The 57671-nt window shown below is 73.0% G+C and carries 48 protein-coding genes and 2 pseudogenes (2 of these 50 running past the window's edge); 16 read left to right on the forward strand and 34 right to left on the reverse strand.

The annotated features are described in order from the left end of the window. Positions 1–25, reverse strand: the 5' portion of a protein-coding gene (locus ACVCAH_RS12795) for an FAD-binding oxidoreductase (RefSeq protein WP_447136310.1). 1223 nt of this gene lie to the left of the window's left edge; 25 of the gene's 1248 nt are visible here — the first part of the coding sequence; the start codon lies at positions 23–25; its stop codon lies off the left edge, out of view. A gap of 47 nt (positions 26–72) precedes the next feature. On the opposite strand from ACVCAH_RS12795, the gene ACVCAH_RS12800 reads away from it, so the two are divergent. Then, positions 73–465, forward strand: a complete 393-nt coding sequence (locus ACVCAH_RS12800; protein ID WP_447136311.1) for an STAS domain-containing protein — start codon at positions 73–75, stop codon at positions 463–465. Here the strand turns inward: ACVCAH_RS12800 and ACVCAH_RS12805 are convergent. Then, positions 379–1356 carry a sigma-70 family RNA polymerase sigma factor gene (locus ACVCAH_RS12805; protein WP_447136312.1) on the reverse strand — a complete coding sequence of 326 codons (978 nt, stop codon included), beginning with the start codon at positions 1354–1356 and terminating at the stop codon, positions 379–381. The genes ACVCAH_RS12800 and ACVCAH_RS12805 overlap by 87 nt on opposite strands. Before the next feature lie 157 nt (positions 1357–1513). Here ACVCAH_RS12805 and ACVCAH_RS12810 point away from each other — a divergent pair, with 157 nt between their 5' ends. Further along, positions 1514–2335 (forward strand): alpha/beta fold hydrolase, encoded by an 822-nt coding sequence (locus ACVCAH_RS12810; protein WP_447136313.1) that lies wholly within the window; start codon positions 1514–1516, stop codon positions 2333–2335. Positions 2336–2637: 302 nt separating this feature from the next. Further along, positions 2638–4005, forward strand: a complete 1368-nt coding sequence (locus ACVCAH_RS12815) for an RNA-guided endonuclease InsQ/TnpB family protein (RefSeq protein ID WP_447136314.1) — start codon at positions 2638–2640, stop codon at positions 4003–4005. Between the two features lie 11 nt (positions 4006–4016). Here ACVCAH_RS12815 and ACVCAH_RS12820 read toward each other — a convergent pair whose 3' ends face one another. Then, the gene (locus ACVCAH_RS12820) at positions 4017–4610 is read right to left on the reverse strand and encodes a nucleotidyltransferase family protein (protein WP_447136390.1); all 594 of its coding nucleotides are present in this window, start codon (positions 4608–4610) and stop codon (positions 4017–4019) included. A gap of 191 nt (positions 4611–4801) precedes the next feature. Next, positions 4802–6508, reverse strand: coding sequence for a bifunctional 3'-5' exonuclease/DNA polymerase (locus ACVCAH_RS12825; protein ID WP_447136391.1), 1707 nt, complete (start codon positions 6506–6508; stop codon positions 4802–4804). A 149-nt stretch (positions 6509–6657) separates the two neighbouring features. On the opposite strand from ACVCAH_RS12825, the gene ACVCAH_RS12830 reads away from it, so the two are divergent. Together ACVCAH_RS12830 and ACVCAH_RS12835 are read left to right on the forward strand one after the other, a co-directional pair. Further along, positions 6658–8436, forward strand: a complete 1779-nt coding sequence (locus tag ACVCAH_RS12830) for an ABC transporter ATP-binding protein (RefSeq protein ID WP_447136315.1) — start codon at positions 6658–6660, stop codon at positions 8434–8436. A gap of 41 nt (positions 8437–8477) precedes the next feature. Continuing rightward, complete coding sequence (locus ACVCAH_RS12835) at positions 8478–10163, forward strand: ABC transporter ATP-binding protein (RefSeq protein WP_447136392.1); 1686 nt, start codon at positions 8478–8480, stop codon at positions 10161–10163. 166 nt (positions 10164–10329) lie between these two features. Here the strand turns inward: ACVCAH_RS12835 and ACVCAH_RS12840 are convergent, their stop codons facing one another. The 6 genes from ACVCAH_RS12840 to ACVCAH_RS12865 all read right to left on the reverse strand — a co-directional run bounded on the left by ACVCAH_RS12840 (position 10330) and on the right by ACVCAH_RS12865 (position 16153). After that, complete coding sequence (locus tag ACVCAH_RS12840) at positions 10330–10920, reverse strand: hypothetical protein (protein WP_447136316.1); 591 nt, start codon at positions 10918–10920, stop codon at positions 10330–10332. Positions 10921–11095: 175 nt separating this feature from the next. Continuing rightward, positions 11096–12031: a carbohydrate ABC transporter permease gene (locus ACVCAH_RS12845; protein WP_447136317.1), complete on the reverse strand. Its 936-nt coding sequence runs from the start codon at positions 12029–12031 to the stop codon at positions 11096–11098. Positions 12032–12045: 14 nt separating this feature from the next. Continuing rightward, positions 12046–12957 (reverse strand): carbohydrate ABC transporter permease, encoded by a 912-nt coding sequence (locus ACVCAH_RS12850; protein ID WP_447136318.1) that lies wholly within the window; start codon positions 12955–12957, stop codon positions 12046–12048. 33 nt (positions 12958–12990) lie between these two features. Beyond that, entirely contained in the window at positions 12991–14424 is a 1434-nt protein-coding gene (gene ngcE, locus ACVCAH_RS12855) for an N-acetylglucosamine/diacetylchitobiose ABC transporter substrate-binding protein (protein WP_447136319.1), read from the reverse strand. A 26-nt stretch (positions 14425–14450) separates the two neighbouring features. Then, entirely contained in the window at positions 14451–15200 is a 750-nt protein-coding gene (locus tag ACVCAH_RS12860) for a sugar isomerase domain-containing protein (protein ID WP_447136320.1), read from the reverse strand. Beyond that, positions 15197–16153: a MurR/RpiR family transcriptional regulator gene (locus ACVCAH_RS12865; RefSeq protein ID WP_447136321.1), complete on the reverse strand. Its 957-nt coding sequence runs from the start codon at positions 16151–16153 to the stop codon at positions 15197–15199. The genes ACVCAH_RS12860 and ACVCAH_RS12865 overlap by 4 nt, the downstream gene beginning before the upstream one ends. Positions 16154–16351: 198 nt before the next feature. On the opposite strand from ACVCAH_RS12865, the gene ACVCAH_RS12870 reads away from it, so the two are divergent. Next, positions 16352–17341, forward strand: coding sequence for an N-acetylglucosamine kinase (locus ACVCAH_RS12870; protein ID WP_447136393.1), 990 nt, complete (start codon positions 16352–16354; stop codon positions 17339–17341). A 185-nt stretch (positions 17342–17526) separates the two neighbouring features. Here the strand turns inward: ACVCAH_RS12870 and ACVCAH_RS12875 are convergent, their stop codons facing one another. The 6 genes from ACVCAH_RS12875 to ngcE (ACVCAH_RS12900) all read right to left on the reverse strand — a co-directional run bounded on the left by ACVCAH_RS12875 (position 17527) and on the right by ngcE (ACVCAH_RS12900) (position 22009). Beyond that, entirely contained in the window at positions 17527–17955 is a 429-nt protein-coding gene (locus ACVCAH_RS12875) for an SRPBCC family protein (RefSeq protein ID WP_447136322.1), read from the reverse strand. Continuing rightward, positions 17948–18268 carry an ArsR/SmtB family transcription factor gene (locus tag ACVCAH_RS12880; protein WP_447136323.1) on the reverse strand — a complete coding sequence of 107 codons (321 nt, stop codon included), beginning with the start codon at positions 18266–18268 and terminating at the stop codon, positions 17948–17950. Before ACVCAH_RS12880 ends, ACVCAH_RS12875 begins: the two co-directional genes overlap by 8 nt. Beyond that, positions 18261–18638: a VOC family protein gene (locus ACVCAH_RS12885; RefSeq protein WP_447136324.1), complete on the reverse strand. Its 378-nt coding sequence runs from the start codon at positions 18636–18638 to the stop codon at positions 18261–18263. The genes ACVCAH_RS12880 and ACVCAH_RS12885 overlap by 8 nt, the downstream gene beginning before the upstream one ends. Positions 18639–18715: 77 nt before the next feature. Continuing rightward, a complete protein-coding gene (locus tag ACVCAH_RS12890; RefSeq protein WP_447136325.1) occupies positions 18716–19624 on the reverse strand; it encodes a carbohydrate ABC transporter permease in 909 nt (302 codons plus the stop codon). Continuing rightward, entirely contained in the window at positions 19621–20529 is a 909-nt protein-coding gene (locus tag ACVCAH_RS12895; protein WP_447136326.1) for a carbohydrate ABC transporter permease, read from the reverse strand. The genes ACVCAH_RS12890 and ACVCAH_RS12895 overlap by 4 nt, the downstream gene beginning before the upstream one ends. Before the next feature lie 64 nt (positions 20530–20593). Beyond that, positions 20594–22009, reverse strand: coding sequence for an N-acetylglucosamine/diacetylchitobiose ABC transporter substrate-binding protein (gene ngcE / locus ACVCAH_RS12900; protein WP_447136327.1), 1416 nt, complete (start codon positions 22007–22009; stop codon positions 20594–20596). 208 nt (positions 22010–22217) lie between these two features. On the opposite strand from ngcE (ACVCAH_RS12900), the gene ACVCAH_RS12905 reads away from it, so the two are divergent. Continuing rightward, positions 22218–23675, forward strand: a complete 1458-nt coding sequence (locus tag ACVCAH_RS12905; protein WP_447136328.1) for an acyltransferase family protein — start codon at positions 22218–22220, stop codon at positions 23673–23675. On the opposite strand, the gene ACVCAH_RS12910 is transcribed toward ACVCAH_RS12905, so the two are convergent. From ACVCAH_RS12910 to ACVCAH_RS12925, 4 genes are all read right to left on the reverse strand, one after another. Then, a complete protein-coding gene (locus ACVCAH_RS12910; protein ID WP_447136394.1) occupies positions 23647–25137 on the reverse strand; it encodes a CoA-acylating methylmalonate-semialdehyde dehydrogenase in 1491 nt (496 codons plus the stop codon). The two genes, ACVCAH_RS12905 and ACVCAH_RS12910, sit on opposite strands and share 29 nt — an antisense overlap. A gap of 17 nt (positions 25138–25154) precedes the next feature. Next, positions 25155–26462, reverse strand: coding sequence for an aspartate aminotransferase family protein (locus tag ACVCAH_RS12915; RefSeq protein ID WP_447136329.1), 1308 nt, complete (start codon positions 26460–26462; stop codon positions 25155–25157). Between the two features lie 113 nt (positions 26463–26575). Then, the gene (locus ACVCAH_RS12920; RefSeq protein WP_447136330.1) at positions 26576–27430 is read right to left on the reverse strand and encodes a hypothetical protein; all 855 of its coding nucleotides are present in this window, start codon (positions 27428–27430) and stop codon (positions 26576–26578) included. A 6-nt stretch (positions 27431–27436) separates the two neighbouring features. Next, positions 27437–28306, reverse strand: coding sequence for a hypothetical protein (locus tag ACVCAH_RS12925; protein WP_447136331.1), 870 nt, complete (start codon positions 28304–28306; stop codon positions 27437–27439). Positions 28307–28396: 90 nt separating this feature from the next. On the opposite strand from ACVCAH_RS12925, the gene ACVCAH_RS12930 reads away from it, so the two are divergent. After that, positions 28397–29455, forward strand: a complete 1059-nt coding sequence (locus ACVCAH_RS12930) for a hypothetical protein (protein WP_447136332.1) — start codon at positions 28397–28399, stop codon at positions 29453–29455. An 82-nt stretch (positions 29456–29537) separates the two neighbouring features. On the opposite strand, the gene murD is transcribed toward ACVCAH_RS12930, so the two are convergent. After that, the gene (murD, locus tag ACVCAH_RS12935; RefSeq protein ID WP_447136333.1) at positions 29538–30884 is read right to left on the reverse strand and encodes a UDP-N-acetylmuramoyl-L-alanine--D-glutamate ligase; all 1347 of its coding nucleotides are present in this window, start codon (positions 30882–30884) and stop codon (positions 29538–29540) included. Positions 30885–30972: 88 nt separating this feature from the next. Here murD and ACVCAH_RS12940 point away from each other — a divergent pair, with 88 nt between their 5' ends. After that, the gene (locus tag ACVCAH_RS12940; RefSeq protein ID WP_447136334.1) at positions 30973–32322 is read left to right on the forward strand and encodes a hypothetical protein; all 1350 of its coding nucleotides are present in this window, start codon (positions 30973–30975) and stop codon (positions 32320–32322) included. A gap of 44 nt (positions 32323–32366) precedes the next feature. On the opposite strand, the gene ACVCAH_RS12945 is transcribed toward ACVCAH_RS12940, so the two are convergent. The 3 genes and pseudogenes from ACVCAH_RS12945 to ACVCAH_RS12955 form a co-directional block, all read right to left on the reverse strand. Continuing rightward, on the reverse strand, positions 32367–34235 hold the full coding sequence (locus tag ACVCAH_RS12945) for a PucR family transcriptional regulator (RefSeq protein WP_447136335.1): 1869 nt from the start codon (positions 34233–34235) through the stop codon (positions 32367–32369). A 69-nt stretch (positions 34236–34304) separates the two neighbouring features. Next, the gene (locus ACVCAH_RS12950; RefSeq protein WP_447136336.1) at positions 34305–34883 is read right to left on the reverse strand and encodes a hypothetical protein; all 579 of its coding nucleotides are present in this window, start codon (positions 34881–34883) and stop codon (positions 34305–34307) included. Positions 34884–34920: 37 nt separating this feature from the next. Further along, positions 34921–35349: pseudogene (locus ACVCAH_RS12955) on the reverse strand (TrmH family RNA methyltransferase); the annotation flags it as partial. Between the two features lie 48 nt (positions 35350–35397). On the opposite strand from ACVCAH_RS12955, the gene ACVCAH_RS12960 reads away from it, so the two are divergent. Beyond that, positions 35398–36222: a TrmH family RNA methyltransferase gene (locus ACVCAH_RS12960; RefSeq protein WP_447136337.1), complete on the forward strand. Its 825-nt coding sequence runs from the start codon at positions 35398–35400 to the stop codon at positions 36220–36222. A 367-nt stretch (positions 36223–36589) separates the two neighbouring features. On the opposite strand, the pseudogene ACVCAH_RS12965 reads toward ACVCAH_RS12960, so the two are convergent. Beyond that, positions 36590–36715: pseudogene (locus tag ACVCAH_RS12965) on the reverse strand (TrmH family RNA methyltransferase); the annotation flags it as partial. A 130-nt stretch (positions 36716–36845) separates the two neighbouring features. Between ACVCAH_RS12965 and ACVCAH_RS12970 the strand changes: the two are divergent. Further along, on the forward strand, positions 36846–38711 hold the full coding sequence (locus ACVCAH_RS12970) for a thiamine pyrophosphate-requiring protein (RefSeq protein WP_447136338.1): 1866 nt from the start codon (positions 36846–36848) through the stop codon (positions 38709–38711). A 46-nt stretch (positions 38712–38757) separates the two neighbouring features. Here ACVCAH_RS12970 and ACVCAH_RS12975 read toward each other — a convergent pair whose 3' ends face one another. After that, complete coding sequence (locus tag ACVCAH_RS12975; protein ID WP_447136339.1) at positions 38758–39321, reverse strand: dihydrofolate reductase family protein; 564 nt, start codon at positions 39319–39321, stop codon at positions 38758–38760. Positions 39322–39465: 144 nt separating this feature from the next. Next, on the reverse strand, positions 39466–40818 hold the full coding sequence (locus ACVCAH_RS12980) for an RNA-guided endonuclease InsQ/TnpB family protein (protein ID WP_447136340.1): 1353 nt from the start codon (positions 40816–40818) through the stop codon (positions 39466–39468). A gap of 154 nt (positions 40819–40972) precedes the next feature. On the opposite strand from ACVCAH_RS12980, the gene ACVCAH_RS12985 reads away from it, so the two are divergent. The 3 genes from ACVCAH_RS12985 to ACVCAH_RS12995 all read left to right on the forward strand — a co-directional run bounded on the left by ACVCAH_RS12985 (position 40973) and on the right by ACVCAH_RS12995 (position 47334). Then, positions 40973–41581, forward strand: coding sequence for a dTMP kinase (locus tag ACVCAH_RS12985; RefSeq protein WP_447136341.1), 609 nt, complete (start codon positions 40973–40975; stop codon positions 41579–41581). Between the two features lie 195 nt (positions 41582–41776). Next, complete coding sequence (locus tag ACVCAH_RS12990) at positions 41777–44041, forward strand: helix-turn-helix domain-containing protein (RefSeq protein ID WP_447136342.1); 2265 nt, start codon at positions 41777–41779, stop codon at positions 44039–44041. Between the two features lie 188 nt (positions 44042–44229). Beyond that, positions 44230–47334 (forward strand): S8 family serine peptidase, encoded by a 3105-nt coding sequence (locus ACVCAH_RS12995; protein WP_447136343.1) that lies wholly within the window; start codon positions 44230–44232, stop codon positions 47332–47334. Between the two features lie 51 nt (positions 47335–47385). On the opposite strand, the gene ACVCAH_RS13000 is transcribed toward ACVCAH_RS12995, so the two are convergent. The 4 genes from ACVCAH_RS13000 to ACVCAH_RS13015 form a co-directional block, all read right to left on the reverse strand. Further along, positions 47386–49596 (reverse strand): transglycosylase domain-containing protein, encoded by a 2211-nt coding sequence (locus ACVCAH_RS13000; protein ID WP_447136344.1) that lies wholly within the window; start codon positions 49594–49596, stop codon positions 47386–47388. Between the two features lie 207 nt (positions 49597–49803). Next, complete coding sequence (locus tag ACVCAH_RS13005) at positions 49804–50616, reverse strand: hypothetical protein (RefSeq protein ID WP_447136345.1); 813 nt, start codon at positions 50614–50616, stop codon at positions 49804–49806. 434 nt (positions 50617–51050) lie between these two features. Next, positions 51051–52157 carry an SPFH domain-containing protein gene (locus tag ACVCAH_RS13010; RefSeq protein WP_447136346.1) on the reverse strand — a complete coding sequence of 369 codons (1107 nt, stop codon included), beginning with the start codon at positions 52155–52157 and terminating at the stop codon, positions 51051–51053. 4 nt (positions 52158–52161) lie between these two features. Then, a complete protein-coding gene (locus ACVCAH_RS13015; protein ID WP_447136347.1) occupies positions 52162–52635 on the reverse strand; it encodes an NfeD family protein in 474 nt (157 codons plus the stop codon). 87 nt (positions 52636–52722) lie between these two features. Here ACVCAH_RS13015 and ACVCAH_RS13020 point away from each other — a divergent pair, with 87 nt between their 5' ends. Next, on the forward strand, positions 52723–54039 hold the full coding sequence (locus ACVCAH_RS13020) for a serine hydrolase domain-containing protein (protein ID WP_447136348.1): 1317 nt from the start codon (positions 52723–52725) through the stop codon (positions 54037–54039). A gap of 127 nt (positions 54040–54166) precedes the next feature. Here the strand turns inward: ACVCAH_RS13020 and ACVCAH_RS13025 are convergent, their stop codons facing one another. Continuing rightward, a complete protein-coding gene (locus tag ACVCAH_RS13025) occupies positions 54167–54979 on the reverse strand; it encodes a DUF3097 domain-containing protein (RefSeq protein ID WP_447136349.1) in 813 nt (270 codons plus the stop codon). 200 nt (positions 54980–55179) lie between these two features. Between ACVCAH_RS13025 and ACVCAH_RS13030 the strand changes: the two genes are divergently transcribed. After that, positions 55180–55974, forward strand: coding sequence for a hypothetical protein (locus tag ACVCAH_RS13030; protein ID WP_447136350.1), 795 nt, complete (start codon positions 55180–55182; stop codon positions 55972–55974). A gap of 133 nt (positions 55975–56107) precedes the next feature. Here ACVCAH_RS13030 and ACVCAH_RS13035 read toward each other — a convergent pair whose 3' ends face one another. Further along, on the reverse strand, positions 56108–56983 hold the full coding sequence (locus ACVCAH_RS13035; RefSeq protein ID WP_447136351.1) for an HAD-IIA family hydrolase: 876 nt from the start codon (positions 56981–56983) through the stop codon (positions 56108–56110). Continuing rightward, on the reverse strand, positions 56932–57671 hold the 3' portion of the coding sequence (locus tag ACVCAH_RS13040) for a ferrochelatase (RefSeq protein ID WP_447136352.1). 292 nt of this gene lie beyond the right edge of the window; only the last 740 of its 1032 coding nucleotides appear in the window; its start codon lies off the right edge, out of view; it ends in the stop codon at positions 56932–56934. Before ACVCAH_RS13040 ends, ACVCAH_RS13035 begins: the two co-directional genes overlap by 52 nt.

Here is a 57671-nt window from a genome sequence, read left to right on the forward strand (position 1 = left end):
TACGCAGCGTCTGTCGGATCGTCATGCCCGTCAGACCCGCGGGTCGCACGCAACTCATCGGTCCGGGGTGCGATGAGTTTCCCGTCGCCGGGTGGTCCTATCCAGGTGGTGGCCCCCGCGATCTTCTTTCCCGTCGGCCCGACGGTGACCCGCACGGACATTCCCGTCGTGTGCGCGGACCTCGCCGAGCGGCTGCGCGGCCGTGGCCCTGGCATCGTGACCTGCGACGTGGCCGGCATCGCCCGGCCCGACGTGGTGACGGTCGAGGCGCTGGCTCGGCTGCGCGTGACCGCGCGGCGGCACGGCTGGCGCCTGGTCGTCAGCGGCGCCGGCCCGGGTCTGCGGCAGCTTGTCGCCCTGCTCGGCCTGGCCGACGCGTTACCCGAGTCGGGCAGGCAGGCCGAACACCGGGAACAGGCGGGCGGTGTCGAGGAAGTTGGTGACCGCGGTGATCCGCCCGGCTGAGAGTTCCAGCACGATCAGCGCCCACGGGTCGTGTCCCGAGCCGGTGAGGCTGGGCCGGTACTGCCCGAACGCCGGCATGCCGTTGGCCACCACCGGCACCAGCCGGGACCCGCGGCAACCGCTGCCCGTACCGGACATCCAGGCCAGGATGTCGACGTGGCCGCGCAGCCACAGCGGCAGCGGCGGCATCGACAGCGTCACGTCCTCGTGCAGCAGCGTCGTGAGCGCTTCCAGGTCGTACGCCTCGAAGGCCTTCACGTAACGCGCGAGCAGCGCCTTCTGCTCGTCGTCCATCGGCCTGTACACGTCGGTGGCGATGTCGGCGGCCGCGAGTGTGGTGCGGGCCCGCTGAAGGGCGCTGTTGACGCTCGCCACCGAGGTGTCGAGGAGATCGGCGACCTCCTGGGCCGACCAGGCCAGCACCTCGCGCAGGATCAGCACGGCCCGCTGGCGCGGTGGCAGGTGCTGCAGCGCCGCGACGAACGCCAGCCGGACGGACTCGCGCTCGGCGACGACGTCGGCCGGGTCGCTGGTCTCCGGCAGCACCCGGCTGTCCGGTGCCGGGCCCACCCAGATCTCGTCGGAGCGCGGCTCACCCGGGTCGGTGGCGCGGCCGGAGCCGGCCGGACCGAGGTCCATCGGCAGGACCCGCCGCTGGGCGCTGGAGAGCATGGTCAGGCACACGTTCGTCGCGATCCGGTACAGCCAGGAGCGCAGCGCCGACCGTCCTTCGAACCGATCGAAGCCGCGCCAGGCCCGTACGAACGTGTCCTGCACGGCGTCCTCGGCCTCGAAGACGGACCCCAGCATCCGGTAGCAGTAGCCGGTCAGCTCGGACCGGTACGCCTCAAGCTGCGCCTCGACGGGTGTGCCGGTCGCCACATCACTCACCCGACCACGGTAGCGGACCACTCCGACGGCGCCGTCCACCATCGCGGCCCCGGTCTCGCCCGGATCGGAAAATTCACGCCGCGGGCAGCGATGAGTTTCCGGAGCCCGGCCGGTCAGTACCGGTGTCAACTCGACGACCACACACGAGGAGCACATCATGACCGCCACGCAGTGGAGCACCGGCTCGGGGCAGTACGCCGACGTCAACGGCATCAACGTGTACTACGAGACGCACGGCGCGGGACGCCCGATGATCCTGCTGCACGGAGGTCTCTGCTCGGGTGAGATGTTCGCGCCGATCCTTCCCGCGCTGGCCGACCACCACCAGGTCATCCTGGTGGACCTGCAGGGGCACGGCCGGACCGCCGACATCGACCGGCCGCTCGACGTGACGCTGATGGCCGACGACGTCGCCGCGCTCATCGATCACCTCGGGCTGCAGAAGCCGGACGTCGTCGGCTACTCCCTCGGTGGCGGGGTCGCGCTCCAGGTGGCGATCAAGTACCCGCACAAGGTGGGCCGGCTCGTCGCCGCGTCGGCGAACATCCGCCGCGACGCCATCTACCCGGAGATGCTTCAGCAGCAGGGCCAGGTGGGCGCGGCGGCCGCCGAGTTCATGAAGGACACCCCGATGTACGAGCTCTACCAGCGGGTGGCGCCGCGCCCGGAGGACTTCCCCCGGCTGCTGGACAAGATCGGTGCGGCGATGGCGAAGGACTTCGACTACACCGAGGAGGTCCGCGGCCTGCAGGTGCCGACGCTGATCGTCGCCGCCGACGCGGACATGGCGCCGCCGAGCCACTACGTCGAGGTCTTCAAGCTGCTCGACGGCGGCCTGCGTGACGGCGGCTGGATGGGCGAGAGCCGGCCGAAGGGCGGCCACGCGCTGTCCATCCTGCCCGGGCTGACGCACTACGACATCGCCGTCTCCCCGCTCTTCGCCGCGGTCACCCTCGCCTTCCTCGGCAAGCAGAGTTGAGCCGGCGACGCACCGAGTCACCTGCCGGCGGTCGGGCATCGCCTTCGGCTGACCGCTGTCGACGGACCAGGGACAACCGAAGGGCGGTCGGTGCACCGGTGAACCGGCCGCCCTTGGCCACAGCCAGGCAGCTCTGAGGCTGAATCCCGGACCGGCCATCCGCCGTTCGGCTAGTGCGGTGTCCAGCAACGTGCGCCGGGTTGGTCGGGGTTGGGGAAGTGTCGTAGGGGTGGTGTTGGCTGTGGTTTGTGCCTCGCCGTCGGGATCCTGCCGCGCCGCGAGTCGTGCATCGCACGGCTCGGGTGGCGTTGCGGGTGACGCCGGGGCAGCGGCGGCGGTGTTTCGGCCTGCTGCGCTCGGCGGGTGACGTGTGGGCGTGCGTGTTGGAGGTCAACGCGTGGCGGCGCGGCCGCCGCGACGCGCCGCTGGTGGGCTATCAGCAGTTGTGTCGGGAGTTGGCGGCGTCGGGGCCGGGCACGTTCGCCGAACTGGACTCGGTGGGCGCCCGATCGGTGCTGCGTCGGTTTTCCGACGCGTGGTTCGCCGCCGCCAAACGCCGCGCTGCGGGTGAGGCGTCGGTCCGGTTTCCGCGGCGGCGGCGGGGTTTGCTGCCGGTGCGCTGGCATCACGGCACCTTCATCCTCGAGGGGCGCCGGGTGCGCATCCCGACCGCGAAGGGCACGGCACCCTTGTGGGTGCGCCTGGCCCGGGAACTGCCGTATCCGATCGAGCAGGTCCGGTCGGTCACCCTGCTGTGTGAGGGTGGCCGCTTGTTCCTTGACGTGACCGCCGAAGTCCCGATCACCGTCTACCCGGCCGGTGCGAAGCCGGATGCGGGCCGGGTGGCCGGGGTGGACCTGGGGATCATTCACCCGTACGCGGTGGCCGGCCCCGGCGGAGAAGCTTTGCTGGTGTCGGGGCGGGCGATCCGCGCCGAGCACCGCATGCACCTGGCCGACACCAAAGCCCGCCGCCGCGCCGTCTCGCACCGGGCCCCGAAACCGGGTGAGAAGGGATCACGGCGGTGGCGGCGATACCGCCGCCGGGCGCGGCTGGTGGAGGGCCGGCACCGGCGGCGCGTCCGCCAAGCCCAACACGAAGCCGCCCGCACCGTCATCACCTGGGCCCAGCAGCAGCGCGTCGGGGTGCTGCACGTCGGCGACCCCCGCGGCGTGCTCGACATCGCTGCCGGGCGGCGGCACAACCTGCGGCTGCGGCAGTGGCAGATCGGCCGACTCATCCAGATCCTCACCGACAAGGCCACCCTCGCGGGCATCACCGTCCGCCTCGTCGACGAACGCGGCACGTCCTCCACCTGCCCCGTCTGCCGACGCCGCGTGCCGAAACCCCGCGGCCGGACCTTGACCTGCCCGCACTGCGCATTCTCCGGGCACCGCGACCTCGTCGCGGCCGCCAGCATCGCCACCCGCACCCCGGGCGGCGGACCCACCACCCCCACCGCAGCGGCTGTGCTGCCGGAGGTGGTCACGCACCGTCGAGCCGGCCGGCACCTCCCCGGCGCCGGCCAGTCCCGACGTGACCCCCGCCGCCCACACCAGGCGGCGCGAGGATCAGTTGGCCCGCGGAGGCCCGCCCCACCACGTCGTGGGGAGTCGCTCGCCCTGCACGGCGAGGATCCACAAGCCCACCGAGCACCCGGTGAACGTTAGTGGACACCGCACTAGACGCCCACACGCTGCGGCGGGACGGTGAGCCCGTAGAGCGCCATAAGTTCCGGGGTGTCGACCCGGCTGCCGTCGGCCACCGAGTCGCACGAGATGTCGACGATCTGGTCCTTGTGCGCCAGCAGGTACGGCCGGGCGCCGACGTCGGCGCTGGCCAGGGTGGCGATGCCGGACCAGTGCCGGCGGCCGAACAGCATCGGGTAGCCGCGCAGCCCGCTGTAGGTGGCGCAGACCAGCACGTCCGGGTACGGGAGGGCGACCACCCGGCGCACCGCGGCGGCGGTCAGGCCGGGCATGTCGACCGGCACCACCACGACCGCCTCGATCGCCTCGTCGTCCAGCGCGGCGAGGCCGGCGCGGATGGACGAGCCGACCCCGGTCCCCCAGGCCCGGTTGACCACCACGGTGGCCCCGGTCAAGTCCGCCGTTTCGCGAACCTGGTCGGCCGCGGCGCCCAGCACGACCACGATCCGCGCGCAGCCCGCCTCGGCCATCGTGTCGATCATCCGGCTGACCAGGGGCTTCTCCCCCTGGTGCAGCAGCGCCTCCGGGCCACCGATCCGGCGGCCGCCACCCGCGGCGATGATCATTCCTGCGATCCGGTTCAGCTGCGCCCCCTCCACCGTGGAGCGGACCGTGGCCCGAGGCACGGCCCGCTCCGTCGTACGGACATCGGGAGCAACGAGGTGGAGGGGGATCGGGTAGCGGGGCGAAAAGGAAGAATAGTGCAACCGTTATTCACCGGACCAACCGTCGCCGCCTGTTCCGGCGATCAGGCCCGTCAGGCCGCGTCGGCGTAGCAGTCGACGATGGACAGATCGAGCGGGAACCGCACCGGAGTGTCGCCGAAGAGCAGCGCGGCGGCCCGCTCGCCGCAGCGGCGCACCGCCTCGGCCACCGCGTCGGCCTGCTCGGCCGGGCAGTGCACAATCACCTCGTCGTGCTGAAAGAAGACCAGCTCGGCGGCGCTGCCGGCGAGCTCGCCGCGGAGCGTGGCCAGCAGCGTGGCAGCCCACTCGGCGGCGGTGGCCTGGATGACGAAGTTGCGGGTGAACCGGCCCCGGGACCGCGCCGCCCGGGCCCGGCTCGACTGCGGATCGGCCCCGGCGTCCGGATCGCCCTCCTCGCCGTCGGCGAAGCCGGCCGTCCCCGGCGGGCAGGTGCGCCCGAGCCAGGAGCGGACCAACCCGCCGGCCTCGCCGGTGCGGGCGGCCGCCTCGACGTAGCCGAAGGCGGTCGGGTAGTTGCGGCGCAACACGGCCAGCGCCGGCACCGCGGCACCGCCGGTCTGCCCGTACATCGCGCCTAGCAGGGCCACCTTGGCCCGAGCCCGGTCGCCGCCGAACGCGTCCTGGGCGAGCGCGGCGTAGAGGTCGCCGGCCCCGCCGGCCGCGGCGAGCCGGGCGTCGCCGGAGACCGCGGCGAGCACCCGGGGCTCCAGCTGGCCGGCGTCGGCGACCACGAACCGCCAGCCCGGATCGGCCACCACCGCGCGGCGGATCACCTTCGGGATCTGCAACGCGCCGCCGCCCCGGGTCGCCCACCGGCCGGAGACCACCCCGCCGGGGACGTACTCCGGCTGGAACCGGCCGTCGCGCACCCAGGCGTCCCGCCAGGCCCAGCCGTGCGCCGTCCAGATCCGGTAGAGCTCCTTGTATTCCAGCACCAGCGGCACCGCCGGGTGGTCCACCCCGCGCAGCACCCAGGCCCGGGTGTTGGGCAGCTCGACGCCCGCGCGGGCGAACGCCCGCAGCAGCTCCGCAGGGGAGTCGGCGTGCAGCTGGCGTACGCCGAACGCGTCGGCGATCCGGGCCGCCAGCTCGGCCAGCCGGCGGGGTGGACCGCCGACCGGGGACGGCTCGCCGAGCAGCTCGGCGAGGATCTCGTCGTGCACCTCGGCCCGCCAGGGCAGCCCGGCGGCGCCCATCTCCACGGCGATCAGGGCGCCCGCCGACTCGGCGGCGACCAGCAGCCGGAACCGGCCGGGGTGCTCGGTGGCGGCGATCCGGGCGAGCTGGTTGGCGTACACCTCGACCAGGGCGTCGATGCCGGGGCCCGGCGGGCCGGGCAGGGTGTCGAAGAGCGCGCCCTGGCCGTGGCCGGGCGGCGCGGCCGGACGCGGCGGCGGATCGGCCGGCACCGGGGCGCCGGTGAGCCGGGCCCGGGCGGCGGCGAGCGAGCGCGGCTCGCCCCAGCGGCCGGCGTGGCCCAGCAGCAGCGCCTCGGTCAGCTCCACGTCGTGGCAGCGCTCGACCCGCACCCCGGCGCGCAGCAGGGCCGGGTAGCCGACCGCGCCGGAGGCCCAGACCCAGCGCGGGTGCTCGGCGCGTTCCCGGGCGGCCACCGCGGCGGCCAGGTCGTCGGCCGGCTCGACCGGGCCGGCCGGCCGGCCGGTGGCGTCGAGCGGTTGCAGGGCTCCCCCGCCCCGCTCGTCGGACACCACCGCCACCACCAGCACGGATGCGATTCTGCCTCGCCCCTGTGACAGCGGCCGACCTGCCGTCCCGCCCCCGGACCGCCCAGCGCCTCGACGGTTGCCCGGCCCGTCCCGACCACCCGCCACCCGGCGTCCCGGCAGTGATCGATCCGACATCGCAAGGGCCGATGGGCCGTGGGCCCACTCGTTAGCGTGGGCGGATGCCCCCGCAGATTCCCCATCCCGAACCCGGGATCCCGGACACCAGGGGGCCGCTGCGCTACATCTGGTGGCTGGTCCGCTGCCAGCCCTGGCGGGTGTTGAGGGGCAGCATGTTCGGGACGGCGTGGATGATCGGGCTGTCGGTCCGGCCCTACCTGATCTCCCGTGCGGTCGACGACGGGCTGCGCGATGCCGACACCCGGGCCCTGTCGCTCTGGGTGGCGGCGATCGTCGTCGCCGGGATGGCTCTGTCGTACCTGGGCATCATGCGGCACCGCACGATGACGTTCGTGCGGGAGGACGCGACGGCCCGCTCGGCGGCGGTCCTGCTGCGCCAGCTCTCCCGGATCGGCGCGGTGCTTCCGCGCCGGCTCGCCACGGGCGAGGTGGCCACCGTCGGTGGCTCCGACATCGGCTACACCTCACAGGTGCTGACGCTGACCGGTCCGGGGGTCGGCGCGGTCGTCGCGTACACGGTCATCGCCGTCGTGCTCTGGTCGGTGTCCCCCGTCCTCGCGCTGTGCGTGCTGCTGGGCGTGCCGGCGATCGCGTTGGTCGTCGGACCACTACTGCGCCGCCTCGAACGGGCGGAGTCGGTCTACCGGCAGCAGCAGGGCCTCCTCACCGCTCGGTCGGGCGACATCGTGGCCGGGCTGCGGGTGCTCGCCGGCGTCGGCGGCCGTGGCCTGTTCGCCCGCCGGTACGCCGACCGCTCCCAACGCCTGCTGGCCGAGGGATACCGGGTCGGCGCCGTCAACAGCTGGATCGACGCGTTGACGATCGCCATCCCGGGGCTCTTCCTCGCCGCCGTGGTCTGGCTCGCGGCGCGGATGGCGGTGACCGGTGACATCACGATCGGACAGATGGTCGCCGTCTACGGGTACGTCGCCACCCTCATCGTGCCGGTCTGGTTTCTGCTGGAGGGCAGCTACCAGTTGATCCGGGGCCGCGTCGCCGCCCGCCGGATCGTCGCCCTGCTCACCCTGACGCCGGACGACGTCGGCGGGCCGCGGACCGCACCCGGTCGCCGCGCTCCGGGGACGGTGCCCGACGCTCGCCGGCTGGAGCCGGCGTCCGCGCCGGCCCACCCCGCCGATCTGCACGACCCGGCGACCGGGCTGACGGTCCGCGCCGGCCAGTTCACCGGCGTCGCCGCCGACGATCCGGCCGACGCCGTCGCCCTGGCCGACCGGCTCGGACGGTACGTCGTCAGCAACGTCACCTGGGGCGCCGTGCCGCTGACCGAGATCGCGTTGGATGAGGTCCGGGCCCGGATCCTGGTCGCCGACCACGACTCGTACCTCTTCGCCGGGACACTGCGAGACATCCTGCGCCCCCGGCCGGGGTCCGACGAGGAGATCATCGCCGCCCTGCGCGCCGCGTCCGCCGAAGACGTCGTCGACGCGCTGCCGGCCGGGCTCGACACCCCGGTGGACACCCGGGGCCGAACGCTCTCTGGCGGTCAGCGCCAGCGGGTACGCCTGGCTCGGGCGCTGCTCGCCGAGCCGGAGGTGCTGATCCTCGTCGACCCGACGTCGGCGGTGGACGCGCACACCGAGGCGCGCATCGCCGAACGGCTGCGGACCGCCCGGGCCGGACTGACCACGGTCGTACTCGCCACGTCGCCGCTACTGCTCGGCCAGGCCGACACCGTCGCGCACCTGCGCACGGGCCGGATCGTCGGCACCGGCACCCACCCCCGGCTGCTCGACGACGACCCCGGCTATCGACAGCTGGTGGCCCGGGACAGCCCCGACGCCGAGGGGGCATATCGGTGAGCCGGCTGCCGGTGGCGGACCGGGCGGCAGTACGCCGGGCGATGCTGGACCTGATCAACCGGGACCGACGGGCGGTCGCAGCCGTGCTGGCGCTGCATGGCGCGGCTGCGATCGCCGGGCTCGCCCCGCCGTGGCTGCTCGGCAGCATCATCGACCGGGTGACCGCGGGCGCGGGCGTCGCCACCGTGGACCGGCTGGCGTTGGCGATCTGCGGCTCCGTCCTGGTCCAGGCACTGGTGTCCCGGTACGCCCAGTACGCCGGCCACCGGTTCGGGGAGCGGGCCGTCGCCCGGCTGCGCGAGGACTTCGTCCGGCGGACGCTCGGCCTGCCCGTGTCCGTCGTCGAGCGGGCCGGTTCCGGAGATCTGGCCACCCGCAGCTCGGTCGACGTGTCGACGGTCGGGAGCACCGTTCGGGACGTGGTGCCCACCATCGTCATCGCCGCGGTGCAGCTGACGCTGCTGTTCGGGGCGGTCTTCCTGCTGCACCCGCTGCTCGGCCTGGTGGCGCTGCTCGGGCTGCCGTCGATATGGGCGGTGACCCGCTGGTACCTGCGGCGGGCCAGCTCCGCGTACCTCGCCGAGGGCGCGGCCACCGCCGAGCTGACCGAGACGCTGACCACCACCGCCGAGGGCGCCCGCACCGTCGAGGCGCTCCGCCTCGCCGACCACCGGATCGGGCACGGTGCCGCCCGCATCGCCCAGCTGTGGGCGACCCGGCGGGCGACGCTCGCGCTGCGCACCGTGTTCTTCACGGTGGTGGAGGCCAGCTATCCGCTACCGGTCGCCGCGGTGCTGCTCGTCGGCGGATACCTGCTCTCCCAGGGGTCGGTCTCGCTCGGCGCGGTGGTCGCCGCCGCGCTCTACCTCCAACAGGCGATCGAACCGCTGGACCGGATTCTGCAGTGGACCGAACAGGCGCAGCGTGGCTTCGCCTCGTTCGCTCGGGTGCTCGGCGTCGGCCTGGTGCCGCCGGAGCCGCCCGGCAGGACGTCCGTGCCCGGAGGGGAGCGACTGGTGGTACGCGACGCGCGCTTCTCGTACGCCGGCGGCCCTGACGTCCTGCACGGCATCGATCTGGAGGTTCATCCCGGCGAACGGCTGGCCGTCGTCGGCCCGTCGGGGGCCGGGAAATCCACCCTGGCCCGGCTGCTCGCCGGCATCGACGCGCCCCGACACGGCACCGTCAGCATCGGCGGCTGCCCGGTCACCGACCTGGATCCGGCAGAGCGCCGTCGCCGGATCGCCCTGGTCACCCAGGAACACCACGTCTTCATCGGATCGCTGCGCGACAACCTCGCCTTCGCCGCCCCGGACGCCACCGACGACCAGATGCGGTCCGCGCTGGCCACGGTGGGTGCCGACTGGTCGGCCGACCTCCCCGACGACCTCGACACACCGCTCGGCGACGGGGCCCGTCAACTCGGCGCGGCCGAGGCCCAGCAGCTCGCGCTGGCCCGGCTGGTGCTCGCCGATCCGCACACCCTCATCCTCGACGAGGCGACCGCTGCCCTCGACCCGACCACCGCCCGGCGCACCGAGCGGGCCCTCGCCGCCGTGCTCGCCGGGCGTACCGTCATCGCGATCGCGCACCGGCTCAACACCGCGCACGAAGCCGACCGGGTCGCGGTGCTGTCCGACGGCCGGATCACCGAACTCGGCACCCACGACGAACTCGTCCGCGCCGGCGGGGCCTACGCCGCCCTGTGGCAGTCCTGGCACCGGTGACCGGACCATCCCAGGTCTCGGACGGCTGGCCACCTCCGCGCCCGGTCGTCGGAGGAAGATCCGGATGGCGACCGGGCCCGGCGGGGCTGTCCGGCGGCGCGGTCCTGACAGCGCCGGAGGTGAGGCCGGACTGGGTCTGCCGCTGGATCCGTCGGAGCGACGTGGGCTATGCCGAGGCGAGGTACGGACCTCCGGGAACCGGTGCACCGTCCAGGGTTCGCGGGTCGACGCTCCACCGCCCGGCGAGCGCGAGCACCGTCTCCTCGTCCGGCCACGGTGACGCCTCGTCGTCCTCGGACCACGGCTCGTCCGCGCGGTAGGCGGCTGCGACCCCGAGCGCCTGCTCGTCCGCCGTCGGCTCCCCTACCTGGAATAGCACCTCGCCACGCTCGCCGAGATACGCGAACGCCCGCTGCACGACGCCGTCGGACGCGCGTCCCCATCCGTGATAGTCGACGACGCGGTGAGTTCCGAAGTACTGCACTGTGCCGAGCCGGCGGCTCAACTCCGCCAACCAGGCCACGAACCGGTCGTCTTCCGGGGCGGGCACATCCTTCGAGGCGGCGAGCGTCCAGCCGTCGAGCGGCGGCGTGAGCAGCCAGTCGCCGTGGCCGTGATACGCCGCATCCACCGCGTCCCGCCAGCTCGCTGGAGTGGGCCTGCTGAGGCCCAGCGCCCCGGCGACGGCGTCGGCGCCCTGTCCGTACACGGCGAGCCATTGAAGCTTGTAGCCGAAGCCAACCCCGACCTCATCCATCCGCGGCATCGTAGGCGCCTCGGCGGTGCGGGTGACAGCTGAGCCGACGCGTCGAGCCAGCCGCCGCCACGCGGGCGTCAGTCGACAGCTGGTGGCCATCCCCGTGGAATGGCCACCAGCCGCCTTACGTCGCCAGGTCGCCGATTGGCGCGACGGGGGCCGCGGCGGGCCGGCCTTACTTGACGGCGCCGGAGGTGAGGCCGGACTGGATCTGCCGCTGGAAGATCGCGTAGACGATGATCATCGGCAGGATGGAGAGCGTCAGCGCGGCGAAGAGCGCCGCCCAGTCCGCCTCGTAGCCGGCCGAGGTGGAGATGCTGGCGATGCCCTGGGTGAGCACCCACTTCTGGTCGGCGCCCTGCCCCTGCATCAGCGCCACCGGCAGCAGGTACTGGTTCCACTGGCCGATGATGTTGAAGATCGCGATGCTGACCAGGCCCGGCCGGGCCATCGGCATCATGATCCGGAAGAACAGCCGGGTGTGCGACGCGCCGTCGATCATCGCCGCCTCCGCCACCGACTGCGGCAGGGTCTTGAAGAACGCCGCCAGGAAGAAGACGGTGAACGGCAGCGAGTAGGCGATGTAGACCAGGATCAGGCCGGTGTAGGTGTTCAGCAGGCCCAGGTTGTTGACCACCAGGAAGAGCGGCACCAGGGCGAGGAACACCGGGAACGCCAGGCCGGAGACGAACAGGTAGTAGATCGCCCGGTTGCCCGGGAACGGATAGCGGGCCAGCACGTACGCGGCCATCGAACCGAACAGCATGGTGCCGGCGGTGCTCAGCGTCACCACGAAGACGCTGTTGAGGAAGTACCGCCCGACGTTCGCCTCGCTCCAGGCCCGGGCGTAGCTGCCGAAGCTGAACTCGCTCGGCACCGCGAACGGGCTGCCGAGGAAGATCTCGGTGTTGCTCTTGAACGAGGCGAGGATGGTCCAGAGCAGCGGAGCGACCACGAGGATCGCCCAGACCAGCAGGGCGATGTGCCCGAGGCCGCTGAGCAGGCCGACCTCCGCGCGCTGCCCGCGCCGGCCGAGCCGGCCCCGCCGGGGGTCGGGGGTGCCCGGGCCGGCCGGGGCCGCCGGCGCACTCGGAGCGATTTCTGTCGTCATCTTCAGACCCCGCCTTACAGCTCGATCGTGTCACGCCGGCTGACGCGCAGGGTGAGCGCCGCGAACGTGATCGTCAGGAAGAACAGCGCCACGCCCATCGCCGAGGCGTAGCCGAACTGGGAGTAGCTGAACGCGTTGCGGTAGATCTCCATGCCCAGCACGGTGGTGGCCCCGTCCGGGCCGCCCTGGTCGACCGAGAGCACCTGCACGATGGCGAAGGCGTCGAAGGCGGCGATGCCGAGATAGACCCAGGCGACCTGGAGGGTGTCCCAGAGCAGCGGCAGGGTGATCCGGAAGAACATCGCCGACCGGCCGGCCCCGTCGATGGTCGCCGCCTCGTAGATGTCCTTCGGCACCGACGCCATGCCGGCGCTGAAGAGCACCACGTAGAAGCCGACCGCCTGCCAGACCAGCACGCCGACGATCGACCAGAGCGCGATCTTCGGATTGGCCATGAAGAGCACCGGGTCCGCCCCGAACAGCCCCAGCGCACCGTTGAGCAGCCCGCTGTCGTCCGGGGCGTACACCCGGCTGAAGATCACACCGACGATGACCACGGCCAGGACCTGGGGGAAGAAGAACACCACCCGGTAGAACTTCGACCCCCAGACCCCGGTCATCACGCCGCCCCGGCTCCCCCCGCCCACGTTGAGCATGAAGGCGAAGAAGAGCGCGATGGCGATCGTGAGCAGCGGCATGGCAAGCAGCAGGACACCGTGGTGCCGGACCGCTTTCCAGAAGATGTCGTCGGACAGCAGCCGCTCGAAGTTCTCCAGACCGATGAACTTCGGGTTGGCGCTCACTCCCCGCCAGTTGGTGGTGGCGAGATAGAACGCCTGGGCGTACGGCCCGATGACGAAGGTCACGTAGATCGCGACCGGCACCGCCAGGAAGCCGACGATGAACGGGTACCTGCCATGCCGCATGGTTGTCGTCTCCGCTCGTTCCCTACGCCCGGCTCAGCGCTTGAACTTCTCGATGGACGAGTCCTTCTTCACCGCGTCGGCGACCTTCTGCATCCGCTGGCAGAACTTGTCGGCGGTGCCACCGTTGAACATCAGCTCGTTGGTGGCCGCCCGCGCCTCGTCGTCGAGCTTCTTGTACCAGGTGTCGAAGCGGTAGGCGAAGTAGTCGCTGCCAGCCGCCGACAGCATCGCGTTGCCGCTGGTGAGACCGGGCGAGATCTCCAGGCCGTCGACCGCGCCCTTGACCACGGTGAGCACCTTGGTCAGCTCGGTGAAGCCCTTCGCGCCCTCCTTGGAGAGCATGTGCCGCAGGTACTCCATGCCACCGCGCGGGTTCTTGCCCTTCGAGGCGACGAAGTACATCTCACCGGCCGCGGCGTAGATCGCGGTCTGCGGCAGCTTGTCCGAGGTGGTCACGCTGGGCACCGGCATGACCGCGTACTTGAACCCGGGCGGGGTGTCCTTGGCCTGCTCGTTCTCCAGCCAGGAGCCGCTGGGGTAGAACGCCACCTTGCCCTGGTTCTGCTGGAGCTGGACCTCGGTGTGCTTGAGGCCCAGGTGCGCCTTGTTGCCGTACTTGGCGCCGATCTCGGCCCAGGCCGCCGCGGCCTGCTTGACCGGCTCGGCCTGCCAGGCGCCGTCCTCCAGGTTGTCGATGTTCTTCAGCACGTCCGGCCCGCCGATCTTGGCGGCGCTGGTCAGGATGACCAGGTACTGGTAGTACGCGGCGTTCGCCCCGGCGTACGAGTAGGGGGTGACGCCAGCCGCCTTGATCTTGTCGCAGAGCGCGGTGAACTCGGCCCAGGTCTTCGGCGCGGCCCAGCCGTTCTTCTCGAACAGCGCGCTGTCGTACCAGAGGCCGAAGACGGTGAAGGCGTAGTTGAGCACGTACGGCTTGCCGTTGAAGGTGCCCTGCTCGACGGTGCCCGGGATCAGGGTGTCCTTGACCTTCTTGCTCGCGTCGTCCAGCGACGGCGCGTCGAACAGCTCGGCGAGGTCCTGCACCTGGCCGGCCTGCACCAGCGCACCCTGGTCCATCAGCTTCGAGCCGGCGTTGTTGACCATGTCCGGCGGGGTGTTGCTGGTGAACCGCGGCTGCAGGACGGTGGCGATCTCCTCGGCCTGGGAGAACTTCACCTCCGCCTTCGGGAACTTCTTCTTGTACGACGGGATGTGCACGTCGGTGGCGTACTTGGTGCCCAGGCCACCGTTGAAGATGACCACCTCCAGGGCGGCGTCGTCCTTGACGCCCAGCGGGTTCTCCGCGGACTTCTCACCGGCGGCCTGGTCGGTCGGCTCGTCGTCGCCGCCACTGACGCAACCGCTCAGCAGCCCGACGGCCGGGGTGGCCATCAGGCCCACCGCGGCGGCCCGGCGCAGCACGGTCCGGCGGCTCAGGTCGGCCGGGTTCTCGGGGGTAATCGACATCGTCGTCTCTCCTTGAGGTGTTCGGGTCAGGCGGTCCGCCGGAGGCGCCCGGCGTACCGCGACTCGAGGGCGAGGTTGTGCTCGTCCCCGCCGGGGACGTTGGCGGAGAGGTAGATAGGGGGTACCTCTCCGGCCTGGTGGAACCGTCGTACGACCTCGGCGGTCAGCAGCTGCGCCAGCAGCGCCGCGGTGACCGAGGAGACCGCACAGACCGCGCCGCCGCCCTCGAGCGGCAGCAGTGCGTCGCCGTACGGCGCGCCGTTGTCCAGCACGACGTCGGCGAGGTCGGCGAGCCGCCGGCCGGACGGGTGCCGGGGGGCGACCCGTGCCGTGTGCTCGACCGAGGTGACCGCGATCAACGGGTGACCGCGCCCGGTGACCAGCGCCGCCAGCTCGACCACCGAGCCGTTGATGCCGGACTGGGACGCCACCACGAACACGTCCTGCGGCTGGGGGTCCGCCAGGGCGTAGATCTGGTGGGCGATGGTGGGGTCGCGCTCCAGCTTCGGATCGGCGAGCACGTCGCGCGGGGCGTCGCCGTGCAGCACCAGGTCGTGGATGGAGAGCCGGTTGGTGGGGACCAGGCCGCCGGCCCGGGCGACCAGTTCGGCGGCGAACGCCTCGGAGTGCCCGGCCCCGAACGCCTGGAGCACCCCGCCCGCGCGCAGGCTCCCGGCGATCAGGTCGGCGGCGGCGGCGATCCCGTCGGCGCTGGCGTCGACCAGCCTGTCGAGCACCGGACGGACCGCTTCCGCGTACCCCTGGGCGCTGATCATGCGCGAGCCTCCTTCGCGGCCTTGTGCCCGTCGACGGCCTGGGCGGTACGCCGGAAGGCCGCGTGGGCGCGGTCGTGGGTGCGCTGGGCGACGGCGATGTAGAGCAGGTCGAGCACGACCAGCTGCGGGTGCCGCGCGGAGAGCGCGTCCGGCCGGAAGGTGGTCGCCTGGCTGGCGGTGACCAGGACCAGGTCGGCCAGCTCGGCCAGCGGCGAGCGGGGGAAGCCGGTCAGCGCCACCGTGGTCGCGCCCCGGCTGCCCGCCTCGGCGAGCACCTCGATGGTCTCCCGGGTCTGCCCGGTGTGCGAGATGCCGAGCGCCACGTCGCCGGGGCGCAGCAGCGCGGCCGAGGCGAGCCCGGAGTGGACGTCGTTCCAGGCCCAGGCGGCCACTCCGATCCGGTGCAGGCTGAACTGCATCTCCTCGCCGACCAGCGCGCTGCCGCTGGCGCCGAAGATGTTCACCCGGGAGGCGCCGGCGATGGCCACCGCGGCCCGCTCCACCTCGGCGAGGTCGAGCAGCGCGGCGGTGTCGTGCATGGCCCGGGTGTCGGCGGCCATGATCTGGTCGAGCACCCGCTCCAGCGGGTCGTTGGGCTGGATCTCGCGTCCGATGTCGACGGTCCAGCCCGCGGAGCGGGCCCGCCCGGTCTCGGCGGCGATGCCCAGCCGCAGGTCGGCGTAGCCCTCGAAGCCCATCGCCCGGCAGAACCGGGTGATGGTGGCGGGCGAGGTCCCACTGCGCTCGGCCAGTTCCACTATGGTGGCTCTGGCGGCCGCCTCCGGATCGCTCAGCACGTGCTCGGCGACCCGGCGCAGCGCACCGGTCAGCTCGCCGAGGCCGCTGCGCACCCGGGCCAGCACCCCGTCGGAGGGCAGCCCGCCCCGTCGGTCGAACGCGTCGGCGTCGACCACCGCGGTCCCCGCGGAGGTGTCCACCTCGTGATCAACCATGGGACGCCTTTCCGAAAAGACTGTTAACTGTTAGTGGTAAAAGTTCTTACTGCAGGGCCCTCCGTGTCAAGGCCGTGGGCGAAGTTTTCAAACTGTTACCTGGCGCACAGCCCGCCGGCGGCCCCCGACCTTGCCTGCGAGCACCGGGCCGACCAGCATGAATGCGCCACCGCAGCGCAGCAGGAGGGGCCCGTGCCGATGTCCGACACCGTCGTGGTTGGTCTCGACGTCGGGGGTACGTCCACCCGGGCGACCGCCCTCACCCTGGACGGGCGGCGGCTCGGTGACGGCCGGGCCGGCGGCGGAAACCCGACCAGCCACGGCGCCGAACGGGCGGCGGCCGAACTCCTCGCCGCCCTGCGCGGCGCGCTCGCCGACGTCGACCCCGCCCGGGTACGCGCCGGCACCATCGGCCTCGCCGGAGCCGGCCGCCTGCTCGCCGACCCCGCCGGGCGGGACGCCTTCGACCGGGCCTGGCACGACGCCGGCCTGCGCTGCCCGTACGCGGTGCACGGCGACGCCCTCGTCGCGTACGCCTCCGGCACCGCCGCCCCGGACGGCACAGTGCTCATCGCCGGCACCGGCGCGATCGCCGCTCAGGTGCACGACCTGCGGCTGGACCGGGTCGCCGACGGCCACGGCTGGCTGCTCGGCGACGCCGGCTCGGGGTTCTGGCTCGGCCGGGAAGCGGTCCGCCGGCTCCTGGCCGACCTGGACTCCGCGGCGGCGCCGGGACCCCTGGGCCGGCAGGTGCTCACCGACCTGCTCGGCAGCACCGAGGTGACGGCCCGCCCCCGGGACACCGTCGACACGCTGATCCAGGCAGTCACCCGGCGCCCGCCGGTGGAACTGGCCCGGCTGGCCCCGCGAGTGGTCGCCGCAGCGGTGGCCGGCGAGCCGGCGGCGACCGGGCTGATCGCCGAGGCCGCCGGTCACCTGGTGGAGAGCGTGCGCCGGATCCGGCCGGCCGGCGCGGTCAGCCCGCTCGTGCTCGGCGGCGGACTGCTCACCGAGGACACCCCGCTCGCCGCCGCGGTGCGCGTCGAGGCGGCCCGGCGCTGGCCGGACGCACCGCTGCGCTCCGCCGGGGACGGCGCCGCCGCGGCGGCCTGGCTCGCCGCCCGGGACCTGCCCGAGGTGGACGACCCGGTCGCCCTGCACGCCCTCCTGGTCCCCACCCCCAGCTAACCCCCGGGGCGCGCCCCCGCGCCCCGCCCCCTCCCGTCCTCCCCGACCGGCCACTTCGGTTGATCAAGGGGTTTGCGTCAGGGTCCTGCCGGATTCTGACGCAAACCCCTTGATCAACCCGGTGAGGTCGGGGGGTCGGGCGGGGCGAGGGAGGGGTCAGGGGGTGGTGAGGGCTTGGGTGGGGGTCAGGGGGTGGTGAGGGTGTGGGTGAGGCGGGCGAAGACGTGGGAGCGCCAGCCGCCGCCGAGCAGGTCCCGGGTGCGGCGCTGGATCGGATCGTCCGGGTCGAAGCCGGCGTGCTCCAGGAAGAGCCGGGTGCCGCGCCCCTCGGGCACCAGGGTCCACGTCACCACCGTGTCCAGCCGGCCGCCGCGCCAGCCCCAGACCAGCCGCCGGGGCGGATCGAGGTCGAGCACCTCGCAGTGCACCGTCCCGTCGAACTCCTGCCCGGGGCGCGGGTCGGTACGGAAGGTGAACCGGTGCCCGACGGCGGGGACGAAGTCGTTCGGCATCAGCCACCGGGCGATCAGATCGGAATCGGTCAGCGTGCGCCACACCTTGGCCGGCGGGTGGGCCAGGAACTCGTCCAGCTGGATCGTCGTCTGGTCACTCATCGGGCAGCTCGTCCAGCACCGCGCGCAGCCCGGCCAGCCGGCCGCGCCAGAACCGCTCGTACGGGGTGAGCCAGTCGACGACCTCGCGCAGCGGCTCCGGGCGCAGCGAGTAGAGCCGCTGCCGGCCGGCGGGCTGCTCGACGACCAGGCCGGCCTCCTTGAGCACCCGCAGGTGCTCCGACAGGCTGGGCCGGCGCATGGCGAAGTGCTCCGCCAGCCGGTGCACCGGCTGCTCCCCCCGCTCGAGCAGCAGCCGGAGCACCGCCCGCCGGGTCGGGTTGGCCAGCGCGGCGAAGACGTCCGCCTCAGCCACGGGCGGTGGCCTGGAGCACGATGCCATTGCCGTCCGGGTCGTCGAAGGTGACGTACCGACCCCAGGGGGCGGACTGGATGCCGCCGTCGGCGAAGACGACGCCGCGCTCGCCCAGGCGCGCGACGTCGCCGTCGAGGTCATCGGTCTCCAGGACGAGGCCCTTGAGCGAGCCGGGCGGCATGGTGGGGAACCAGGTGACCAGGGTCAGCGCGGTGGCGCCGCCCTTCGGCGCGACCTGCACCCAGCGCTGGTCCGGGCCCATCGGGTTGTCGCCCTGCAGCTCGAAGCCGAGCGTGCCGACGTAGAAGTCGCGGGCCCGGTCCTGGTCGCTCACCGGTACGGAGACCAGTTGCACGTGTGTGATCGCCATGCCACCCACAATAGGTAGGAGTTTTCCTACCGGTCAACCGGCCGTCGAGGCAGCTGATGATCGGTATCGGACTTAGCCTACTTCAGCTGACCCGCCGTCAGGCCCGCCTGGATCTGCCGCTGGAAGGCGATGTACACCGCGAGCACCGGCAGCGTCGCGATGGTCAGGCCGGCGAAGAGGCCGCTGTAGTCGCCCTGGTAGCCCTGGCTGACCGCGAGCGCGGCGAGGCCCTGCGCCAGCACCCACTTGGAGTCGTCGCCCTGCATCAGCACCTGCGGCAGGATGAACTGGTTCCAGTGACTGAGGAAGTTGAAGATCGCGATGCTGATCAGGCCCGGTCGCGCCATCGGCAGCATCACCCGGAAGAAGAGCCGGAAGTGACCGCACCCGTCCATCAGCGCCGCCTCGGCGACCGCGGTCGGCAGGGTCCGGAAGAAGGCGGTCAGGAAGAACACCGTGAACGGCAGCGAGTAGGCGGCGTACACCAGCATCAGCCCGGTCCAGGTGCCGAAGAGACCGGCGTTGCGCACCACGAAGAAGAGCGGCACGAGGGCCAGGAAGACGGGGAACATCATCCCGCCGACGAACAGGTAGTAGAAGATCTGCCGGCCGGGGAACTCGTACCGGGCGAACACGTAGGCCGCCGTGGCGCCCATCAGCATGGTCAGGGTGAGCGATCCGGCCACCACGATCGCGCTGTTCAGGAAGTACTGGCCGATGTGCGCCTCGGTCCAGGCGCGCGCCCAGTTCTCGAACCGCAGCGCGCCCGGCAGCCCCCACGGGTCGGACAGGATCTCCCCGTCGCTCTTGAACGAGCTGAGGAACATCCAGAGCAGCGGCAGCGCGGTCAACGCGCCCCAGAGCAGCAAGAACCAGTGCGAGAAGACGTTGGCGACGCCGAAATCGCGGCGGAGCTTGCGGTCCCGCGGCGCCGGACGGTCCGCCACGGCCGTGCCGTCGGACGCGGTCCTGTCGAGGGTTGTCACGAGTACTCGATCCGATCACGCCGGGCGGCCCGCAGCGCCAGTGCCGCCACCGAGAGGGTCAGGAAGAACAGCACCACGCCGATCGCCGAGGCATAGCCGAACTTGCTCTCGCTGCCGAACGCGGTTTCGTACATCCGCAGGCCGATGACGTCGGAGGAGAAGTTGGGGCCGCCGTTGGTCATCTGCTGGATCAGGATGAACCCGTCCAGGGCAGCGATCGCGAGGTAGATCCAGGCGACCTGCACGGTGTCCCAGAGCAGCGGGATGGTGACCTTGCGCAGGGTGGTCCAGCGGGACGCCCCGTCGAGCATCACCGCCTCGTAGATGTCCCGCGGGATGGCCGACATGGCGGCACCGAAGAGCACCACGTAGAAGCCGACGTTGCTCCAGACCATCACCGCCAGCACGCACCAGAAGGCGAACCGGGGATCACCCAGCCAGGCCGGCGTTGGCAGGCCGATGGCACCAAGGGCACCGTTGAGCAGGCCACTGTTGGGGTGGTAGACCTCTTTCCACAGCAGGGCGATGATGACCACGGAAAGCACCTGCGGGAAGAAGTAGACCATCCGGTACACGGACGTGCCGCGTACGCCGGTCACCCCCGCCCGACCCTTGCGACCGCCCATGCTGAGCATCGTGGCGAAGAAGAGGCCGAGCACGATGGTCACCACCGGCACCACTAGGAGCAGCCACACGTTGTTCTTGAGGGCGTTCCACACCCGGTCGTCGTCCAGCAGCCGCTCGAAGTTGGCCAGGCCGATGGAGTTGGCCTCGGCCGAGTAGCCGAGCCAGTCGGTGGTCGAGATCTGGAAGGCCTGCAGGTACGGCGAGAGCACGAAGATGCCGTAGAGCAGCAGCGGCGGTACCAGGAACGTGATGATCAGCGGGTACTTGCCATGTTTCACGAGAAAGGACCTTCTCCCACAGCCGTGGACCGGTGGGGGCTGCCCCGCCCCCACCGGCCGGATGTCACGCCGCCCGCTTGTACTTCTTGATCGAGCTGTCCTGGGCGATCGAGTCGGCACCCTTCTGGCACATGTCGAGGAACTCGGCCGGGCCGATCCGACCGCTGAAGAACTCGCCGCACGCCGCGTCGACGAGCTCACGCTCCAGCTTCCGGTAGTAGTTGTTGTAGACCCAGTTGAAGCCGTTGCTGCCGGAGGCGTCCAGGGCCTTGGTCACGCTGCTGAGACCGAACGGCAGCTCGATGCCCTCGGTCGACCCGGCCACCACGGTCAGGCTGGATACCTTCTTGGTGAAGTCCTGGGCACCCTTCTTGGACAGCATGACCCGGAAGTACTCCAGGCCGCCGGCCAGGTTCTTGGCCTTGGCCGGCACCATGAACGGCTCACCGGCGGTGCCGCGGATCGCCTCGAAGGGCAGCTTGTCGCCGCTGCCGAGGCTCGGCGTCGGCTGGATCGTCATGTTGAAGCCCTCGGGGGTCACCTTCTTCTGCTCGCTCTCCAGCCAGGAGCCGCAGGAGACGAAGGCGGCCTTGCCCTGGCACCACGCGGTCTGCGCCTGCACGTGGTCGAGGCCGGGCGAGCCGTCGAGGATGTACTTGTCCTTGACGATCTGGTGCCATGCGTCCGCCGCGGCCTTCATGGCGTCGGACTTCCACGCGTTCGGCTCCAGGTTGTCGATCGCGGTGGCCACGGAGGGCCCGCCGAACTTGATCGCCGTGGCGATCAGCGGCCAGCTCATGTACCGGGGGTGCTTGCCGGCGTACGTCCAGGGCGCGATGCCGGCCGCCTTGATCTGCTTGCAGAGCGCGATGTGGTCGTCCCAGGTCTTGGCGTACTCCCAGTTGCGCTCCGTGAAGAGCTTCGTGGAGTGCCAGATGCCGTAGGCGGTGTAGGTGTAGTTCAGCACCATGAACTTGCCGTCGTACGAGCCGACCTCGACGGCACCCGGCAGCAGCGTGTCCTTGACCGTCTTGCCGGGGATGTCGAGGCTGGGCGCGGAGAGCAACTCACCCAGGTCGGCGATGGCGTTCTGGGAGACCAGGCCGTTGAAGTCGATCTGGTCCTTGCCGGAGTTGTTCACCACGTCCGGCGGGGTGCCGTCGACGAAGCGCGGCTGGAGGGTCTTGGCGATCTCCTGCGTCGCCGAGTGGTTGATCTTCGCCTTCGGGTACCTCTCGGTGTACATGGCCTCGTGGGCCTTGGCGTACTCCTCGCCGAAGCCTCCGTTGAAGATCACCACCTCGAGCGGGGCGTCCTCCTTGACCCCGAGAGGGTTCTGCTCGCTCTTGGTGCCCTTGTAGGTGCCGGAGTCGTCCTTGTCGCCGCCACCGCCGGTGGCGCAGCCGGCGAGCAGGCCGGCGGCGGGGGTGGCCAGGAGGCCGGCAGCGGCGGTACGCCGCAGGATGTCACGCCTGTTCATGGTCTTCTCCTCGGATCGGGTCCTGGCGGTCGCCGGTCGGGTCTGGGGGTGGCGTCCCGCCGTTTTCGAGGCACGGGGGAGTCGTTGCTTGTCTTCAATTCATAGAATGTTGCTGAAGAATTTCTACGGCAGCCGGGCCTGGACTTCAAGACCCGACGACCGAACCGTTATCAGCACCGGCCATCAGAAGGTGGCATAGCCTCGGATCATGCGCCGACTGCGCGAACTCGCCGCGCGGACGCCCGCTGGCCGGGAGCGGTACGTCGATCTGCTCCGGGCGCTCGCCATCGTGCTGGTCGTTCTCGGTCACTGGGCGGTCGCCGCGATCACCTACGATCCGGACGGCGACCCGACCGGGCGGTCCGCGTTGCCCGAGCTGCCCTGGGCGTACCCGCTGACCTGGGTGGTCCAGGTGATGCCGGTGTTCTTCATCGTCGGCGGGTTCGCCAACGCCGCCTCACTGACGGCGCAGGGGCGCAGGGGCGGCGACGCCACCGGCTGGCTGCTGGGCCGCAGCGCCCGGCTGCTGCGGCCCACCACCGCGCTGCTGGTGGTGCTCGCCGCCGGCGCGCTCACCGCCCGGCTCCTCGGAGCCGAGGCGCCGCTGATCCGGACCGTCGTCTGGTTCGCCACCATCCCGCTCTGGTTCCTCGCCGCGTACCTCGTGGTGGTGCCACTCACCCCGGTGACGTACGCGCTGCACCGACGGTTCGGGCTGGCCGTCCCGGTGGCGCTGGCCGCCCTGGTCGCCGCCGGTGACCTGGGACGGGCGCTGGGCCCGGCCGAACTCGCCCTGCCCAACTACCTGTTCGGCTGGTTGGCCGTCCACCAGCTCGGTTTCGCCTGGCACGACGCCCGTGCCCAGCCCCGGGCCGGCACCGCGACGGATCGGGACGGCGCCGCCGGAGCCGGGGGCATCCGGTCCCGCCGGCTGCCCGTGTCCCGCCGGGCCGGCGCGGCGATGCTGGTCGGCGGGCTCACCGTCGCCGTGCTGCTGACCGGACCCGGGCCCTACCCGGTGAGCATGATCAACATACCGGGCGAGCCGCTGGACAACGCCGCGCCGCCGAGCGTGGCACTGCTCGCCGTCACCACCGGCCAACTGGGCCTGATCCTCCTGCTACGCGACCCGGCGGAACGGTGGTTGCACCGCTCCCGCCCCTGGCAGGCGGTGATCGCGGTGAACGCGGTCGTGCTCACGGTCTTCCTCTGGCACCTGAGTGCGGTGATCCTGCTCGTCGGCGCGCTGGATGCGGCGGGCGTGCTGCCGACGCCGCCGCCCGGCTCGGCGGCCTGGCTGGCCTGGCGGCTGCCGTGGGTACTGATGCTGACCGTGGTGCTGGCCGTGCTGATCGCCGTCTTCGGTCCGATCGAGGCCCGCACCCGCCGGCCCGCCGCGGCGCGGGCACCAACCGGCGGCCCCACCGCGGGCGGGCCCGACGCGACGTCCGGTCGCCCGGAGCGAGCAGACCGGCGGCGGGCGGCGGCCCGCACCGCGCTCACCGGCGCCGGTTTCGCCGCCGTGGTCTACGGGCTGGTGGCCAACAGCACCGCGCCGAAGGAGGCCCCGGTGCCACTGGGGATGCCCGCCGCCGCCCTGGTGGCGTACCTGGCCGGGGCGGGCATCCTGCGACTGCTCAGGTCTGGGTGGGGAACCCGAGGTTGACCCCGCCGTGCCGGGGGTCCAGCCAGCGGCTGGTGACCACCTTGCCCCGGGTGAAGAAGCGCACCCCGTCTTCGCCGTGTGCGTGCAGGTCGCCGAAGAGCGACGAGCGCCAGCCGCCGAAGGAGTAGTAGGCCATCGGCACCGGGATCGGCACGTTGATGCCGACCATGCCGACCTCCACCTCGTGCTGGTAGCGCCGGGCCGCGCCGCCGTCGTTGGTGAAGATCGCCGTGCCGTTGCCGTACGGGCTGGCGTTGACCAGTTCGACCGCCTCGTCGTACGAGTCGACCCGGACCACGCTGAGCACCGGGCCGAAGATCTCGTCGGTGTAGATGGACATCTCCGGGGTGACCCGGTCGAAGAGCGTCGGGCCGAGCCAGAAGCCGGCCGGGTCGCCGTCCGGCTCGACGTCGCGGCCGTCCACCACCGGCACCGCGCCGGCGGCCACCCCGGCCTCGACGTACGAGCGGACCTTCGCCGCGTGCGCCTCGGTCACCAGCGGACCCATGTCGCAGCCGCGCCGGCCGTCGCCGGTGCGCAGCCCGGCCATCCGCTCGGCGATCCGGGCGACCAGTTCGTCACCGACCGGCTCCACCGCGACCAGCGCCGAGATGGCCATGCACCGCTCCCCCGCCGAGCCGAACCCGGCGTTCACCGCCGCGTCGGCGGCCAGGTCCAGGTCGGCGTCCGGGAGCACCACCATGTGGTTCTTCGCCCCGCCGAGCGCCTGCACCCGCTTGCCGGCGGCGGTGCCGCGCTGGTAGACGTACCGGGCGATCGGGGTGGAGCCGACGAAGGAGACCGCCCGCACACCTGGGTGGTCCAGCAACGCGTCGACCGCCTCCTTGTCGCCGTTGGCCACGTTCAGCACCCCGTCGGGCAGGCCGGCCTCGGCGAACCACTCGGCGAGCAGCAGCGCCGCGCTCGGGTCCTTCTCGCTCGGCTTGAGCACCACCGCGTTGCCGCAGGCCACCGCCACCGGCACGAACCACAACGGCACCATCACCGGGAAGTTGAACGGCGAGATCACCGCGACCACGCCGAGCGGCTGGCGCAGGCTGTACGAGTCGACCTCGGTGGAGACGTTCTCGCTGAACCCGCCACGCAGCGCCGAGGGGATGCCGCAGGCGTACTCGATCACCTCGAGGCCGCGCTGCACCTCGCCGGCGGCGTCCGCGAGCACCTTGCCGTGCTCGGCGGTGATCACCGCGGCCAGCCGGTCCCGCCGGGCGTGCACCAGCTCGCGGAAGGCGAAGAGCACCGCCGTCCGCTTCGCGAGCGAGGCGTCCCGCCAGGCCCGGGCCGCGCGCTCGGCGGCCTGCACCGCGACCGCGACGTCCGCCGCGCTCGCCAGCTCCACCTCGGCGGTACGCCGGCCGGTGGCCGGGTCGAAGACGTCGCCGCGCCGGCTCGACGTGCCGCTGAACCGCTTGCCGTCGACGAAGTGGCCGATGGTGGTCAGCCCGTTGTCCGCGGTGCTCACGCCGCCACCTCCGCCGCCGCGCTGGAGCGGATGGCGTCGACCAGGATGGCCAGCCCCTCGCGCGCCTCGTCCTCGGTCAGCGTGAGGGGCGGGCCCATCCGCAGCACGTTGCCGTAGAGGCCGCCCTTGCCGGCGAGCAGCCCGCCGGCCCGGCACGCCTCGAAGACCCGGGTGGTCAGCGCTGGGTCCGGCTCGGCGGTGCCCGGCCGGACGAACTCGACGCCGAGCATCAGCCCCTTGCCGCGTACCTCGGCGACGCAGTCGAGACCGCCCACCGCGGCGCGCAGGCCGTCGGCGAGGATCGCCCCGGTGCGCGCGGCGTTGGCCTGCAGGTCGTGGTCGAGCAGGTAGTCGAGCACGGCGTTGCCGGCGGCGGTGGAGACCGGGTTGCCGCCGAAGGTGGAGAAGCTGATCGCCGGGACCGACTCCAGCACGTCGGCCCGGCCGACCACGCCGGCGAGGGCGAAGCCGTTGCCGATGCCCTTGGCGAAGGTGATCAGATCCGGGGTGACGCCGTGCGCCTGGTAGCCCCAGAAGTGCTCGCCGGTGCGCCCCCAACCGGTCTGCACCTCGTCGGCGATGAAGAGGATGCCGGTCTCGTCGAGCACCTTCTTCCAGGCGGCGAAGAGGCCGTCCGGCGGGTGTACGAAGCCGCCGACGCCCTGGATCGGCTCGGCGATCAGCGCGGCCACGTCGCCAGCGGTCTGGGTGGCGAGCACCTCGCGGAGGTCCTCCACCGCCGCGTCGATCCGCTCGGACTCGCTCAGCCGGGCCAGCAGGCCGCGCAGCCGCTCGCCGGAGTGCAGCCAGGCCACCTGGAGCGGGTTGAGCGGGCTGGCCGACCAGCCGCGGTTACCGGTGACGCCCATCGCCGCGTACGACCGGCCGTGGTAGCTGTTGCGCACCGCGAGGATCTGGTGCGAGCGGCGGTGGTTGGTGGCCACCAGCAGGGCCGCCTCGTTCGCCTCCGTGCCGGAGTTGGTGAAGAAGACCCGGGCGTCGGGGATCCCGGAGAGCCGGGCAATTTTCTCGGCCAGCTCGACCTGCTGGCGGATCAGGTAGAGCGTGGAGCTGTGCACGATGCCGGTACGGAGCTGCCGCTCGACCGCCTCGCGGATCTCCGGGATGTCGTAGCCGATCATGTTGGTCAGCACGCCCCCGAAGAAGTCCAGGTAGCTGCGGCCCTGGGCGTCGGTGACCCGCCGGCCGGAACCGGAGACCAGCTCGATCGGCTCGGTGTAGTAGAGCGGCATCCAGGACGGAAGCACGGCCCGGTGCCGGGCCAGCAGGTCGTCGGAGGTCATGGTGGCCTGTCACCCTTCAGCGGCGGTACGCGGATACCGCACGCTTTCACCACCGGGCCCCGGCGGACAAGTGCCAGCCTGTAGCGCGCGGACCGCTTCAGCCTGACAGATCGTCAAGCTTCGACGCCACGCTTTCCGTGGCCGCTGTGGGATCGGGGCACGTTTCCGGTTGCATCAGCGGAGATTGACCGGCGTTTTCCGTGCCCAGGTAGCGGCAGGTGCAGGACGGCGGCGGTGAGCGCGAAGCCGGCCCAGCCGGCGGCGAGCCCGGCCCCGGCCGAGACGTCCTGGCACAGGTGGTGGCCGGTGAGGAAGCCGACCAGCGCCAGGCTGTTGCGCGCGAAGTGCCGGCAGAAGGTGCGCAGGTCCCGCCGGACCTCGACCGCGACCAGCACCCCGGCGTACGGGAAGGTGACCACCAGCCCGCGCAGCAACTGCCCGAGCAGCCCGGTCAGCACCGCCCCGCCGAGGATCAGCGCCAGCTTCGCCAGCGCCGGCAGCCGTCGGCCCGACCCGGCGCCGTCCCCGGCCGGGTCCGTCCCGTCCGCGGGTGCCCCGGTCACCGGGTGCCGCCCCGGGCCCTCGGCCACCGGCGGGGACGGCGGGTGGCGGCGCAGCAGCAGCACGGCGAGCAGCCAGAGCACCACCGTGCCGGCCAGCGCCGGGGCGAAGGGCACGGAGACGGTGAGCAGGGCGGCGCCGAGCGCCACGTACCCGGCGACGCCGGCCAGGTCGGCGAGGAGGATCGGCCAGCGCAGCCGGTGGTGCGCCACGGTGACCAGGACGAAGAAGAGGTTCAGGCCGACCACGCCGAGCAGGTGCGACCCGTCGACCCGGTACCCGGTGGTCAGCAGAGCCAGCGTCATCGGCAGCGGCAGGCTGTACACGAACGCCCGGAGCCGGACCGAGCGGAGCAGGCTCACCGCCCAGACCACGGCGGTCACCAGCAGCACGCCGGACGCGGTCACGGCCGGTCAGTCCAGGAAGGTGGCGAGGTTGGCGCAGGCCTGGAACGTCTCACCGGCCCGGGCCACGTCGGCCGGATTCACCGAGTACCGGTTCTCGCTGATCTCGCCGTGCGCGCTCATCCCCGCCGTCCAGCAGGCGCTCCCGTCCCAGCTCACCAGGTTGACGTGCAGCGCCGGGTCGACCGCGCCGGCCGGCAGCAGGCCGACCCGGACGCCGGCCTTGCGCTGCGTCTCCAGCAGCTCCTCCAGCTCGTCGCAGATCGTCGCGTAGGCGAAGATCCGGGTGATCCGTACGCCCCGGGCCAGCGCCCGCTCGTTGACCGCCCAGTGGTGCCGGCCGATGTCGCTGTGCCACCAGCTGAGTTCGCCGCTGGCCCGGGGCATCACGTTGGTCAGCGCCTGCATCTCCCGGACGCAGTCCCGGGTGGCGCCGAGCAGGTCCTGGTAGTCGTGGCCGGGCCGGACGATCCGGCCGAGGCGCAGCTGCTCGGTCTCGGCGCGGAACCGCTCGAACGAGCGCCGGGCCTCGTCGGCCACCCGGGTGCCCGGGTGGCGCTCCACCGCCTCCCGGGTGCCGGTGACCACCTCCGGCACGGCGGTCAGCAGCCACGGCGGTCCCGCCAGCAGCGTCCGCAGGTGGAACCGGCGCTCGGCGCGGGCGAGCGAATCCACCAGCAGCGAGATGGTGATGCCCATCAGCCCGGCGAGCAGGGACTCCACCCCGGTGGCCGCGCCGGTCAGGTCGAGGGTGACCGAGAGCGCGATCGACAGCGTGATGCCGATCAGCGCGACCGGATCGGTGTGCGCCACCAGCCGGGCGAACCCGGTGGCGGTGCCGAGCCGGCCGGAGCGCGGTCGGCGGAGCAGATCGGCCATCGACGACCTCCTGGGTGCCGGCTGCCGCCAGGGTACGACCTCGACACCATCGCGCCGCCCGGTCGGCCGTCGCGCCGGTACCATCCGACCGTGCCCGAGCGTCCCGTCCCGCCGTCGCCGGGCGCCCCCCGCACCTCACCGTCCACCGTGGTCGCCACGGCCACCGACCGGTCGCCGGCCACGGGCCCGCCACTGCCCGGTGGGGCGGCCGGCGCCGACGCCGCCAGCATCACCGCCGGCATCCTCGCCTGGATCGGTGCCGCCCCGCTGCGCGCGTTGGTGGCCGACTTCGGCGGTGAGTGGCCCGGCGGCGACCTCGCGGCGGTACTGGCCGGGCTGGACGATTTCTCCGCCCGGCACTGGGACTTCCGGGGCGGCCGGGAGCGGCCGGAGGCGCGGGAACCGGCCTTCGGCCCGGCGACCGCGGGGCGGGTGCTCGCCGCGGCGGCCGCGCTCGGCCTGGTCCGGTGCCGGCCGCCGGCCCGGCCCGACTACGCCCACCTGGTCGTGCTGGGCGGGCTGACACACGCCTGCCTGCGCCGGGTGGCGTACGCCGCGCACCTGCTGCGCGCGGGCACCCGGGTCGCCGGCGAGGTGGCGGTGCTGGGCAGTTTCCGGCCGCTCTCCGACGCCGAGCACGCCATGCTGGCCACCGCCGGCGTCGCCCGGTGCGACACCGAGGTGGCCGCCCTGGACGCGGCGGTCCGGCTGGCGTTCGACGTGCCCGAGCCCGCCGAGCGGGACGGCGTGGACGCGGGCCACCCGCACCACTCGTGGTCGTCCCGGACGTACCGGCCGGTGGGGACGCCACCGGTGCGGGTGCTGGCCGCCCCGTCCAGCGAGCCCGACCGGCGCCGCGCGCACACCGCCGACACCCAGCGCTTCTGGGCCGAGCACGTCCGGCTCGCCCCCGGCGACCCGGTGCTGATGGTGACGGCGCCGATCTACGTGCCGTTCCAGCACTGCGACGCGCTGCGCGCCCTGGCCGTGCCGTACGGCTGCGCCATCGACACCGTCGGGGTGGACCCGGCCCTGCCCGACCTGGCCACCCTGCCCGAGCCGACGCTGAGCCCGGGCCGCTACCTGCAGGAGATCCGCTCCGCGATCCGGTCCATGCGCGCCCTGCACGCCACCCTCGTGGCGTTCTGACCGCCGCCCGCCCGCCGGCCGTGTTCGCCGGCGACCGCTGCCGTCCCGATCGGCGGGAGACGCGGCCCGGCGGGCGCGGGTGTCAGCCGGCGGTGTCGGCGACGGCCTGGGCGAAGACCTCGGAGCGGTGCTCGAAGTTGCGGAACCGGCCGTAGCTGGGCGCGGCCGGCGACAGCAGCACCACCCCGCCGGCCGGGGTCAGCTCGCGGGCCAGCCGGACCGCGTCGATCAGTTCGTCGACCATCTCGGTCCGCACCTTGGGCAGCCCGGCGAGCGCCTCGACGATCCGCGGGCCGCTGTCCGGGATGCCGATCACGGTGAGCTCGCGCTCCGCCAGGTGCTCGCGCAGCGGGCCGTAGTCCAGCCCCCGGTCGGTGCCGCCGACGATCACCGTCAACGGCCGCCCCTCGTACGCGTCGATCGCGTGCATGGCGGCGTACGGGCTGGTGGCGAGGGTGTCGTCGACGAAGGTCAGCCCGGACGGGTCGGCGATCTCGGTGAGCCGGTGGGCGAGCCCCTGGAAGCCGGCGACGGCCACCGCGAGGGTGTCCTTGCGGGCGACCACGTCGACACCGAGCGCGTCCAGCACGGCCAGCGCGACGCAGAGGTTGCTCTCGTTGTGCCGGCCCACCAGCGGCAGCACCGCGCGCGGGAAGAGCGGCTGGTCGGCGAGGTGGAACCAGGGCGCGCCGTCCGGCCCGGCGGCCACGTGGGCGGTGTCCGGCAGGCCGGCGCGGATCGCCGCGCGGTCGCCCAGTTCGAGGGCGAGCCGCGGGTCGGCGCCGTTGACCACGACGGTCCGCGGGCCGTACGCGATCAGGTTCAGCTTGTCCCGGTAGTACTCGGCCTCGCCGCCGTGCGCGTCCAGGTGCTCCGGGAAGAGGGCGGTGACCACCGCCACCCGGGGCGAGTCGGTGAGGTCGCTGCACTGGTAGCTGGAGAGTTCCAGCACGTACAGCTCGGCCTCCGGCAGGTCCAGGGTGGGCACCCCGATGTTGCCGCCGAAGACGTTCGGCCGGTCCACCGCGGCGAGCAGGTGGCTGATCAGGCTGGACGTGGTGCTCTTGCCCTTGCTGCCGGTGACCCCGACGGTGCGGTCGGCGTGGTCGGCCATCCAGAGCGCGGTGCCCTGGGTGACGGTGACCCCCCGGCGGCGCAGCTCGACCAGCCACGGGTGGGTCTGCGGCACGCCGGGCGAGCGGACCACCACGTCGGCGGCGGCCAGCCGGGCGAAGCCCTCCTCGCCGGTGACCAGCGGGGCCGCCTCGGCCAGCGGGCCGTCCCAGGGCAGCGAGAGGAAGTTGGCGCTGTCGTCGACCGCGACCAGGCCGGCCGGGCCGTGCGCGGCGATCGCGGTGACCGCCGCCCGGCCCTCCCGACCGGTCCCCCAGACGGCCACGGTACGTCCGCGCAGGTCAGACAGGCGCACAGGTGATCTCCTCCGGGCGGGTGGTCGTTCGGCGGCCGAGTCTGGCGCAGCCGGGCGCGGGCGGGTGAACCACGGCCTAGTATGGCGTGTGCTCAACGGACAGCTCCGGCGGATGGACGCCTTCACCTTCCCGTCCTACTCGATCGACCTCTCGACCGGCGAGGCCCTGTTCGACTACACGCTGACCGGCCCGGACGCGGAGCTGCGCTTCACCGAGGTGGTCACCTTCCCGCTGCCCGCGGAGCCGCCCTCGGACGCCACGGTCGCCGCTCTGGGCCGGGTGCTGGAGCTGCTGCACCTGACGGCCGGGGTCAGCTACTACAAGGCCGCCGCGCCCGGCCGCCTGGTGGCGCCGGCCCCGCTCGGCCCGGCCGCCGCCGCGCTGGTCACCGGCCTCTACACCAAGGGTCTGGCGGAGTACGCGTACCGCAACAAGCTGCCGCACGTGCTGCAGCTCACCCCGGAGATCCCGTCGGGTTCGGTGCAGCCGGCGTCGCCGCTGGACAACTCCGACCGGCGGCCGCTCTCCGCGGTCGGCGGCGGCAAGGACTCGATCGTCTCGCTGGAGGCGCTGCGCCGGGCCGGCCTGGACCCGGTGCCGTTCTCGGTCAACCCGAACCACGTGATCGTCTCGGTGAACGAGGCCTCCGGGCTCGCCCCGCTGGCCGCCCGCCGGCGGATCGACCCGCGGCTGTTCGAGCTGAACGCCGCCGGCGCGCTGAACGGCCACATCCCGGTCACCGCGATCAACTCGCTGATCGCGGTGGCCACCGCGGTGCTGCACGGGCTGGGCCCGGTGGTGATGTCCAACGAGCGCTCCGCGTCCGACCCGAACCTGGTGTGGAATGGTCACGAGATCAACCACCAGTGGTCCAAGGGGGTCGAGGCTGAGGGGCTGATGCGGGCGGCGCTGACCGAGCACGCCGGGCTCGCCGAGCCGTACTTCTCGCTGCTGCGCTCCCTGTCGGAGCTGCACATCGCCCGGCTCTTCGCCGAGATCGACCGCTACGACGACGTGGTGACCAGCTGCAACGCCGCGTTCAAGCTGCACGACCCGAGCGAGCGGTGGTGCCGGAACTGCCCGAAGTGCCGCTTCGTCTTCCTGGCCATGGCGCCGTTCATGTCCCGCGAGCGGATCACCCACATCTTCGGCGGTGACCTGCTGGCCGATCCCGACCAGATCCCCGGCTACCGGGAACTGCTCGGCGTGGACGGGCACAAGCCGTTCGAGTGCGTCGGCGAGGTGGAAGAGTCGGTGGTGGCGTTGAGCCTGCTCGCCGAGCAGGACCAGTGGCGGGACGCCCCGGTCGTCCGCGCCCTCGTCGACGCGGTACCCGACACCGCCTGGTCGGCGGCCGCCACCTCCGACGTCTTCACCCCCGGCGGCCCCAACCACGTCCCCCCGACCTACGCCAAGACCCTCACCGCCCTCACCTGACGCCGGTTCGGACCACGCCGGGAGGCCGCGCGGCGGGGGATGCGTCAGGGGGTGCGGACGGCGTCCAGGGCGAGCAGGGCGACGTGGAGGGAGAGGCAGGCGTCGACGGCGTCGAGATCCACGTCGAGGATCCGGCCGATCCGGGCCAGCCGCTCGTAGAACGCCGGCCGGGACAGGTGCGCCGCGGCGGCCGCCGCCGACTTGTTCCGGCCCTGCTCCAGATACGCGCGCAGGGTGCCGAGCAGCTGCTCCCGCGGGTGCTGCGCGTCGTACGCCAGCAGGGCGCCCAGCTCGCGCTCGACGAAGGTCTGCAGCCGCGGCTCGTCGCGCAGCAGGTGCAGCAGGCCGGCGAGACCGACGTGCGGCAGCCGGAAGATCGGCAGTTCCCGCCGGTCGCGTCGGGCGGCGTCGGCGATCTGGCGGGCCTCGGTGAGCGACCGGCGCGCCTCGCGCAGGCTGCCCACCCCGGAACCGGCGGCGACGATCAGTCCGGCGGACCCGTTCCGGCCGCCCACGGTCGACCGGGCCGACCCGGCGAGCTGCCCGGCGCCGTCGAACTGCCGGGGCACGACGGCGTCGAGCTGGCGGGGCACGCCGTCGAGGTGCCGGCCGTCCGGACGGGCCCGGCGCAGCGCAGTGGCGAACGCGGCCAGCGCCCGTTCCTCGGCGGCGGCGTCGGGCAGTGCCAGCAGCGCGCCGACGGCGTGGTCGTCGACCGCGCTGGTCAGCGCGGTCAGCTTCGCCTCGCCCAGCGCCTGCCCGACCGCCTCGGCGAGATCCCGCAGCCGGGCCGGGCCGGCGTCCGGCGCGGGCTCGCCGAAGGCGCCCGGCTCACCCGCGTCGCCGGCCGGGGCGTGCTCGCCGGCCGCATCGTCGGTGCGGTACCGGACCACCACCCCGACCAGGTGCCGGCGTTCCAGCACCACGCCGAGCGCCCGGGCGCGCAGCGCCACCTCGTCCACCGGCCGGGAGTGGTCGAGCAGGGCGGTGAGCAGGGTGCGGTGGATCTGCCGCTCCAAACCCTCGGCGTCGCGCCGGATCAGCCGGACCAGCGCCAGGGTGGACGCGGCCCGCTCGACCAGGATGGTCAACCGGGTGGGCGGGCCACCGTCCGCCGCCGGCGCGCCGCCGTCCCGGATCACCCCCGGGTCGGCCCCCGCCCCGGCCCGGCCGGGCCGGGCCAGGTCACCGCCGGCGGGCCAGCGCAGCAGCAGCCGGCCCCAGTCGTGACCGCGGGCGCCGACCGTGGTGACCAGCCAGCCGCTGTCCCGGTCGTACGCGGTCCGCCCGGCCGGCCGGATCCGGCGGGAATGCTGCTCCCAGCCGTCCAGCAGCAGCTCGGCGCTCTCCCCCGCCGGGTCGTACGCGAGCACCTGGCGGGAGAGGTTCTCCAGCACCACCGGGCAGCCGGACAGCTCGGCCGCCTGCCGGATCACCTCGGCGGCGCCGGCGCCCTCGACGGAGAGCTCGGTGAAGCGCTGGTGGATCTCCTCGGTGGCGCGCAGCTCGGTGAGCTGGGCGTCGACGATCAGCGCGTGCACCGCCTCGGTGATCCGTACGAACGGGGTGTCCCGGCGCAGCTCGACCAGGGGCAGGCCGCGGCGCTCGGCGGCGACGGCCATCACCCGGGGCACCTCGCTGGCGTACCGGCGGCCCAGCTCGACCACCAGCCCGGAGACCCCGACGTCGGCGAGGTCGCCGATGAAGGCGCGCAGCCCGGCGTCGTCGGCCGGCAGCCCGATGCCGGTGGTCAGCACCAGCTCGCCGCCGCCGAGCAGGGTCGCGATGTCCGGTACCTCGGCCACGTGCACCCACCGCACCGGACGGTCCAGCCCGGCGTCCCCGGCGACCAGGCGCGGGGCGCCTCGGCGGACCGGGTCCAGGGCGAGGACCTCACGGACGGTAGGGAACACGGCCGACACGCTACCGTCCGTGACCTGGATTCTCGACCGCCCGCCCCCTCGGGCGGTCCGGTCAGCTCCTCACCAGCTCGCCGCCCAGCGGTACCAGCCGTCGCCGAGCGGACTGAAGCTGGGCGACTCGAACGAACCGTTGTGCAGCGAAGGACTCGGCCCGCCCGGCAGGTAGGCGAAGCCGGCGCCGTCGAAGAACGCCCCGTTCTCCTCGTAGAGGACCACCCCGCCGGGCACCAGGTAGGCGCCGGTGATCCGGTAGCTGCCCACCCGGGCCGGCACCTCCACCCGGTCGAACCGCGTCGCCGCGGTGGGCTCCGGCAGATCGGCCACGACCGACTCGAAGGCGCCGCGACTGAGCTCCCAGCGGAGGTGCAGCGGGGCCCGCGTGACCTGGAGTGCGAGGGTGACCACCGCCATGACCGGGGCCACCAGCAGCCACCACGGCAACGTCCGGCCGGCACTGTGCGACAACTGCGCCCCGACGGTCCAGAGCAGCGCCGCCACGGCGAGCACGGGGAGAGCGGCCAGCGCGACCAGCACCGAGAAGCCGGGAACGCTGAACGCCCAGAGCAGGACCGTCGCGCCGCCCGCCATGACGGCGTGGGCGGCCCACACCACCCGGCGACGGGCCACGACGCGATCCACGCCGCGACCCTAGCGGCCCGCCGGCCGGCCGTGGGGATCAGAGCGGATCGTCGCGGCCCAGCTCCCAACAGGCCACCGCCGTCGCGGCGGCGACGTTGAGCGAGTCGACGCCGCGGCGCATGGGGATCACCACCCGGGCGTCGCTGGCGTCCATCGCGGCCCGGGTGAGCCCCGCCCCTTCCGCGCCGAGCAGCAGCGCCGGACGGGCCCGCTGGGCGGCGTCGAGCCGCTGGATCGGCACCGCGTCCGGCGCGGGGGTCATCGCCAGCACGGTGAAGCCGGCCGCGCGCACCTGGTCGAACGCGTCCGGCCAGGGCGCCAGCCGGGCGTACGGCACGGCGAACACCTCGCCCATGCTGACCCGGAAGCTGCGCCGGTAGAGCGGGTCAGCGCAGGACGGCGAGACCAGCACGGCGTCCACCCCGAGCGCGGCCACCGCCCGGAAGATGGCGCCCAGGTTTTCGTGCACAACCTCAAACTGCACCCATGCCCTCCGTCCCAGCTCACGCAGCGGATGAGCAAGACTCGGCGGGTGACCGTAGAGCTGATCTCTGACCCGGCGGACGAGCGGATCGCCGACTACCGCGCCCTGACTGACGTGGAGCTGCGCACCAGGTGGGAGCCGCCGCACGGGCTGTTCATCGCCGAGGGGGAACTGGTGCTGCGCCGGGCGCTGCGGGCCGGGTATCGGCCGCGGTCCTTCCTGGTGGACGCGAAGCGGGTGGACCAGCTCGGCAGCCTGCTCGACCACGGGCCGGCGTACGCGGCCAGTCAGGAGGTGCTGGAGGCGGTCACCGGCTTCCATGTCCACCGGGGCGTTCTGGCCAGCTTCCACCGCAAGCCGTTGCCTTCGGCGGAGGAGGTGTTGGCCGGCGCTCGCCGGGTGGCGGTGCTCGAAGGGATGAATAACCACACGAACCTCGGAGCCGTGTATCGGGGGGCAGCCGCCCTGGGCATCGACGCGGTGCTGCTGTCCCCGACGTGCGCGGACCCGCTCTACCGGCGCAGCGTGCGTGTGAGCATGGGCGAGGTGTTCGCCGTGCCGTACGCGAAGCTGGACCCGTGGCCGGCGGGGTTGGAGCTGGTCCGCTCGGCTGGCTTCACGATCCTGGCCATGACGCCGGCTCCCGACGCCGTGCCGATTCAGCGCCTCACCGCGGCTCAGAGAGCGAAGGCCGCTCTGTTGCTGGGAGCCGAAGGCCCCGGCCTGACGGCGGCGGCGCAGGCGGCCAGCGACGTCCGGGTGGTCATTCCGATGCGGCGCGGTGTCGACTCCCTCAATGTGGCGGCGGCTGCTGCGGTGTCGTTCTGGGAGCTGGGCCGCGAGGATGAGGGCTGACATTTTCCCAGCTCAGCCGTGGTCCGTGTCACCAACTGTCGTATACCCCCGTTGGCCTCATGCGAGGTTGGCGGGGGGCTTTTCCGCGTTCTCAGGCGGCGGCCTTGGCCCACTTCGGAACAGGGACCACCTTCTTGCCCGGCTCATACGGCCCAGGCATTACCTTGATGGTGGTCACCAGGGTCAGCAGCGCCTCTCGACGCTCGGCCGGGGTGTACTCGTGCCACACGTCGCGCAGGACGCTGAACTTCTGCTGAGCGTAGGCGCCGGCAGCCTCAGACCGGGACACGGCGGAGTCCCGCTTCTCCTCGGCGGCCTCGATCTCCTTCTTCAGCACGTCCCGCCTCCGCTGATAGTCCGCCTTGTCCAGGTCCCCTTCGGCGATGAACAGGCCGTGCGGCGGCTCCCAGCGGGTGCGCAGCTCGACGTCGGTCAGCGCACGGTAGTCGGCGATCCGGTCGTCGTCGGGGTCGGTGATCTGGTGGACGGGCACCCGCCGATTCTGCCGGACCGGGCGGGTGGCCCCGCGGACCCGTCCGGTGAACGCCCAACCGCCGCCGTTTTGTCCGGTAAAGATGGGGAATGCCGGCGCAGCCAGCGGATCGACCGGAAGGACCAGTCGGGTGAGCGCAGACCGCAGTGACGGGTGGCGGGGCGACGGGCGGGTACCGGCCGAGCCGTGGCCGCTGCCCCGGGAGGCCACCGTCGCCGACCACATCGTGCAGCGACTGGCCTGCTGGGGCGTGCGCCGCTACTTCGGCTACCCGGGCGACGGCATCAACGGCATGACCTCCGCCCTGCAACGCACCGACGAGCGGGCGCAGTTCGTCCAGGTCCGGCACGAGGAGACCGCCGGCTTCGCCGCGTCGGCGCACGTGAAGTACGGCGGCGGGCCGCTGGGGTGCGTCCTGGTGACCAGCGGGCCCGGCGCGATCCACGTGCTCAACGGCCTCTACGACGCCAAGCTGGACCACCAGCCGGTGGTCGCCCTGGTCGGCCACACCGCCCTCACCGCCGAGGGCGGCGGCTACTACCAGGAGGTCGACCTGCTCGCCCTCTACAAGGACGTCGCGGCGGCGTTCCTGGCCCAGCTCGACCACCCCGCGCAGGTCCGGCACCTGGTCGACCGGGCCTGCCGGACGGCGCTGGCCCGCCGCACCGTGACCGCCCTGGTCCTCCCGCTGGACGTGCAGGACGAGGCGGCCGTTCCGGAGCCGCCCTACGCGCACGGCTACTACCACACCAGCAGCGTGCCGAGCAGCGGGCCGACCGTGCCGCCGGAGGCGGAGGTGCGCCGCGCCGCCGAGGTGCTGGGCGGCGGCGAGCGGGTGGCCATGCTGGTCGGGCAGGGCGCGCTCGGCGCCGAGAACGAGGTACGCGAGGTGGCCCACCGGCTGGGCGCGGGAGTGGCCACCGCGCTGCTCGGGTTCGCCGCGGTGGACCACCGGGAGCCGTGGGTGACCGGCGCGATCGGCCTGCTCGGCACCCGCCCGAGCTGGGACCTGATGCGCGACTGCGACCGGCTGTTGATCGTGGGCAGCAACATGCCGTACTCGGAGTTCTATCCGCCACCGGGCAAGGCGCGGGCGGTGCAGATCGACCGGGACGGCACCCAGCTGGGGTTGCGCTACCCGACCGAGGTGAACCTGACCGGCGACGCCGGCCCCACCCTGCGGGCGCTACTGCGCGAACTCGGCCCCGGGCCGGCCCCCACCCGCTGGCGGGAGACGATCGCCGCCGCCACCTCGGCCTGGCGGCAGTCGCAGCGGGACCTGGCCGGGCAGTCCGCCGACCCGGTCAACCCGCAGTTGCTGTTCAGCACCCTCAGCGACCGGCTGCCCGACGACGTGATGCTCGCCGTCGACTGCGGCACCACGACCGCCTGGTACGCCCGGCACGTCCAGGTCCGTCCCGGCATGCTAGCCAGCCTCTCCGGCACCCTGCTCTCCATGGGCGGCGCGATGCCGTACGCCCTGTCGGCCAAGTTCGCCCACCCGGACCGCCCGCTGGTGGCCCTCATCGGCGACGGCGCGATGCAGATGAACGGGATCAACGAGCTGATCACCGTGGCCAAGTACTGGCGCAGCTGGTCCGACCCGCGCTTCGTGGTGCTGGTGCTGAACAACCGGGACCTCGCCTTCGTCAGCTGGGAGCAGCGCTCCAGCGAGGGGACGCCGATGTTCCCGGACAGCCAGCAGCTGCCCGACATCGGCTACCACCGGTGGGCGGAGGTGCTCGGGCTCGGCGGCGAACTGGTCGACTCCCCCGACCAGGCGGCGGCCGTCTGGGATCGGGTCCTCTCCGCCGACCGGCCCGTGGTGATCAACGCGCTGGTGGACCCGGCCGAGCTGATGCTGCCGCCGCACTTCACCGCCGAGCAGGCGCGCAAGACCGCGGCGGCGATGCTGCGCGGCGACACCGACTGGGCCGGGATCCTCCGGCGCGGGCTGCCCGCCACGGTCGCCGCCTTCCGCCCCCGCCGGGGCTGACCGGCGGGCCGGCCCTTCCGGCCTTTGCCGGTACGGCCCGCAATGGTCAGTTGGCGCGGTCGTAGCGCAGCAGCACGGACCGCGAGTCGAAGGCGCGGGTCTCGGTCAGCCGCAGGTCGAACCGGTCCTTGACGGCGAAGACCGGCTTGCCGCCGCCGAGCACCACCGGGTGCGTGACCAGGTGGTACTCGTCGATCAGCCCCGCCTCGGTCAGCGCCCCGGCGAGGTTGGCGCCGCCGCTGAGCAGCAGGTCGCCGCCGGGCTCGCGCTTGACCGCGGCCACCTCCGCGGCGAGGTCGCCCCGGCCGATCACCCGGGCGTCCCAGTCGGCCCCGGTGAGCGTCCGGGAGACCACGACCTTCGGCATCCGCCGCCAGATCGGCGCGAACGCGAGATCGTGCGGGTCGTCCGAGAACGACTCCGCGCTCGGCCAGTAGGAGGACATGACATCCCACACCCGCCGGCCGTAGAGGAAGGCCTCGACCCGGTCGTTCAACCCGAAGGAGTACGCGGAGAGTTCCGGCCCCATCACCGGCCAGTCGAACTCACCGTTCGGGCCCTCGATGAACCCGTCGAGCGACTGGTGCACGTAGTAGACGATCTTCCGCATCGCGGTGTTCCTCCTGGCATCGGCCGCCCCTCGCGGGCGTCGTCGCCAGATGGTCGGAGCAGGTCCGGCGGATCCGACAGTCCGCGACGACCTCGTCCAAGAATTTCTCCGACGGCTTGTCCGGCCGGACTAGTGCGGTGTCCACTAACGTTCACCGGGTGTCCGGTGGTGTTGTGGATCCTCACCGTTCAGGGTGAGCGACTCCCCACCGGGTGGTGGGGCGGGCCTCCGCGGGCCAACTGATCCTCGCGCCGCGTGGGGTGGGCGGCGGGGATCACGTCGGGACTGGCCGGCGCCGGGTAGGTGCCGGCCGGCTCGACGGTGCGTGACCACCTCCGGCAGCACGACAGCTGTGGGGGTGGTGGGTCCGCCGCCCGGGGTGCGGGTGGCGATGCTGGCGGCCGCGACGAGGTCACGGTGCCCGGAGAATGCGCAGTGCGGGCAGGTCAAGGTCCGCCCACGAGGCTTGGATATCCGTTTGCGGCAGGCGGGGCAGGTCGAGGATGTGCCGCGTTCGTCGACGAGGTGGACGGTGATGCCCGCTTGGGTGGCCTTGTCGGTGAGGATCTGCAGGTGTCGGCCGATCTGCCACTGCCGCAGTCGCAGGTTGTGCCGCCGACCCGCAGGCAGGTTGAGCACGCCACGGGGGTCGCCGACGCGCAGCACCCCCACCCGCTGCTGCTGCGCCCAGGTGATGACGGTTCGGGCGGCCTCGTGCTGGGCTTGGCGCACCCGCCGCCGGTGCCGGCCCTCCACCAACCGGGCCCGACGTCGGTACTTGCGCCACCGCCGTGACCCCCGCTGACCCGGCTTCGGGGCCCGGCCGGATACGGCGCGGCGGCGGGCTTTGCTGTCGGCCAGGTGCATGCGGTGCTCGGCGCGGATCGCCCGCCCCGACACCAACAGCCCCTCACCGTCAGGGCCGGCAACCGCGTACGGGTGGATGATCCCCAGATCGACCCCGGCCACCCGACCCGGATCCGGCTCCTCACCGGGCGGGTAGACGGTGATCGGGACTTCGGCGGTGACGTCGAGAAACAGCCGCCCACCCTCGCACAGCAGGGTGATCGACCGAACCTGCTCCACCGCATACGGCAGGTCCCGGGCCAGCCGCACCCACAACGGCGCGTTGCCCGTGGCGGTCGGAATCCGCACCCGACGTCCATCGATGCCGAAGGTGCCGTGATACCAGCGCACCGGCATCAACCCGCGCCTGCGTCGCGGGAACCGCGCCGACACGTCACCGGCCGCGCGGCGTTTCGCCGCCGCGAACCACGCATCCGAGAACCGGCGCAGCACCGACCGGGCGCCGACGGAGTTCAGCTCGCCGAACGTGCCGGGCCCGGACGTCGCCAACTCCCGACACAACTCCTGGTAACCGGTCAGCGGTGCGTCGTGGCGGCGGCGTCGCCACGCGTTGACCTCCAGCACGCACGCCCACACGTCACCAGCCGAGCGCAGCAGGCCGAAACACCGCCGCCGCTGCCCCGCCGTCACCCGCAACCCCACCCGCGCCGTGCGATGCACAACCCGCGGCGCGGCAGGATCCCGACGGCGAGGCACAAACCCCAGCCAACACCACCCCTACGACACTTTCCTAACCCGGCCCAACCCGGCGAACGTTAGTGGACACCGCACTAGCCTGCCGGTCATGCGCCGCCCGATGATCATCGCCCTGGTCGGCATCGACGGGGCCGGCAAGACCACCCAGGCGAGGTCGTTGGCCGACCGGCTCACCGCCGGCGGCGTCCCGGCCAGCTACTTCGAGAACGCCGGCGGACGGCCGCTGTGGAACCGGCTCGCGCTGGCCCTCGGTCGCCGCGACGGGGTGCACCTGTTCGGCCGCGCCGGCTACCGCACCCTGGAGGCGACCGTACGGTGGCTGGCCATCGCCCGGTCGGTGCTGGCGACCCGGCTCACCGGCCGGGTGGCGGTGATGGACCGCTGGTCGTGGTGCCAGTGGGTCGCCATGGGGTCCCGCGGCGACCGGGTCGGGCGGCTGGCCCGGGCCGCGTACGGGATCTTTCCCCGGCCGGGCCTGGTCTGCTTCCTCGCGGTGTCCCCGGAGCGCGCCCAGCAGCGGGTGCTGGCCCGCGGCATCGACACCGAGGAGCTGGCCCACCTGCGCGCCCTGGACGCGGGCTACCGGGCGCTGCCGGAGTTCGACACCTTCGCCGTCGTCGCCGCGGACGGCGAGCCGGCCGAGGTCGCCGCGGCCCTGGACGAGGCGGTGCGGGCCGCCCTGGCCGAGACCGACTGACCGCGACTGTCGGTTCTCACCGAAGACCTCAAAAAGCCGGCGCGACCCCGACCGGCTACCGCAACACACTGCCCGGATAGCGTCCAGTCGTCAGGTCGCGGCCTCGCGGCCGTCACCGTCGCCCGGGAGGTGGATCTGCGCTTGCCTCACCCGATCGCTGACCATGCCGTCCCGGCCGAATGGCACACCGGCGACGTGCGACAACTGGCAATCCTGCTGCGCGAGCACCGGACGGCGGCGGGGCTCACCCAAGAAACGCTCGCCGAGGCGGCCGGGGTCGCGGTGCGGACCGTACGCAACCTGGAGGGCGCGCGGATCGCCCGGCCGCGCCGCCGGACGATGGAGGAACTCGCCAACGCTCTCGGCCTGGCCGGTCAACCGCGCGCCCGGCTGCTCCAGACGGTGCACGCGATCGGGCTGGCGCCGGCGTGGCAGCAGAGCAGTCTGCCGCCGGTGGTGCCCGACTTCGTCGGCCGGCAGGCCGAACTGGACCAGCTCATCGCGCAGGCACGGCACCTCGCCGACCTGCCGGGCAATTCCACCGTCGTGATCAGCGGCCCGCCGGGGGTCGGTAAGACCAGCCTGGTGGTGCGGGCCGCACACCTCCTCGCGGCGGAGATGCCGGGCGTCGCGTGCCACGTCAACCTGCACGGCATGGACCTGACGCCGCTCTCGGCCGACCAGGCTATGGAACAGCTGCTCACCACCCTGGGCGGGGGCCGGAGCGGGCCCTTGCCACCCAGCCCGGGCGAACGGCTTGCCCGCTACCGGATGCTGACCGCCGCCCGCCCCGGGCTGCTGGTCCTCGACAACGCCGCCACCGAGGACCAGGTGCGACCGCTGCTCCCGACGGGTCCAGGCTGGTTGACGTTGGTATCCAGCCGGTTCACCCTCGGCGGACTGGACAGCACTTGCCGGCTGCGCCTCGCCGACCTCGACGAGGCCACCGCGACGAGGCTGATTGAGGAGATCGTCGGCGCCGATCGGGTGGCGGCCGAGCCGGAAGCCACGACCGAACTCGTTCGGCTCTGTACCGGGCTGCCCCTCGCCCTGCGGGTGGCCGGAAACCGGCTTGCCTCCCGGCCGTCCTGGAGCGTCGGCTGGCTGGTCGAGCGGATCCGGGACGAAACACGCCGCCTCGACCTGCTGCATCCCGGAGACACCCGGGTCCGGGCCGGGTTCAGCCTGTCGTACGACCAACTGCCGGAGATCGCGCGGCGGACCCTGCGCCGGCTCGCGCTGCTGCCCTGGCCGGACTACTCCGCCGCGACGGTGGCTCAGTTGTTGGCGGTCGACGTCGGCGAAGCCGAGGCGGCGCTCGAGACGCTCGCCGACGCCAGTCTCCTGTCACCGGCGGCGGCACCCGGCCGTTACCTGCTGCACGACCTGCTTCGCGTCTTCGTCGCGGAACGCCTCGCCGCCGAGGAGCCGCGGGCGGAGCGCGACCAGGCCACCGCCCGGGTGCGGGCGTGGCTGCTCGCGACGGTCGAGGTCGCCGGCCGATGGCTCGACCCCGACCCCCGGCCGCATCCGGCCGCCGGCGCCGAGTTCGGCAGCGGCCACGCCGCCATGGCCTGGCTGACCGCCGAGCGGCACGGCTGGTGGTGGGCCGTTCGGCAGGCGGCGGCCGGCGGGCGGCACCGGGACGTGATCGCGGCCGCCGAAGCGCTCCACTGGTACTCGGACCGCTACCACCACGTGATCGACTGGGCGGAGTTGTTCGGCCTCGCCGTCGCGGCGGCGCAGGCCAGCGGCGACCCGGTCGCGGAGGCCGCGCAGCGTAACGCCCTGGGCTGGGCCCAGGCCATGGTGCTCGGCCGACCGGCGGACGCGGTCGCGCAGCACCGCCAGGCCTTCCGACTGGCCGCCAAGGCCGGTGACCGGCGCAACCTCGGCTGGGCGTGCTTCTACCTCACCGGCGAGCGCTACCGGGTCGGCGACCTGGCGGGCGCCGCCGAGACCTGCGCTCGGGCGCTGCGGGAACTGACCGACGCGGGGGACCTGACCGGGCGGATCATCACGTCGTACACCCTGGCCGACATCCGTCGGCAGCGCGGCGAGGCGGCTGCCGCGGTCACCCACCTACGACACGCGCTCGACGACTGGCAGACCGCCTTGGCGGACCAGCCGGCCAGCCATCACCTCGTCAGTCGCCACCTGCAGGGTTGGATCCACCACCGGCTCGGGCGTGCCCACGCCGACCTCGGGCAGTGGTCCGAGGCGATCGCCTCGATGGAGGCGGCCGCCGCCGACTTCGCGGCTGGGGGCGACCCGTACGGCTCCGGTGAAGCCGCGCTGGGCCTCGCCGAGGTGCTGCTGCGGGCCGGCGACTCCCGTGGGAAGCGGGTCCTGCTGGACGCGGTACGGGGTTTCGAGGCCGAGGGCGACCAGGCGCGAGCCGCTCGGGCCCGGCAGCTGCTCGACTCCCGCCCAGGCCCCGATACGGCAAATTGCCGGTGATCTTGCCTGGTCGACCAGGCTGGTCGAACTTAGCGTCTGCGTGAACGTCATCCAGGTTGCCGACGACAAATCGCAGCCCGCCGATGGTGGTGAACCGGACCGGTTGGGTGGCGTCGGCATCTCCTCGGGATCGAGGGGTGCGTCCACGCTTGGGAGCGCTTCCAAGCCGTCGTTCTGGAAGGAGCCCAGTGGCAACGAGCAGGAGAAGAACCGGGCACCGAAGGGGACTCGCGGTACCGCTGCTGGTGCTCACCCTGGCAGGCGCCGGTACGGTCGCCACCGCGGGCACGGCGTCGGCAGCATCGACCGCGCCGACCGCGGTCACGGAGAGCGGCCTCGACTTCGGACCGGCCAAGAACCGTGACCGGGTGGACCTGACCGGCGGCGGGCGCCGGACCGGGAAGTCCGACCCGGAGCGCAAGACGCCCTCCGGTCCCGCCCGGTACGTCGTCGAGCTGGCCGACGATCCGGTGGCGACGTACACCGGCGGGATTCCGGGCCTGGCCGGGACCCGCCCGGCGGCCGGCAAGCGGCTGGAGCCGCACTCGGCGGCGGCGAAGGCGTACCGGCGGCACCTGGGCGTCCAGCGCAACGCGGTGGCCGAGGCGGCCAAAATCAAGGTCGACCAGGTTTACACCACCGCCTTCGACGGGTTTTCCGCCACGCTGACTCCCGACCAGGTCGACGCGTTGAAGCGGGACAAGCGGGTCCGTTCGGTCGTCGAGTCCCGGGCGTTCAGCATCAACCGGGCAGCGCCGGGCGAGGCCGTGCCGACCCCGACGCCCGCCGCGCCGACCACCGCCGCGCCGACCGCCGACGCGGCCACCACCGCACCGGTGACCGGCAGAGCGGCTACCGGCGCCGGGACGGCCGCCGCGCAACAGCCTGCCCACCAGTCGAAGCCGGGCAGCGACACCGGCGCCGGGATCGTGATCGGCGTCCTGGACAGCGGCATCTGGCCGGACAGCCCGTCGTTCGCGAAGACCATGCCGGCACCGGCGGGCTGGCACGGCACCTGCCAGACCGGGTGGGCATTCGTGGTCGAACACTGCAACGGCAAGATCGTCGGGGCCCGGTACTTCGCCGACACGTACCTCGCGGCCATGGGCGGGCTGCCGGACGGCGAGTTCCTCTCCCCTCGGGACATGATCGGGCACGGTACGCACACCGCGTCGACCGCGGCCGGACTGCCGGTCGAGCACGTCACCATCTCGGGTCGGGACTTCGGTTCGATCTCCGGCGTGGCGCCGGACGCGCAGATCGCCGTCTACAAGGTCCTCTGGGGCGGTTCCGGGTACGACGCCGACATCATCGCCGGCATCGACGCGGCGGTCGCCGACGGCGTCCAGGTGCTCAACTACTCGATCGGGAAGCAGTTGGGGGACTGGGAACCGAACACGCCGATCGGCACCGCCTTCCTCAATGCCACGCTGGCCGGGGTCTTCGTCTCGGCGTCCGCCGGCAACGACGGCTTCAGCGGCGCGATCAGCAACGCCCAGCCCTGGGTGACCACGGTCGGCGCGGCGGTGACCAACGTGAACGAGGGAACAGTCCAACTCGGCAACGGCACCAAGATCGTCGGAGCCTCGCTGGACGCCCTTCCCGGTGGCCAGCCCCGCCCGCTGGTCTTCGGCGAGCAGGCCGGCAGTTTGGCGGACGGCTCGGCGTACTGCTACGGCCTGGACCCGGCGAAGGTGAAGGACAAGGTGGTCGCCTGCGCCGTGGACTACCCGTACGACCAGGTGGCGGAGGCCAAGGCCAAGGGTGCCGCGGCGCTCATCCTCTTCGACCCCTGGGGCAACTTCCGGATCAACTCGATCTACGACTTCCCGGTGCTCTACCTGAACACCAAGGAGCAGGCCGGCAAGATCTTCAACTACCTGATGCGCCATTCGACCGACGGCACCGCGCTGCTCACCTCCGGCGGTGACGGCTCCAGCGTCGTCGGCGTGCCCAGCGTCGCGGACTACTCGTCCACCGGACCGGACAAGACGCACAACGGGCTCATGAAGCCCGACCTGGTCGCGCCCGGCAGCGACATCATCGCGGCCGTCTCCCCGCCCGGCAACTTCGGCCGGCAGTACGACGCGTACTCGGGCACCTCGATGGCGGCCCCACAGGTGGCCGGTGCGGCCGCGATCCTGCGGGCGGAGCACCCCGACTGGTCGCCCGGGGCGGTGGCCTCGGCGCTGCGGACCACCGCCGCCGACACCGTGGGCACCGACAACCCGCTGGCCCAGGGCAGCGGCATGCTCGCCCTGGACGGGGCCGACGACCCGGGGCTGGTCATCGAGCCGGCCGCCGCGGACCTGATCGCGTTCGGGGCGGCGGCGCAGCCGGACGGCCGGGACCTGAACCTGCCGTCGATCTCGCTGCGCGAGTACGACGGGACCAGGTCGGTGACGCTGACCCGTAAGCTGACCAACGTCGGCAGCAAGCAGGAGACGTACCAGGCCTCGGTCACCGGGCTACCGGGCATGGAGGTCAGCGTGTCGCCGAAGGTGGTGACGGTGCCACCGGGCAAGACCGCCACGGTCACCATCACGCTGCGGCGCGGCAGCGCGCCGTGGGACCGCTACGTCACCGGCGCGATCACCTGGCGCAGCAATGCCCACCAGGTACGGATTCCGGTTGCCGCGCGCCCGTGGGGCATCTCCCCCCGGCTGTTCGACGACAACCTGGAGGAGTTCGGCCGGCTCGTCAACGGCGCCTACGGGTTGATGGAGCCCGGCTTCACCGGCAAGATCTCCGGCCGGTCGACCGGCTACACCCCCATCCAATGGGACTCGTACTCGATGCCGGCGGGAGTCAACGGCGGCGTCTTCGACCCGGAGGCCCTCGGGGTGCGGGCGCACACCTTCACCGTGCCGGCGGGCAGCGCCGGGATCGTGGTGCAGACCGCCACCGACGACCCGAACACCAACCTCGACCTCTGGCTGTACAAGGGTGACAAGCTGGTGTACAGGAGCGCCGCCTGGCACAGCCTTGAGCGGGCCTGGTTCTTCATGCCGGAGGCCGGCACCTACACGGCGTACGTCTTCGCGCAAGCCTCCGGCGGCCCGGTCGTCGACTACCGGCTCGGCCACGTGATCCTCAACCGCGATGGCCGGTACGCCCCCGCCACGTTGGAACTGCCGGCCAGGGTGGAGCGGGGCACGACCCCGTCGTACAAGCTCCGGCCGAACGCTCCGCTGGCGGAGAACCTCGAATACTGGGCGTACACCGAGTTCTCCACCAACGGAGAGGTGGTCCCCGGACATCTGGTCTCCACCACGCAGTGGTTCTGGGAGTGACCCGCTGATTCCCGATGCGGTGGGGCGGAGCCGTCGGCTCCGCCCCACTGGTCAGCCGCGGCGGTTGAGCCAGCGGCGCAGGTCGGCCAGCGGGTCGTCGTCGGCGGAGCGCCGCTCGTCGGACGGCGGCCGGACGACCGGGGGTCGCTCGACCGGGCGCCGCGGATTGCCGACCAGTTCCCGGCTGGGAGCGGCGAACGCCTGCTCCGGCTGGCCGTCGACGGCGGTGGCGATCACCCGGGCGACCGCGTCGATCACCCGCGCCTGGACCGCCGAGCCCACCGAGTCGGTCGGGTCGTCGGGGTTGGCGGCGATGCCGGCGACCGCGACCTGCGGGGTGAAGCCGACGAACGTCTCGGTGGCGTTCCGCTCCGAGCTACCGGTCTTGCCGGCCACCGGGCGGCCGTCGAGGATCCGGTTCACCGAGGTGGCCGTACCGCCGTTGCACTGCCCGTACGGCGACTGCTGGCCGACCGGGCAGCGCGCGGCGTCGGTGGCGGCCCGGGCCACGTCGGCGTCGAGCACCCGCTTGCAGGAGGGGTCGCCGACCGGCATCCGCTGGCCGTCCGGGGCGGTCACCGAGACCACCGGCAGCGGGGCGCACCAGGTGCCCTCCGCCGCGACGGTGGCGTACGCGTTGGCCAGGTCGAGCGGGGTGGTGGCGGCCACGCCCAGGGTGAACGCACCCCAGTCGTCGGCGTGCTCCCGGGCGAACTCGGCGTCGGCGTCGGCCCGGAAGGTGATGCCCAGCCGCTGCGCCATCTGCACCACCTTCTCCGGCCCGACCTGCTCGGCCAGCCACACGAAGTAGGTGTTCACCGAACGGCCGAAGCCGTCCCACATCATCCGGTAGCCGTCCATCCACTCCGGGTTGGCGTTGGCCGGGCACCACCGGCCTTCGCAGCTGCCCTCGCCCTCTGCGGCGTACCGGGTGGGCAGCCGGCTGGGGGCGTCGAAGCCGGTGGCGAGCGGCTTGCCGGCCTCCAGCGCGGCGAGCATGGTGAAGAGCTTGAACGTCGAGCCGGCCTGGTAGCCGTCGACGCTGTCGCCGCCGGAGATCAGCGGGTTGACGGTGTTCGGGCGGTTGGCCTGCCCGTCCGGGTTCGGCTCCAGGCTGTAGTGCCGGTTGACCGCCATCGCCAGCACCCGGCCGCTGCCCGGCTCGACCGCGGCGATCGGCACCGCCCGCTTGTTGTCGTACCCGTAGATCCGGGTGGCCTCCTGCTGCGCGGTGGCCTGGACCTGCGGGTCCAGCGAGGTCACCACGGTGTAGCCGCCACGGCGCAGCGCCTGCTCGCGCTCCTGCGCGGTGGCGCCGAACTCCGGCTGGGCCAGCCACCACTGCCGCAGGTAGTCGCAGAAGAAGCCCCAGTCGTCGTGCCCCTGGGCGACCGCGGTGCAGCCGTTCGGCTGCGCGGTGGGGCGCAGGGTCAGCTTCTCGGCCTTGGCCTGCGCCGCCTGCTCGACGGTGATCGCCCCGGTCTCGACCATCGAGTCCAGCACGTAGGCACGGCGCTCCAACGCGGCCTCGGCGTCCCCGTCGATCGGGCTGTACGCCTCGGGCGACTGGACCAGGCCGGCGAGCAGGGCCGCCTCGGCGAGGGTGAGGTCAGCGGGGGACTTGGCGAAGTAGCGCTGGCTGGCCGCCGCGACGCCGTACGCCCCGGAACCGAAGTACGCGATGTTCAGGTAGCGGTTGAGGATCTCGTCCTTGCCGAGGCGCTGCTCGAGCGCGCCCGCGTACCGGATCTCCTGGAGCTTGCGCCCGACGGTCTGCTCGGTGGCCGCGGCGCGCTCCTCGGCGGTGCGGGTCGGGTCGGTCTTGAGCACGTTACGGACGTACTGCATGGTCAGCGTCGAGCCGCCCTGCTCGGTGCCGCCGCCCTTGACGTTCGCCACCAGCGCGCGGAACAGGCCGCGCAGGTCCGCGCCGCCGTGCGAGTAGAACCGCCGGTCCTCGGCCGCCACGATCGCCTGCCGCATCACCGGGGCGATCTCCGACAGCGGGACGTCGCTCCGGTTCACGTCGTAGAACGTGGTGATCAGCGTCTTGCCGTCGTTGGCGTAGAGGTAGGAGCGCTGCGGGGTGACCGGGGTGCGCAGCGATTCCGGCAACGCGGCGTACGACCCGAGCGCCGCCTTGGCGGCGAACCCGAACAGCAGGTTGCCCGGCAGCGCGGCGACCGCCAGCACGAGCCCGGCGAGCACGCCGGCGAGCAGCACGGTGAACAGCCGCGACAGCGGCGAGCGAGACGGGGCCATGGTCCCCAGAATTACCGCGAATGCCACCAACCGACCACCCCCGCTCCCGCATTGTCAGCAACCTCACCGCCCCCTACCAGCCCCCTCCCACCCAGCCCCGCCCTCACCCATCACGTTGATCATGAGGTTGACGGCGAAGTCGATCTCCACCACTGCCGCCAACCTCATGATCAACGGGGCCGAGCGAGGTCGGGAGGGTGGGGTGGGTCAGGCTGGGGAGAGGGGGCCGCCGCCGGGGCCGTTCGGGGTCGTCGGGGCGGCGGCGGTGGCGAGGCTGGCGCTGGCGGCGTCGCGGGCGATGTCGCGCGGGACCAGGCGGCCGGAGCGGTAGCCGATGCCGATGCCGGCGATCAGCACGAAGATCGCCCCGAAGGTCTGCAACGAGCCGAGCAGGGCGCCACCGAGGCCGAGCAGCGGCGCGGCGATCATCAGCATCACCCCGTCGCCCATGCTGAACATGCCGGACCGGGCCACCGACCAGCCGGTGAGGATCCAGCCCAGGCTGTAGCAGGTCGCCCCGACCAGCACCAGGGTCCGGGCGGTGGTGCCGAAGACCGGGGTCTGCTCCGCGAGCCCGGCGAAGGGCAGCATGAGCACGGTGCCGGCGATGCTGACCAGCAGCCCGGTGGCGGCTACCCGGCGGCTGCGGGTCGCGGCCAGCAGCCCGGTCAACGCGAGCAGGGCGAGCAGCCCCAGCCAGACCGCGGCCACCCAGCCGACCAGGTACAACAGCTGGCCGTCGGCCGGGTACGGGTCGTTGCCCACCCCGCCGTCACTGACCATCGACACCAGGCCGTAGAGCACGGCGTACGCGGGCAGGAGCCAGACCGCCGCCCGGGCGAAGCGGCGCACCGACCAGGCCCAACTGGCGTTGGTGGCGGGGCCGGCCGGGGTCGGTTCACCGACGAAGGGCAGCACCCCGAATCCCCCGCCGGTACGCCGGGTCCCGAGCGGCCCGGCGGGGTCGTGCGCGCCGGGGATCGGGGCCGAGGACCACACCCGCTTCGCCGGATCCTTCATGCGTCACCTCGCTCATCCGACGAGTGGCGCGGGACGCCCCGGGCGTCCCGTTGCCTGGCCGCCGCCCGTCCTCGCACCGATCGTGGCAGCGATCGGGGCATGCGTGAGGAGGATTCGCGTTATTGGCCGGTGGTCGAGGTCGCGGAACCGCCATCGCTCGGCCCGGCGTCACCGGGGGCCGGCGGACCGGACTCACCAGGGCCGGGTCACTCCGGCCATCCAGCCTGGGCAGAAGCGGCCTTACCGGTCGCGCTCATGCGACGCCGCCGGACCGCCCGACCGCCGGACCGCCCGACCGCCCGACCGCCCGACCGCCCGACCGCCCGACCGCCCGACCGCCCGACCGCCGGAGATCATGTTGCCGCACCCCGCCGGGTCGCCAGGCAGGCTCCCGATCGGGAACCTCCCGGCGACCGGCGGCGGGGTGCCCCGGTTCAGCCGCGTTCGCGCTGGTCGGCCGGGTCGTTCAGCAGGCTCGCCGGGGAAACCGGCTCGGGCGCCGGCAGCCCCTGCGGCTTGCCGCCGGAGGCCTGCGCCTCGGCGACGCGTACCTCGTCGTGGATCTGCTGGGCGGCGGCGGCCGCGGCCTGCGCGGCCTCCGCGGCCTCGCGCTCGACCTCGCTCGCCCCGTCGGCGGCCTCCGGCGCCGGCTCGTCGCCGACCATTCGGCTCAGCCCGCCGAGCGCGCCGCCCATCCCTTCGAGGGCCTTGGTCAGCTCGGCCGGCACGATCCAGACCTTGTTGGCGCTGCCCTGGGCGATCTGCGGCAGGGCCTGGAGGTACTGGTAGGCGAGCACCTTCTGGCTCGGGTTCGCCTGGTGGATCGCGTCGAAGACGGTCCGGATCGCCTTCGCCTGGCCCTCGGCCTGGAGGATCCGGGCCTGCCGGTCACCGTCGGCGCGCAGCACCGCGGACTGCTTCTCACCCTCGGCGGTGAGGATCTGCGACTGCTTGTGGCCCTCGGCCGTGAGGATCGCCGCCCGGCGGTCCCGCTCGGCACGCATCTGCTTCTCCATGGAGTCGCGGATGCTGGCCGGCGGCTCGATCGCCTTGATCTCGACCCGGGTCACCTTGATGCCCCAACGTCCGGTGGTCTCGTCCAACACCCCAGAGAGGTGCCGGTTGATCTCCTCGCGGCTGGTCAGCGCGCGCTCCAGATCCAGCGAACCGATCACGTTGCGCAGCGTGGTGACGGTCAACTGCTCGATCGCCTGGAGAAAGTTGGAGATCTCGTAGGTCGCGCGGACCGCGTCGACCACCTTGAAGTAGAGGACCGTGTCGATCGAGACGACCAGATTGTCGGAGGTGATCACCGGCTGCGGCGGGAAGCTGACCACCTGCTCACGCATGTCGACCTTGGTGCGTACCGCGTCGATGAACGGCACCAGGAGGTTGAGCCCCGGGTTGAGCGTGCGCTTGTACTTGCCCAGTCGCTCTACCACGTCCTGGCGCTGCTGCGGCACGATCCGCACCGCCTTGGCCAGGGTGACCACCGCGATCAGCGCCACGGCTATCAGCAGGACCGGGAACACGAATTCCATGTACTCACCTTTTCGCGTCGGGTAGCTCGCCGGAAGAAGAAATGTCGTCCCGCCAGACCAGGGCGGTCACGCCCCGGATCTGGATCACCTGCACCCGTTCACCCGGGTCGAAGACCTGGCCGGCGTCGTACGACCGGGCGCTCCACAGCTCGCCGTCGATCTTGACGAGGCCGCGGTCGGCGTCGACCCGCTCCAGCACCAGCGCGGTGCTGCCCTCGATCGCCTCCACCCCGAACGGCTGCTCGCCGCTGCTCAGCGCGGAGCGCTGGTGCCGGCGCAGGGTCGGCCGGACGGCCAGCACGGTCAGTGCCGACACCCCGGCGAAGACGATCGCCTGCACCCCGACCGGAGCCCCGAGCGCCGCGGCACCCGCCGCGGCGAAGGCACCGACCGCGAACATGAGCAGAAAAAGGGTCGTCGTGAAGATCTCGGCGACCGCCAGCACCACACCCAGCACGATCCACAACACGGCGTCCACCCTTAGATCGTGACACGTCAACGCACGCGCGGCCCACCGCGAAGATCAGTAAGCTGCCGGCACCACCGACGAGACGAGGAGACGACCGTGTCGCTGCTGCCCGAGACCGCCCGGAAGGTCGACGAGCTCGTCACCACGGCGCAGTCCGCCGGCCGTACGCCGTCGCTGGTGATCGGGGTGGTGCGGGACGGCGCGCTGGCCCACCTCGCCGCCGCGGGTGAGCACCCCCGCCCGGACGCCGACCTGCAGTACCGGATCGGTTCGATCAGCAAGACGATGACCGCGACGCTGGTCCTGCAGGAGCGCGACGCCGGCCGGCTGCGGCTGGACGACCCGCTGGCCGAGCACCTGCCCGGCACCGCGGCCGGCTCGCTCACCCTGCGCCAGCTGCTCGGGCACGCCAGCGGCCTCCAGCGCGAGCCCGACGGGCCGTGGTGGGAGCGCGCCGAGGGCGTCGACCTCGCCACCCTGCTGCGCGGCGTCAGCACGGACAAGATCGCCTACCCGCCGCACCGGTGGTACCACTACTCCAATCTGGCGTACGGGCTGCTCGGCGGGGTGCTGGAGGGGATCACCGGCACCCAATGGGCCGACCTGCTGCGGCAGCGGATCCTCGAGCCGCTGGGCATGCGCCGCACCACGTACGCGGCGACCGAGCCGTTCGCCCGGGGCTACGTGGTGCACCCGTGGCACGACACGCTGCGGGAGGAGCCGCGTACCGACACCGGGGCGATGGCCCCGGCCGGGCAGCTCTGGTCGACGGTCGAGGACCTGGCCCGGTGGGCCGCCTTCCTGGCCGACCCCGACCCCGTGGTGCTGGCGGCGGAGACATTGACCGAGATGTGCGCGCCGGTGGTGATCAGCGACCTCGACTCGTGGACCGGCGGGCACGGCCTGGGCCTGGAGCTCTACCGGGAGGGCGAGCGGGTGTACGTCGGGCACGGCGGGTCGATGCCCGGCTACGTGGCAGCCCTGGCCGTGCACCGCCCGTCGCGCACCGCCGTGGTCGGCTTCGCCAACTCGTACGGCTTCCGCACCGGCGGGATCGGTGCGCTCGGACAGCGCGTGCTGACCACCGTGCTGGACGCCGAGCCGGCGCTCTCGCGGCCCTGGCGACCGACCGCAGCCGCCCCGCCCGCCGAGCTCGCCGAGGTGACCGGACGCTGGTGGTGGATGGGGGTCACCCTCGACCTGACCTGGGACACGGCCACCGGCGACCTGGTGGCGCACGTACGCGGCGAGCGGGTGAGCCGGTTCGCCCGGGAGGGCGCGGACCGCTGGCGCGGCCGTTCCGGCCCGGAGAACGGCGAGATCCTGTCGGTGCTGCGCGACGGGACGGGCCGGCCGGTGGCGCTCGACATCGCCACCTTCGTCTTCACCCGCACCCCCGACCAGGAACCCTGACCACCGCGACGCCCCCGCCCGCGCCGACCGGCCCGGCAAGATCGTGCTCGGCCACGGCGGCCCCGGCCCCAACCGCAACCAGCCCGAGCCAGGCACTCCGGCCCCGACAGTGACCAGCGATCGGCGACTACGCAGGCTCGGTGACGAAGTCGATCAGGCGCTCCATCGCGTTGATCAGCGGCGTCTCCACGTCGGCGAAGCTGTCGACCCGGGACAGGATGTGCCGCCACATGTCGGCCGGCTCGGCCACCCCGAGCGCCGCGCAGACGCCCTCCTTCCACGGCCGCCCCGGCGGCACCACCGGCCACGCCGGAATGCCCAGCGCCTTCGGCTTGACCGCCTGCCACACGTCGACGTACGGGTGCCCGGTGACCAGCACGTGCGGGGAGGTCACCTGCGCCACGATCCGGCTCTCCTTGGAGCCGGGCACCAGGTGGTCGACCAGCACGCCGAGCCGACGGCCGGGGCCGGGGGCGAACACGCGCACCTCGGCGTCGAGCGCGTCGATGCCGTCCAGCGGCTCCACCACCACGCCCTCGATCCGCAGGTCGTCGCCCCAGATCCGCTCGACCAGGGCGGCGTCGTGGATGCCCTCCACCCAGATCCGGCTGGCCTTGGCGACCTGGGCGCGCACCCCGTCCACGGCGATCGACCCGGAGGCGGTGCGGCGGCGGGCCGCCGGCACCGGGGCGCGGGCCGGGCGGCGCAGCGTCACCGGCCGGCCGTCGAGCAGGAACGCGGCCGGCAGCAGCGGGAAGTTGCGCCGGCGTCCGTGCCGGTCCTCCAGCACCACCGCACCGGCCTCGAAGCCGACCACCGCGCCGCAGAACCCGGAATCGGCGTCCTCGACCACGAGGTCCGGTTCCGCGTCCACCTCGGGGGTGACCTTCCGCCGCCGCCAGTCCCCCGCCAGCACGTCGTCCGCATACCGCCCAGCCATGCCGATCAAGCTAACCGCCCGGCCACACCCCCGCACCCGACACGCCGACGACCCACGACGGGTCGACCAGGCCGTAGCGACAGCCCGCAAACCCGGCAGAAATCGACGATCCGCCCACCACCACTCCATGATCGACGGCAGAAGGAACGGGCGGAGCGGCAGTCGAGACAGGGGCGGCGGGGACCACGTACCCTTTCGGCATGTCCACCCCCGCAGCGGGTGCGGCCACACTCGCGCCGCGCCGGTCGAGCCGGTTCGTCGCCTGGGTGCGCGCGTGGCGCGCCGGGCTGGTGCCCTTCGACGAGGTCGCCGACGCGATCGCCGGCCCCGAGGAGCACCTCGTCGCCGACGCGCCCGGCACCTGGACGGACGTGCCGCTGCGCGACGCGCTGCCCACCCTGGCCAAGCTCTCGCCGGACGAGATCCGGCTGGTGCTGCCCGCGCCGGGCGACCCGCGCGGGCTGCCCGGGCCGGGCGACTTCGCCGGGGCGGCGCTGCTCGCCGGTGAGGCGGTGGTCGCCGGCGGCCTCGGGCTGATCCCGGAGGTCCGCACGCACACCTCCGGCTCCGGCGACACCTTCGAGACGGTGCTCTGGCGGGTCTATCCGCTGCCGGCGAACGCGCCGGCGGCCTCCCTGGCGCTGCCCGGCGCGGCCGAGGCCGAGGCGGAGCTGGCCGCCGCGCTGGCCGAGACCACCGCGGCGCTGACCCGGCTGGACGTGGCCCAGTGGCGGCCCGAGCTGGCCGGGGCGCTGGAGGCGCTGCGCCGGCCGGACGGCACCACCGACCTGCCGCCCGGGTTCGACCCGCGGGCCCGCCGGCTCTTCGCCCGGGCCGCCGTGCTGGACCGGGTGCTCGCGCTGGCCGGGCACGCCGCGCCGGGTGGAGCGATCAACAACTACGAGGCCCAGCAGCGCGACGCCGCGCTGCGGCCGCTCACCGCCGCCTGCCGGCAGGCGCTGGTGGCCGCCTGCAACGCCCCGCTGCGCCCCTGACGGGAGGCACCCTGTGGTCGAGACCGCGCTCACCGGGACCCTGGCCGCGATCGAGGTGCTCTTCGTGGGCTGGGCGGTCACCGCGCTGCTCCGCCAGTACGGGCGGCGCGGGCGCTGACCGCGCGACCGCCGGTCAGACCTCGTCGAGCAGGTCGGCGACGGAGTCGACGATCCGCGACGGCCGGTACGGGTAGCGCTCCGCCTCCGCGCGGGTGCTGATCCCGGTCAGCACCAGGATGGTCTCCAGCCCGGCCTCCAGGCCGCAGAGGATGTCGGTGTCCATCCGGTCGCCGATCATCGCCGTCGACTCGGAGTGCGCGTCGATGGTGTTCAGCGCCGAGCGCATCATCATCGGGTTCGGCTTGCCGACGAAGTACGGCTCCACCCCGGTCGCCTTGGAGATCATCGCGGCGACCGAGCCGGCGGCCGGCAGCGCCCCCTCCACCGAGGGGCCGGTCGCGTCCGGGTTGGTGCAGATGAACCGGGCCCCGTCGTTGATCAGCCGGATCGCCTTGGTAATCGCCTCGAAGCTGTAGGTGCGGGTCTCCCCCAGCACCACGTAGTCCGGCGCGAAGTCGGACAGCACGTAGCCGACCGCGTGCAGCGCCGTGGTCAGCCCGGCCTCCCCGATCACGTACGCGGTGCCGCCGGGCCGCTGGTCGGCGAGGAACTGTGCGGTGGCCAGCGCGGACGACCAGATCGCCTCCTCCGGCACGTCGAGTCCCATCCGGCCGAGCCGGGCCCGCAGGTCCCGGGGCGTGTAGATGGAGTTGTTGGTGAGCACCAGGAAGGGCTTGCCGGAGGTCCGCAGCTTCTTGATGAACTCCGGCGCGCCGGGCACCGGCTGGCCCTCGTGCACCAGCACGCCGTCCATGTCGGTCAGCCAGCTCTCCACGGTCCTACGCTCGTGCATCATGCCTCGTCCCTGGGTAGTCGGGGCGGATCGGTCCGCCGGGGTCAGGAGGGGCGGCGCGTGGGCACGCAGCACACCGTCGGGCAGGTGTCCCACATCGGCAGCTCGCCGAGGCGCCGGCGCCGGGTGGTCGCGTCCGGCTCGGTCCGCTCCAGGACCAGTTCGCGCACCATCGCCACGAACCGGGGATCGGTGCCCGGGGTGCCGGCCCGGACGAAGTCCAGGCCGTGCTGCTTGGCCGTCTGGCGCGCCTCGGTGTCCAGGTCCCACACCACCTCCAGGTGGTCGGAGACGAACCCGATCGGGCTGACCACCACGCCGGTGGTGCCGGCGGCGGCGAGCGCGGCGAGATGGTCGTTGACGTCCGGCTCCAGCCAGGGCACCTGCGGCGGGCCGGAGCGGCTCTGCCAGACCAGGTCCCAGGGGACGTCCGGAGCAGCCGCGGCGGCGACAAGGCGGGCGGTCTCGTGCAACTGCGCCTCGTACCGGCCGCCGTGCGGGCCGGCGTTGGCCGCCATCGAGGTCGGCACGGAGTGGGCGGTGAAGACCAGCCGGGTGCTGTCCCGCTTCGCCGGGTCGAGCTGGGCCAGGGCGGCCCGGACCGCGTCGGCGTGCGGCTCGACGAAGCCGGGATGGTCCCAGAACTGGCGGAGCTTGTCGATCAGCGGGGCGTCCGGGCCGACCGCGGCCCGGGCGGCGGCGATGTCCTCCTGGTACTGCCGGCAGGAGGAGTAGCCGCCGAAGGCGCTGGTGACGAAAGCGAGCGCCCGGGTCACCCCGTCGT

It is taken from the genome of Micromonospora sp. LZ34 (assembly GCF_052981855.1).

Coding starts and splice junctions, on each gene's coding strand:
- ACVCAH_RS12800 (WP_447136311.1), top strand. CDS start 73: ATGAGTTTCCCGTCGCCGGGTGGTCCTATCCAGGTGGTGGCCCCCGCG.
- ACVCAH_RS12810 (WP_447136313.1), top strand. CDS start 1,514: ATGACCGCCACGCAGTGGAGCACCGGCTCGGGGCAGTACGCCGACGTC.
- ACVCAH_RS12820 (WP_447136390.1), bottom strand. CDS start 4,610: ATGATCATCGCCGCGGGTGGCGGCCGCCGGATCGGTGGCCCGGAGGCG.
- ACVCAH_RS12830 (WP_447136315.1), top strand. CDS start 6,658: ATGCCCCCGCAGATTCCCCATCCCGAACCCGGGATCCCGGACACCAGG.
- ACVCAH_RS12835 (WP_447136392.1), top strand. CDS start 8,478: ATGCTGGACCTGATCAACCGGGACCGACGGGCGGTCGCAGCCGTGCTG.
- ACVCAH_RS12840 (WP_447136316.1), bottom strand. CDS start 10,920: ATGGATGAGGTCGGGGTTGGCTTCGGCTACAAGCTTCAATGGCTCGCC.
- ACVCAH_RS12845 (WP_447136317.1), bottom strand. CDS start 12,031: ATGACGACAGAAATCGCTCCGAGTGCGCCGGCGGCCCCGGCCGGCCCG.
- ACVCAH_RS12850 (WP_447136318.1), bottom strand. CDS start 12,957: ATGCGGCATGGCAGGTACCCGTTCATCGTCGGCTTCCTGGCGGTGCCG.
- ngcE (WP_447136319.1), bottom strand. CDS start 14,424: ATGTCGATTACCCCCGAGAACCCGGCCGACCTGAGCCGCCGGACCGTG.
- ACVCAH_RS12860 (WP_447136320.1), bottom strand. CDS start 15,200: ATGATCAGCGCCCAGGGGTACGCGGAAGCGGTCCGTCCGGTGCTCGAC.
- ACVCAH_RS12865 (WP_447136321.1), bottom strand. CDS start 16,153: ATGGTTGATCACGAGGTGGACACCTCCGCGGGGACCGCGGTGGTCGAC.
- ACVCAH_RS12870 (WP_447136393.1), top strand. CDS start 16,352: ATGTCCGACACCGTCGTGGTTGGTCTCGACGTCGGGGGTACGTCCACC.
- ACVCAH_RS12875 (WP_447136322.1), bottom strand. CDS start 17,955: ATGAGTGACCAGACGACGATCCAGCTGGACGAGTTCCTGGCCCACCCG.
- ACVCAH_RS12885 (WP_447136324.1), bottom strand. CDS start 18,638: ATGGCGATCACACACGTGCAACTGGTCTCCGTACCGGTGAGCGACCAG.
- ngcE (WP_447136327.1), bottom strand. CDS start 22,009: ATGAACAGGCGTGACATCCTGCGGCGTACCGCCGCTGCCGGCCTCCTG.
- ACVCAH_RS12905 (WP_447136328.1), top strand. CDS start 22,218: ATGCGCCGACTGCGCGAACTCGCCGCGCGGACGCCCGCTGGCCGGGAG.
- ACVCAH_RS12915 (WP_447136329.1), bottom strand. CDS start 26,462: ATGACCTCCGACGACCTGCTGGCCCGGCACCGGGCCGTGCTTCCGTCC.
- ACVCAH_RS12925 (WP_447136331.1), bottom strand. CDS start 28,306: ATGGCCGATCTGCTCCGCCGACCGCGCTCCGGCCGGCTCGGCACCGCC.
- ACVCAH_RS12960 (WP_447136337.1), top strand. CDS start 35,398: ATGAGCAAGACTCGGCGGGTGACCGTAGAGCTGATCTCTGACCCGGCG.
- ACVCAH_RS12975 (WP_447136339.1), bottom strand. CDS start 39,321: ATGCGGAAGATCGTCTACTACGTGCACCAGTCGCTCGACGGGTTCATC.
- ACVCAH_RS12985 (WP_447136341.1), top strand. CDS start 40,973: ATGCGCCGCCCGATGATCATCGCCCTGGTCGGCATCGACGGGGCCGGC.
- ACVCAH_RS13000 (WP_447136344.1), bottom strand. CDS start 49,596: ATGGCCCCGTCTCGCTCGCCGCTGTCGCGGCTGTTCACCGTGCTGCTC.
- ACVCAH_RS13005 (WP_447136345.1), bottom strand. CDS start 50,616: ATGAAGGATCCGGCGAAGCGGGTGTGGTCCTCGGCCCCGATCCCCGGC.
- ACVCAH_RS13010 (WP_447136346.1), bottom strand. CDS start 52,157: ATGGAATTCGTGTTCCCGGTCCTGCTGATAGCCGTGGCGCTGATCGCG.
- ACVCAH_RS13025 (WP_447136349.1), bottom strand. CDS start 54,979: ATGGCTGGGCGGTATGCGGACGACGTGCTGGCGGGGGACTGGCGGCGG.
- ACVCAH_RS13030 (WP_447136350.1), top strand. CDS start 55,180: ATGTCCACCCCCGCAGCGGGTGCGGCCACACTCGCGCCGCGCCGGTCG.